This is a genomic window from Maribacter sp. MMG018 (assembly GCF_018100785.1).
In the GTDB taxonomy this organism is placed as follows: Bacteria; Bacteroidota; Bacteroidia; order Flavobacteriales; family Flavobacteriaceae; genus Maribacter.
Window position 1 is genome coordinate 864,047 of sequence record NZ_JAGJEC010000002.1, and the last position, 57,671, is coordinate 921,717.

Here is a 57,671-nt window from a genome sequence, read left to right on the forward strand (position 1 = left end):
ATGAACTGAAGAATTTCATCCCTTTCTGGGGTGGCCTCCATTTCGGCCTCTATTATTTGTGCCGCTTGGGTATTATTATAACTCTTTTGATATAAGATACGATAGATATTTTGTATTTCGCGTATTTTTTCTGATTGAAAGCCCCTTCGTCTAAGACCTACGGAATTAATACCTACATATGACAAAGGTTCCCTTGCCGCCTTTACATACGGGGGCACATCTTTTCTTACCAAAGAACCTCCCGTAACAAAAGCATGCTGGCCAATAGATACAAATTGATGTACGGCCACTAAACCTGCTAAAATTACATTGTCGCCAATGGTAACATGCCCGGCCAATGTAGAATTATTTGAAAATATACAATTATCACCTACTACACAGTCATGTGCTACATGGCAATAGGCCATTATCAAACAGTTTTTTCCTATAACCGTTTTCATCCTATCAGAAGTACCTTTGTGTATGGTAGCACATTCGCGAATGGTGGTTCCATCTCCAATGATTACCGTAGTCTCCTCTCCTTCATATTTCAAATCTTGTGGAGAAGCGGAAATAACCGCTCCGGGAAAGATATTACAGTTTTTGCCAATTCTAGCGCCTTCCATAATAGTAACATTAGAACCGATCCATGTGCCATCTCCAATGGTTACATTGTTATGGATGGTGGTAAAAGGCTCTATCACAACATTTTTTGCGATTTTAGCGCCTGGGTGAACATAGGCAAGAGGTTGATTCATGCTACTATTTTATTTTGATTTAACTATTTGTGCCATTAGTTCCGCTTCTGAAACCAATTTATCATTGGCATAGGCATAGGCTTGCATATGACATATTCCTCTACGTATGGGAGATATTAAATCACATTTAAAAATCAACGTATCGCCTGGAAGTACTTGTCTTTTAAATTTCACATTGTCCATTTTCATGAAAAATGTCAAATAATTTTCTGGATCTGGCACCGTGCTCAACACAAGAATTCCTCCTGTTTGGGCCATTGCCTCTACCTGTAGAACACCCGGCATTACCGGTGCCCCGGGGAAATGACCTACGAAAAAAGGCTCGTTCATGGTCACATTCTTAACCCCTACTACATGGGAGTCGGACAACTCAAGAATCTTATCCACCAATAAAAAGGGAGGTCTGTGGGGCAACATGTTCATGATTTGAGTAACATCCATTAAAGGTTTTTGGGTCAAATCGTATTGAGGAACATTGTTGCGACGTTCCAATTTTATGATCTTAGATATTTTTTTCGCAAATTGTGTATTCACAAAATGCCCAGGTTTACTAGCTATAACCTTACCTCGTATTCTGGTTCCTATTAGGGCCAAATCACCTATTATATCCAACAACTTATGTCTTGCGGCTTCATTTGGGTGATGTAAAGTCAGGTTGTCTAAAATACCATTTGGCTTAACAGAAAGTTTCTTTTTGTTAAACGCTTTTTCTAACTTTTTCATAGTAGCTTCGGAAATTTCCTTATCTACATATACTATGGCATTATTTAGGTCCCCTCCTTTAATCAGTCCATTTTCCAAAAGCATTTCCAGCTCATGTAAAAAACTAAAAGTACGGGCATCCGCTATTTCTTCTTTAAAATCTGATAATTTTTCCAGATTTGCATTTTGGGTACCAAGAACCTTGGTGCCAAAATCTACCATTGTAGTAATCTGATATTCATGTGAAGGTATGATCGTAATCTCACTTCCGCTAGCTTCATCCCTATAAGAAATAACATCTTTTACAACATATTCTTCTCTATAAGCATCTTGTTCTACGATTCCCGCTTCTTCCAATGCTTCCACAAAAAACTTTGAGGATCCATCCATAATAGGAGGTTCTGGAGAATCCAATTCTATAAGAACATTATCAATTTCCAAACCTACAAGTGCCGCCAAGACGTGCTCCGATGTTTGAATTTTGACGCCATTTTTCTCTAAATTGGTACCTCTTTGGGTGTTTACCACATAATTGGCATCGGCCTCGATTACGGGTGTACCCTCCAAATCTACACGCTTAAAAGCGTACCCATGATTTTCTGGAGCTGGCAAAAATTTAACAGTAACATTGCCTCCTGTATGTAATCCAACTCCGGTCAATGAGACCTCTTTATTTATTGTTCGTTGTTTAAATGCTGTTTTCATCGTCAGTCCTTATTTTCCAAGTTGTCGATTCTACTAATAATTTTAGGTAAGTTTTTAAAGTGTACGTAAGATTTATTGTAATCTCCGTAATTAAGCGCCGGAGACCCCTGCAACACCTCGTTATCCTTAACATTTCTGCCAATTCCTGATTGGGCCTGTATTTTTACATTGTCCCCTATAACTATGTGGCCAACGATACCCACTTGACCACCGATCATACAATGCTTTCCAATTTTAGCGGAACCCGCAATACCTGTTTGCGCAGCAATTACCGTATGTTCACCGATTTCTACATTGTGGGCGATCTGAATTTGATTATCCAACTTCACCCCTTTTCTTAATATTGTAGAACCCAAGGTCGCCCTGTCTATCGTAGTTCCCGCTCCAACATCAACGTTGTCCTCAAGAATTACATTACCGGTCTGGGGCACTTTTGTAAATTCACCTTGTTCATTGGGGGCGAAACCAAAGCCATCAGCACCAATGATAACTCCGCTATTAATAACACAATTATTACCGATAACCGTTTCCGAGTAAATTTTTGCGCCCGCAAAAATAACCACATTATCACCGATGGTTACATTATCTCCAATATATACGTTAGGATATATTTTAACATTGTCACCTATAACAACCTTGTTGCCTAGATATGCAAAGGCTCCTAAATACAGATTCTCTCCGTGTACTACCGAATCGGCTTTAAAAACGGGCTCCTCAATACCGACCTTATTATTCTTTACTTCATTATAATATTCCAAAAGTTTTGAAAAAGACTTATAGGCATCCTCTACCTTTATAAGGGTAGTGTTTAGTTCCTGATCGGGAACAAAGTCTTTGTTCACTATAGTGACCGAAGCTTTTGTCTTATATATAAAAGAAGTATATTTCGGATTTGCCAAAAAGGTCAAAGACCCTTTTTCTCCTTCCTCAATCTTTGCAAGTTTATGAACGGCTATCTCTGGATTTCCATGTACTTCACCTTCTAAAATACCTGCAATTTGACCTGCTGTAAATACCATGGGCACAAATGTAAGAAAAATTGTTAAACGGCTTCTTTTGGGTAACAGATATAATATTTGGTAACGGTATTGGAAAGGGCATTTAAATTTAAATGATCTGATAATTTTGCCACATCCACAATTTTACCGTTTTTTCTAAGAATGTTAATATTCTGATGCTTACGGTTGTAAGCCCTGTTTTCCAGTTTTCCCGTAAACACAAAATAAGATATTTCATCCTCGTTTTTTAAACCAAACCTTTGTTGCACCTTTTTCTTTTTGCTTTCCAACTTTTTCTTGGTTATCGGCTCTTTACGAACTTTAATATGTAATAATTTGCGGTCTATTAACATTTGACATAACGTGGACAACACAAAATCATCTGAGTTTTGCCACTCTTTAACAGCGGACAAAATATCTATATCGTCCAATTTCGAAAATTGGTCTAGTACTTGACAGTCAAAATTATCCACACGAACCTCGTTCAACAAAAAATACATCAATGCACTACTGGCATTTAATCGATGGTTTTTATCCAACAAAAACCTGGCCCTCTTTAAAATACTGATCAAAATCTGTTCGGCCACTACCGAGGTCTTATGTAAATAGACTTGCCAATACATAAATCTACGGGCCATCAAGAATTTTTCTACCGAATAAATTCCTTTTTCTTCAAGTACCAAATTTCCGTCCACTACATTTAACATCGTAATTAAACGATCTGCATTGGTATTGCCCTCGGCAACCCCTGTATAAAAACTATCTCGTTTAAGATAGTCTAAACGGTCCATATCCAATTGACTGGATACTAACTGGTTTAAAAATCTTTTAGGGTGTTTTCCCGTAAATATTTCGATCGCCAGTGTTAATTTGCCATCGAACTTTCTATTCAGCTCGTGCATAAATTGAAGAGAAATATGCTCATGGCTTATATCTTTTACGATACTATGTTCCATAGCATGGGAAAAGGGACCATGCCCAATATCGTGCAGTAGAATGGCGCATAATAATCCTATTTCCTCTTCCTCGGAAATATCAACAGCCTTATAACGTAAGGCCAAAATTGCTTTTTGCATCAAGTACATACACCCCAATGCATGGTGAAACCTTGTATGATGAGCCCCTGGATAGACCAAATAGGAAAGCCCCATTTGAGATATTCGTCGTAACCGTTGAAAATAAGGATCAGCGATCAAATCGAAAATCAAATCATTAGGGATTCTAATAAATCCGTAAATTGGATCATTAAATATTTTTAGCTTGTTGTATTTCATTAAAAACACAGTAGTTATTCAGAAAGTCCCCAAAGTTATGCAATTGTAATTACTCATACAGGGCCTTTAAGAATAGTTTTTACCAATGATACCATATTAATACAAGCTTATAGACAATAAATTTCTTAAATGAACAAGATAAAAATACTTTGGGTAGATGATGAAGTGGACCTTTTAAAACCACACATCTTATTTTTAGAGAACAAGAACTATGAGGTTATTACCTCGAAAAGCGGCCAAGAAGCTTTAGAGGAATTGAGGAGAACTCAGGTAGACATAGTCTTTTTAGATGAGAACATGCCAGGTATTTCCGGATTGGAAACCTTAAGCGAAATTAAACTCATAGACTCGTCTTTACCGGTGATTATGATAACTAAAAGTGAGGAAGAGTTTATCATGGAAGAAGCCATCGGTTCTAAAATAGCGGACTATTTAATTAAACCCGTAAACCCGAACCAGATATTGCTTGCCCTTAAAAAAAGTTTGGACCACTCTAGATTGGTGTCGGAAAAAACTACCAGTAACTACCAACAAGAATTTAGAAAGATAGCCATGGACATGTCTATGGTGAACACTTATGAAGAATGGGAAGAACTATATAAAAAGCTTATTTATTGGGAGCTACAACTTGAAGAGATAGAAGACAGCGGAATGTTCGAAATTCTTGAATCCCAAAAAGTGGAGGCCAACAATCAATTTGGTAAATTCATAGACCAGAATTACGCCGATTGGTTTACAGATCCAGGCGCGCCGGTTATGTCACACACCCTTTTCAAAAAGTGGATAGCCCCCGAAATAAAGGATCAAAAAACATTGTTGGTGGTAGTGGACAATCTTCGCTACGACCAGTGGTATGCTTTTGAAGAGACGGTAGGTTCCTTTTATAAAAAGAACAAAGAAAAGTCATATTGCAGTATTTTGCCTACAGCCACCCAATATGCTAGAAATGCCATATTTTCTGGACTCACACCGCTGGATATGGAAAAAAAATATCCGGATTGGTGGAAAAACGATACCGAAGAAGGAGGCAAAAACTTATATGAGGATAAATTTTTAGAAGAACAACTTCGCCGTCTTGGGTGCGACATAAAATGGGACTATCACAAAATCAGCAGCTTAAAACAAGGGAAACATCTTTCACAAAATTTTAAATCGCAAAAAGATAACGACCTCACGGTAATTGTATATAATTTTGTGGACATGTTATCACATTCCAAAACGGAAATGGAGGTAATAAAAGAATTGGCATCCAATGATAAGGCTTATAGGTCCCTTACCCAAAGCTGGTTCAAGAATTCGCCCTTATTAGAAATAATCCAGCAGGCCCAAGCCATGGGACTAAAGCTTATAATAACGACCGATCATGGCACCATTAACGTAAAATCCCCCTCAAAAGTGGTAGGTGACAGAGACACAAGCTTAAATTTAAGATATAAGACCGGTCGAAGCTTAAGTTATGAAGAGAAGGATGTAATGGCCGCCAAAGATCCAAAATCTATTTTTCTTCCAAGTATAAACGTTAGCAGTTCTTTTATTTTTGCGAAGAACGATCTTTTCTTTGCCTACCCCAACAACTACAACCATTATGTTAGTTATTATAGAAACACATATCAACATGGAGGGGTATCCTTAGAAGAAATGATCGTACCTTTTATTGTCTTATCACCAAAATAGTTTTTTTGATGGAATTAATTTATTCTGAAAGCGAGATTCAAGAAGTAGCAAAAAAAATAATAGCCAATATTTCAAACAAAACGGTAGCATTCTATGCCCCTATGGGAGCGGGAAAAACGACATTGATAACAGCTATTATTAAAGAACTCGGTAGTATGGACAAAGTAAGTAGTCCAACCTTTGGGCTCGTTAACGAATACGCCGACCAAAAGGGAGATCTGTTGGCATATCATTTCGATTTCTACCGTTTAAAAGATGAAATTGAAGCATTGGATATGGGGATTGAAGATTATTTTGATACCGATGTCTGGATATTTATGGAGTGGCCAGATAAAATACCATCGTTTTTACCTACAGATGCGACCAACGTGAAAATTGAAATTTTGGATACCAACAAACGCAAAATAACCTTTTAAAACGATGGTACACACAGTACGTTTGTAGGACAAAAGAAAAGCACATCGTTTTCCAATCGTTTTTATTGTTTTTTTTCGACGAAAGACCGAAAAATCGACTAATTGCTTGATTTTTACGTTAAAAGGTGCATTTTTTACGTTTAAAAACATTTTTTTTGTACATTTTTTCTTACGTTTGTAATGAGATAAAATTAGTGTTTAACCAAAAACCCCTAATGAAAATGAAAAACAAAAGAACATTTTTAGCATCAATCGCTTTAGGTCTTTTTCTTTTAGCCACCGTAGCACCAACCGTTACAATTGGTGATGATGTTAATGGAATCAAAAAAGGTAGTGTGAAACCACACGGAAGAAGATAAAACATTACTACCTAACTAATTTTAAGAGCAACTTGAAAAAGTTGCTTTTTTTTATACTTAAAAGCCATTTTCTTCGTTGACATTATTCAGTAATACACAGAGAGAGCTATAGTAATGTCAAAGAAGGTCAGGATTAAGAAAAAAATAATAATCGAGTCAATAATTGTTTTCTTGATTGCTATTACTCCGTTCTTGTTTAAGTTTTACGATTACCTACCCAAAGAAGAAAATTCGGAATATAGCATACTTGGTATTACCATAGGAAGCAATGGTTTTGACAGTGTTTCCACCTATGTGTGGTTTATGATGGGGAAAATAATTCCTCTATATCTATTGATTTTATGGTTTTTGACATCGAAAGACTGGTGGTATCATATTTTGATCATACCAATAGCGATGTACTCCTTTCAAATATTTGAAGAGTGGTTTTCTTCCGATAGCAACCATGTTGTGGTCGACAGCAAAAATATTCTATGGTTATTACCGGTTTGCATGGTAGTAATCCCTTTCGTTTACTTTATAAGGGTAAAATTATACGACAAATATGTTCATGGAATAGACCTAGAAGCTATAGAACAAGAACTTAACCAGTTAAAAACGGATACATCCGAAAACAAGGAAGAGGAAGCTTTAAAAAAAAATGACGGTTTTGAAAACCAAGAACCTCTTTTAAAAGAAAGAACTCTCAAATTATCTACTAATAAGATCGAGCAAATTTTAAAACAATTACAAACCAGACTTCAAAGTTTGCTTCATATCAGATAGGCCCTAAAACATAATTGTCCATATTTCAAATTCAAATATTCCAATTTATCTAAAAATTGTACATTTGAGATAAGGATCTATAAGTCCTTATTTATATAGTGTCGATATATGAACGAACCATCTTCTCCCTTTAGTAAGCTACAATTAATACCTCAAGAAGAAACCCTTGAGATTCTAAAGCAAAAAGGAGAGCTTTATATCGGGCTTCCGAAAGAAAACCAATATCAAGAAAAGCGTATTTGTCTTACTCCGGATGCGGTGAATGCGATAACGGCTAACGGTCATCGGGTACTGATAGAATCCGGTGCCGGTGAAGGCGCCCATTTCTCAGATTCAGATTATGTTGCAGCTGGGGGAGAAATTACCAGAGACACCAAAAAAGTATTTTCGTGTCCCCTGCTCTTAAAAGTGGAACCCCCTACCCTGGCAGAAATCGACATGATGAATCCTCAAACGACCATTATTTCTGCCTTACAAATAAAAACGCAGGATAAGTCGTATTTTGAGAAATTGGCTAAAAAAAGAATAACAGCCATTGCCTTTGAATATATAAGGGATGAAGACGGAAAATATCCGGCCGTAAGATCTCTAAGTGAAATAGCTGGTATATCATCGGTTTTGATAGCATCTGAATTGATGGCGGCCACAAACAAGGGAAACGGACTCATGTTCGGCAATATTAGTGGAGTACCGCCTGTAGAAGTTGTTATAATCGGTGCCGGAACCGTTGGGGAATATGCGGCAAGATCGGCTATTGGGTTAGGTGCCAATATTAAGGTCTTTGACAACTCTATAACCAAACTAAGAAAAATACAGACCAATCTTAAACAAACCATATACACTTCTACCATTCAGCCAAAAAATCTATTAAAGGCCTTAAAGAGATGTGATGTAGCCATTGGTGCGATTAGAGGTGAAGACAGGGCCCCTGTAGTAGTTACCAGTACCATGGTGGAACACATGAAGAAAGGAGCCGTTATTATCGACGTAAGTATAGACACCGGCGGATGTTTTGAGACGAGCGAAGTAACCAACCACCACAAACCTATTATAGAAAAATACGGGGTTATACATTACGGTGTTCCGAATATTCCATCCAGATACCCGAAAACCGCTTCAGTTTCCATTAGTAATATTTTTACACCTTACTTGTTAAAAATTGGCGAGGACGGAGGTTTGGAAAACTCGCTCCGGTTCGACAAGGGGTTAAGAAACGGACTATACATGTACCACGGTATTTTAACCAATAAATTTGTTGGGGAGTGGTATGACCTACAATACAGCGATATCAACTTTTTGATTTTTTAGATTTTTGGGGCCAAACTTCCTATATCAGTTTTAAAGCTATAATTTTGCGGAATTATTTTTGGTGATATTATGGCATTTTTAAAACGTTTGGGTTTTTATTTATTCGGTTTGTCCGTAGGATTAATTTTTCTTTCCATGTTCTTAAAAAAGAAATCGGAGGAAACCGGTGTTTCTTTTTGTTATCTACCTAATTGCAGAACATTAAAGGATATCCGTTCTAAACCAATGTATTATTCCGACGATGTTAGCGAGCAGTTGGCGAAAAAAGAGATAGATTCTTTAGATATTACCTATTTGCTAAATGAAGGGGACGTCGACTTTAGTAAAAGTGACACAAAATCGGTGCCCTGTAAAACTTATATTATAGAGGGGGCCATAAAAGAGAAAGAGGTTCAGATAGTCGTAAAAAACTGTAGCAACAAAGCTACGGTCGAAAGTATTACATCAAAACAATAAAAATAACCTCTTCCCCTTTTTGTTTTTTATCTTATATTTTTCTTCTTTTTCTTTCTTTTTTCAAAAGAGATAACTCTCTACTGGTTTGCCCAGCGACAGAAGTATTCTCTTCCGCCCTACGAATAAGGTATGGCATAACGTCCCGCACAGGTCCGAAAGGTAAATATTTGGCAACGTTATAACCATTATCGGCCAAGTTAAAGGATATGTGGTCGCTCATTCCATACAATTGCCCAAACCAAATACGCTCGTCATCTTTATCAATTCCACTTTCCGCCATCAATTCCATTAGTTTGTAACAGCTTGCCTCGTTATGGGTGCCAGAAAAAATAGAAATATGATCTAGGTTGTCTACAATATAACGTACCGTGGCATCAAAGTTTTCGTCGGTCGCCTTTTTTGATGCGCATATTGGAGAAGGGTAGCCTTTTTCTTCTGCGCGCTCGTTCTCTTTTTCCATATAAGCTCCGCGTACGACCTTTACCCCTATTTTAAAACCATCTCTCATGGCACGTTCTTGCAACTTTTTCAAATAGTCCAACCTGTCCCACCTATAGGTTTGTAAGGTGTTGAATACTACAGGCTTCTTTTTGTTATACTTACGCATCATTTCCTCTGCCAAATCATCCGCAGCATCTTGCATCCAACTTTCTTCCCCGTCTATTAAAAGGGCAACATCCAAATCGTAGGCTTTTTTACATACTTTATCGTATCTCTCAACGACTCTTTGCCATTCTGCCTCTTCCTTTTCATTAAGCTTTTTGCCTTTCCCTATTTTTTGAAACAACGCAAATCTTCCAAACCCGGTAGGTTTAAAAACAGCAAAGGGAATAGCTTCCTTTTCCTTGACAAAATCAAGAATCTTTAATATTATTTCGGTAGCGTTGTCCAAGGGGTCTTCTTCATCCTTTCCTTCCACAGAATAGTCCAATACCGAACACACACGTTTTTGATACATTTTATCCACTACCGGCAAACAGTCCTCTTCGTTTATTCCGCCACAAAAGTGATCAAATACCGTAGCTCTAATCAATCCATCAACAGGAAGATGGGCCTTAAGGGCAAAATTGGTCATCGCGGTGCCTATTTTCACTAAAGGTTCGTTCGCTATCATTTTGAACAAAAAATAAGCTCTTTCTAGTTCAGAATCCGTCTTTAAGGAAAAAGCTGTTTCAGTATTCTCGAAAATACCCTCCATTCTTAAAACATTTTTTTACCCACCAAATATAAACACAGAATTTCTATTCTTATGATTAAAATTACCTTTATTTTGTGCCTTGAAATTTATTTAACCGGGAATATAAAATCGAACACCAATGCAGTCTATAGTTTCTGATTCTTATGCAGTACATTTTAACGAAACATCTTACCAAGAGCTGAACTCTCATTTAAAAACAAAGGGATATTCTACCATTTTTATTCTGGTGGACGAAAACACCCATGAACTGTGCCTTCCCCAATTTATGGCTGAGATATCTGGAGAGTATCATTTTGAAATTATAGAAATAGCATCGGGTGAAGAACATAAGACTATAGACACTTGTGTCGGGGTCTGGGAAGCTTTATCTGAACTCGGCGCCGATAGAAAAAGCTTAATGATCAACCTAGGTGGTGGTGTTTTAACCGATTTAGGTGGTTTTGTGGCTTCTACCTTTAAAAGAGGAATTGATTTTATAAATGTCCCCACTACCCTACTATCTATGGTAGATGCTTCCGTTGGAGGTAAAACGGGGGTAGATCTAGGAAACCTTAAGAACCAGATAGGTGTTATCAACCAGCCACAAATGGTACTGATCGTTACCGATTTTTTAGAGACTTTAGAAGAACGACAGGTAAAAAGCGGATTCGCCGAAATGTTGAAACACGGTCTGATCAAAGACAGTAACTATTGGCACGCATTGAAACGGGCAAAATCCCTTTCCGAATTAAAAGAACACATATACACATCGGTAGAGATAAAGAACAATGTTGTATTACAAGACCCTACCGAACAAAACATTAGAAAAATATTAAACTACGGCCATACATTGGGCCATGCGATCGAATCATATTTTTTAGAAAATCAGGAAAAGAAAACACTTCTTCATGGTGAGGCCATAGCTATTGGTATGATTCTCGAAGGGTATTTATCGAATAAATTAACGGGACTAAACACTGAAGAGCTAAAGAATATTAAAGAGACATTTTTGAATTATTACGATAAGATATCCTTTACTAAAAATGATATTGAAAAAATAATAGCTCTTTTAAAGTACGATAAGAAAAATTCCCATGGGAATATTAACTTTGTTTTACTTAAAGCGATTGGAGAAACACAGACCGATGTGCGAATAGAACCCGATTTGTATTCCGAAGCTTTTGCTTACTACATGGAATAAAAACTTTATATACTAAATTGAAGGGTTTCACAACTCTTTGCCCACGTGTTTGAATAAAATAACTAGTTTGGGTACAAGTAATTAAAAACCAAATAATTAACCTTTATCAGTTATGACCAGACGACTTATAGACTACAAAAAACTAGACCACAAACTAGCCTCTTTATTAATTGAAAACTATCCACATGGCTATGGCGACGAAGACGTTATAACCTTTAGGGATATAAACGGAAACATTGTAGAAGCAGTAGAATTACGAACGGAAGACACTCTTTATTTGGTAAAAATAAGTAAAAGTCTTTCGAGTTTTATTGCGAATTTTGAGGAGAATATTGAGAAAGAGCTTGAATCAAAATCTCCTAAAGATATCATGATCAATGGAGAAATAGGACGTGAAATGGAAAGTGATTTTAAAATCACCGACGACGAGTTTTAAAAATATTCTTTTACCTACAAATATCTTTCATTTAGAATATTTGCATGATGTTTTTGGTGCCCACTGATAACAAAGCCTATGGTGGCAACACTCCAAGGCATATCACTCGCGGTACCAACCCTTTTCAATTGTTCGTTTGTCATGTTCTTAAAAAGGGAAATGGTCGAGTTTCTGACCGTAAGGTATTCGGCAAGAATATCTTCTTTTTTTCTTGTCAGGCTATCACTTTCCAATATATAGGCATCTTGATCAAAACCCGGTAATGCCGTTTTATCGTTTCTAGAAAACCTGAATGCCCGATATTGAAAAATACGTTCTGTATCTATAATATGTAACAAAACTTCTGCAATAGTCCATTTCTGGTCCGCATAGGCAAATCCAAGTTTTTCTGGAGGCAATTCGTTTATAAATTCTATGAACCGTTCTCTACCATCATACAAGGCATCCATTAGATTTACATCTTCTAGGGCATTTAGATACGTTTCATAAAAATAAGTGGCACCTACATTTTGTAATTCTGATTTTCTCATAACCTTGATTTCATTTTTTTGCAACAAAAAAAGCCCAATCGTAAAATGACCGGGCTTTCATATAACTTTTCATTTGATTACAATTCGTTAAAAATTGTATGCATCAATCGTTTTTTGTCATTAAAACTTTCCTCCAAAGATATCATTGTCTCGGTTCTACTTATACCATCGATATCATCTATTTTAAATATGATGTTTTTGGCGTGTGTAGTATCCTTTGCACGTATTTTACAGAAAATATTAAACTTTCCGGTTGTAATGTGTGCGATAGTAACGTTAGGAATCTGGTTTAACCTTTCTAAAACAAATTTTGTCTGATGCGTTTTTTCAAGGAAAATTCCAACGTAAGCAATAAAAGCATACCCCAACTTTACGTAATCCAAAGTAAGTGACGAACCTTTAATGATACCCGCCTCTTCCATCTTTTTAACCCTCACATGGACTGTTCCTGCTGAAATTAAAAGTTTTTTTGCAATATCTGTAAAAGGAGTTCTGGTATTATCAATTAACATATCCAGAATCTGGTGGTCAATTTCGTCTAATTTAACTTTTCCCATGCTTGATTAATTTTGTGCAAAAATAAAAAATATTAAAAAGAATTATAGTAAAACTTGATTTATTGTGTAGATAATGCAAGTCTTCAATACATATCTACGGTATTTTTGGTGAAACCAAGTCAATAATTTTGTTGGATTCCAGCCATTTTAAGTCTTCACTTACTAAGCAATCTACCATTTTATGTCCAAAAAAACTATTCGGTTTAAAACCTTTTTTCTCGATCTTGGGCTCAAATGCAATTTTATTGTCCTTGAGCACTTCTTTGTAAAGCACTCCTATACATTCATTTTTATTCAATGTTTTATCAATCTCCGAGGCATTTAACAGCACAATATCAAAAAATAGCTTTTTATTTTCTGAAATGGCCATATAATCCTCCACACTATATTCTGACAGACTATCTTCCTGTATTGTTTTGATCGCGGTTCGAAGGGCATAATAAATAAACTCCCTAGTTCTTTCCCTTTCATAATCTTCTTGATAATGTCCGGCTTCAAACAGTATTGTAGGTGTTTTTTTCATTTGAAAGGCATCACCTATACAATTAGGATTAAAAGAATCATCAAACCTTGCGACTTGCCCCGGAATAATATTCTGTAACGTTTTATTCATTGCCGCAATAATCTGCATACTTTTTTTACGTGTCGGAGAATTGTTTCTATCATAGTCAAAGGCCGGAGCCAAAAAAGCGACCGTAGCAGGTTTGTCATCGTTGCCAACATTAAAGATGGTTCTTTGATCATGAAGGTTGAAACAAAAATTTGGTCTAAAATCGTTGAACGTTTTTCTAAGCACCAAACTTTCTTTTTGAGTTCGTTTTTGAGCATCCCTATTTAGATCAACCCCATTTGCATTAAACCTGGTGTAAGCTTGTGCTCCATCAGGATTTAATATTGGTATAATCTTTATAGTGAATTCCTTTAAAATAGTTTTGGCCTCTTCAGACCCCATTTGAAAGAAATTCAATAAATCCAAAACAGCTTTTGTAGTGGTAGATTCATTGCCGTGCATTTGCGACCACATGAATATTTTCTTTTTACCACTACCTACGGTTAACCCATATATTGGCAATCCATTTTCAGAAGAACCTATGGTCTCTAAACCAAAAGAAGCGTCCAATTGTTTTAAGAAGTCTATGATATGTGAATTCGTCACATAACGCCCCATTACATCTTGGACCTTTACTTGTGAATATTGTGAGTAATCTAACATTGTTAATTTATAAGAGCCACAAAAATACTATGATATAATGTTACAATTGTAAACAACTCCCATATATACTAAACTAGTTTTTATATACAAATATACAATTTTAAACCACATACACACAAATTACTTATATTCAATGTTTTAAGTTATTTTACCTATAGTTTATATTTAAATTTTGTAATGATATTTCAAGTCTTTTATGTATCATTATCATTTGTTTGTATAACTTTGTATACAATGATTGAGATGGAAAACATAGTTAAAAGGATAGAAAAAATGCTTGATTATTACGAGCTGTCGGCATCGTCTTTTGCCGATAAAATTAATGTCCCCCGTTCAAGTATCTCTCACCTACTAAAGGGAAGAAACAAGCCCAGTTTAGAATTTGTCATGAAGGTGGTCGAAGCTTTTTCGGAAGTAAATCTATATTGGTTATTGTACGGAAAAGGAACATTTCCCTACAAGGAAACCACCCTGCCCGACCAAAAGAAACCACCCGTTGAAACAAAAATTGAAAAGACAGCCCACAACAAACATTCTCAAAAAGTCATTGTATTGTATAGTGACGGCACTTTTGAAGAATACCACCAAAAACCCTCTTGAGAATCTATATTATTTTGATCGATTTTTTTAAGATCACTCCTTTTTTGATTAATTTGCAAACATGTTTAAAAGGATAATTTTTGTCGGTTTTTTATTAAGTCTTTTAGCCTCTTGTTACGAACCAAAAAGAAACTGCGCAGATTATAGAACAGGCGAGTTCATTTTCAATTATAAGATTGGGGATACCGCAAAAACCGCAAGGTTTGTAAGGAACGAAAAATACAGTGTAGACTATTTTGATGACCAAATAGACAGCTCTACCGTTAGATGGATCAACGATTGTGAGTTTGTACTCCAAGACTTAAAAAGTAAAGTAGGCATCCACTACAAAATAATTAGCACTACGGACAGCTCTTATACTTTTGAATATAAAACCGCGATAAAAGACCCCAATCGTCCGCAAATAGTAAAAACAGGAACCGCTTATAAAGCAGAATAACCTATTTGTAACATCTTTTAAAACCACCTCATAGATTTTAACGTTTACACACGCCCTAGCATCAAGACCACCCCTTAGGCCTAAAACATCATCAATTTAAATTTCCCTACGAATCTTTTTGTGAGGTACCCTTTACACTATTCTTAATTTACACCTTGCGATGGAATGAAAATTCTTGAATTTTAATAGAATTTATGCATATGTCACAGTTTGGGTCTTTTTTAAGCGCAATTAATTCTTATCTTCAAAAGAAAACAAACAATTCCCCGAAACCATAATTTATAACAACCATACATTTAAAATGAAAAATCAGAAAAAAAAACAAAAAACGATTAGCCGTAGGTCTTTTGTCAAGAAAGGAGCTATTGCTTCATCTATTATTATTGTTCCAAGACACGTGCTTGGCGGCCAAGGCTTCGTTGCTCCAAGCGACCGTTTAAATTTAGCCGCAATTGGTGCGGGAGGTAAAGGTTTTAGCGATATAACCAACGCATCCGTAAATGGAAGGGAACGGGTCGCCGCTCTGTGCGATGTAGACTTTTCCGGGTCCGCTTCTAAAGCTGTCGAAGCTTTTCCCAAAGCTAAGCTCTATAATGATTTTAGGGTGATGCTGGACAAGAAAAAGAACATTGATGCTGTTACCATTTCGACTCCGGACCACGTTCATGGCCCTGCTGCCAAATACGCTATGGAAAGAGGCATACATGTTTATGTTCAAAAACCAATGACCCATAACATTCGTGAAGCCAGAAAGCTTACAGAAATGGCCAGAACTCACAAAATTGTAAGTCAAATGGGTAATCAGGGTGGCTCCAACCCTCTTTTAGGAATGGTGCAAAAATGGATAGACAATGATGCTATAGGCCCTATTTCTAAAGTACAAATATGGACCAACAGACCTGTATGGCCACAGGGTATTCAAATGCCAAAACCTGATGACAGCCTAAAACCCAAGGACTTTAATTGGGATTTATGGCTAGGGCCGGCCACGGACAGACCTTACACACCTAATTTACATCCATTTAACTGGAGGGGCTGGTGGGACTTTGGAACTGGCGCCCTAGGAGATGTAGGATGCCATTTAGTGGACATCCCTTTTAGAACATTAAACTTAAAGTATCCAACCGCAGCAGAATGTAGCGTCGGATCTGTTTACACAAAGATGTGGACCCCGGATTATTATCCAGAAGGATGCCCCCCCTCTTCTTTTATTACTTTAAAATTTGATGCAACCGACAAATCCAAATCACCAATAGAAATGACCTGGAGCGATGGTGGAATAAGACCGGCACACCCAGATATAATTCCTGCCAATGATGATATCGGCGGAAAAAATAGCGCTAATGGTGTATTGATTATTGGAGAAAAAGGTATTATCTCGACCAATATAAACGACAGCTCCCCCTTGATGCCCAAGTTATATCTTAATGATGGCACTACGGAATTTGGGCCTGAAGTTGAAGAAAATTCAGAACCCGAATACGGACACCAACGTAAATGGGTAGATGCTTGTAAAGCAGGTTTTGGAAGCGAAGAGCATTTAGGCCTAACATCTTCCTTTGATTATGCGGGACCAATGACAGAGACCGTATTAATGGGCAACTTGGCAATTAGAAGCTATATGCTGCAAAAGGAAAACGAACAAGGTCAAATGGACTTCTACGCACGCAAAAAACTCCTTTGGGATGGTGAAAATATGAGAATCACCAATTTAGAGGAAGCAAATCAATTTGTCGGCCGAGAATACCGAAAAGGCTGGGAAATGTAATTTGGATCAATTTGGCCTATTAAAGGCTACTTCCGGGTTGGCGCTCTTTTGCTCTTCAAATAACCGTTGCTGTTGTTTTACGGTCATTGTGCTGCCATCATGGCTCCATCCCGGAGGTCCAAAAATATACATCAGTTTATGAGAAAGCTTATCTACTTTCTTTACATCTGCCCATATATCCTTGAATTCGTGAGTCAAAATAACAATTGGATTATATGACTCCGGAGCATGAATAACTCCAAATTTAACCTCTACATCATCATCCAACTCTTTCCAGGTACCGAACATTTTGTCAAAAATATTTAGGAAACCACCGTGGTTCTTATCTAAGTATTCAACATTCTGCGCATGGTGCACCTGATGCATGGTATGTGTATTGAATATTTTTTCTATCCACCCCATTTTTGGCACATATTGGCTATGTAGCTGAAATTGCCAAAAAGACTCAATAGCCAAACAGAATATAACCACTTCTACAGGAAAACCGATAGCAGGCATCCACATATAAAAGAATGGTTTGTACAATAAGGTAAACCATCCATTTCTAATGGCAGTACCTAAATTAAAATGATCTGAAGAATGATGTACTATATGCGCCGCCCACAATATGCGAATCTCATGGTTGGCCCTATGAAACCAATAGTAGGTAAAATCATCGGCCAATTGACATAATAAAAATATATACCATTCATACCCAAAAGATTTATACCCCATTATATTGGTTCTTACGCCATCTACCAGCGGATTGAACAAATCGTAGGTAAAATTAAACACTACAATTAAAACCGTGACCTTGATCAACGGCCCTAGAATAGCGGATCCAATTCCCATTACCCCACTGGCCAAGAAATCTTTCCATACATATAAATCTTCATCGCCATGTGTATGACTGTATGTGATTTCTAATAAAATAAAAGCTATAAAGCAGGGAATACCGTAAATAAAAGGGTTTGTTAAATCCATCAAAAAAATTAAATTTCGATAAAGATAGTTATAAAAGACTCCAATGTAAGGTTTCTATGATAATTAGTCCTTATAGAATTATAAGCCTTATAAAATTATAAATTTATTCACTTCTTCAAAAATATACTCTACCAATTGGCACAACATCTCCCTGAAGTCAAGAAATTCATCTATAACCATATTTACATACCATTACTTTCGATCGGTTGTTTTTAATCCTAAGAGCTACCGCGAGCAAACTTTAAAATAGCGTTATTTGACCTTCGTCATCTTCCTCTTCACCCCCATCCATTTTTGGAGGTGTATTTGACATTTTTGGTTTATTATCTGTGGAGGAAACATTTTCCTCATCCACTACTTCTATATCCTCGGTTTGCTCAGGAACTTCTTCCTCGTAAGGCAATGGATCTAACAAATTAATATTTTTAACCTTTTCTGTAATCAATTGATTACCTAAAGCTTTAATTCCCTTAATCGCTATAAAATCCTCAATTTCAATATTTAAACTTTCTTTAGCCTGTTTCCCTCTTGGTTTCGGAAATTCAATTTCCACTACTGGCCTCCAATCCGTAGAAACAATTTCTAAATAAGATTTTGGATGTTCAGAAATAAACAGTTCTTCCTTGTTTTCATTTTCTACTAAGAAACGTTTAACGTAATAACGTTCTTTTTCCCCTTCCCAATAAATAGCGGAAATAGGTTTGTTGGGGTTCCATTTTTCCAAAACGATCATGTCTTCGTCAAAATGTGTGGTTAAGTCGGGCGAAATGGTTTTTACGATACCTTTTTGTGTAATTACCAATAAAAGGTCCTCCCCTTTAAACTCTCCAATAAGTTCACCTCTACCATCCACATTTAATCTGCGCACCACATCGTCGAACCATATTTTTCTAGGCTTTAAGGTAGATACCCCCTTTTCTTTTAAATCTATACGTTTTACGGTATATTTTGTAACTATATTCCCCTTGGACCCCCGTCCTTTGATAAGTACATCGGCAAAATCCACATCCCATTTCAATTTCTTGATACTACCCACTTGGCGAAGATTAACGGTCACCACTTCGGCCTCTCCATTAGGGTTGGCCGAAAAATACAACACTTGAGAATTGGGTGCACCCGCCGTTAAATCATAGGGCTTATCTCTAGTAACCGAGGTTACGTTAAAACGTTTTATATAAGTGGGGCCACCTTTACCGCTTTTGTAGATTAGGTTATAGGTGGTTCTTTTGTCTTTTTTCTTGAAAACGGCTACATGGATTATGTTTTTACCTATAAAGGTCTTGGTATCCACTTTTGTTATCTGCATTTTACCGTCTTTGGTAAAGACTATAATATCGTCTATATCACTACAGTCGGTAACATATTCATCTCTTCTCAGCGAAGTACCTACAAAACCCTCTTCCCTATTGACATATAGCTTTGTATTTCTGATAACAACTTTGGTAGCCTCGATATCATCGAATACACGTATTTCCGATTTTCGCTCCCTACCTTTTCCGTACTTTTCCTTTAAGTTTTTGAAATAGTCAATGGCAAAATCGACCAAATGCTCCAAATGATGCTTTACTTCTGCAATCTTTTCTTCTAGGGAATCTAAGTGCTGTTGGGCCTTATCTAGGTCGAATTTGGAAATTCTTTTAATCCGTATCTCGGTAAGCTTAACAATGTCATCGTTCGTAACAGCTCTTCTTAAATGCTTTGTATGAGGTTTTAAACCTTTATCTATCGCCAATATTACACCTTCCCACGTTTCTTCCTCCTCAATATCACGATATATTCTATTCTCTATAAAAATACGCTCTAGAGATGCGGAATGCCATTGTTCCTCGAGCTCGCCCAATTGTATCTCCAATTCTTGTTTCAACAGCTCTACCGTAGCATCGGTAGAACGCTGCAGCATTTCTGTGACTCCGATAAACAAAGGTTTATTATCCTCAATAATACAACCAAGAGGTGATATAGAAGATTCACAAGCCGTAAAGGCATACAATGCATCAATGGTTTTGTCCGGAGAAATTCCGGACGGTAAATGCACCAGTATCTCAACTTCGGCAGCAGTATTATCCTCTATTTTCTTTATTTTAATCTTCCCTTTATCATTCGCCTTTAAGATAGAATCAATTAAAGAAGAGGTATTAGTGCCGTATGGTATCTCGTTGATAACCAGCGTATTTTTATCTAGTTGAGATATTTTAGCTCTTACCCTTACCTTTCCTCCTCTTAAACCATCGTTATAGTTGCTGATATCTATGATACCTGCAGTAGGAAAATCTGGATACAATTTAAATCTTTGCCCTTTTAAATGCTTAATGGAAGCATCGATGAGTTCGCAAAAATTATGAGGAAGAATCTTCGTCGAAAGTCCTACTGCGATTCCTTCGGCCCCTTGGGCCAATAGCAATGGAAATTTAACGGGTAGGTTAACCGGTTCTTTTTTACGTCCGTCATAAGACATCTGCCACTCGGTAATCTTAGGGCTAAAAACTACTTCTAATGCAAATTTAGAAAGCCTGGCCTCAATATATCTTGACGCGGCAGCCCTATCCCCTGTTAATATATTACCCCAGTTACCCTGTGTATCTATAAGTAAATCTTTTTGGCCTATCTGCACCATTGCATCGGCAATACTTGCGTCACCATGGGGGTGGTACTGCATTGTGTGCCCAACTACGTTCGCAACTTTATTGTAACGCCCGTCGTCCAACTCTTTTAAAGCATGCATTATTCTACGCTGCACAGGTTTAAAACCGTCTTCTATGGCCGGCACGGCGCGTTCTAAGATTACATAGGAAGCATAGTCAAGAAACCAATCTTTATACATGCCCGTAACCCTGGTCAAGGCTTCGGACTTATCTTCGTTGGTTGGTTGTTGACCAGCAGATAGATTTTCGTTCTGTTCGTCGTTCAACTCTTCATTTTCTTCCATTCAGAAACAATCTTATTTACTTGATTTATAATTGATTTTCCTCTATGAGGTCAATTTCTACTTTAAGGTTCTCTATGATAAATTCTTGTCGATCCGGCGTATTTTTGCCCATATAAAAACTCAACAGTTCTTCTATGGACATGGCCTTGTCCAGCATCACGGGCTCTAACCTGATATCATCCCCGATAAAATATTTAAATTCGTCCGGAGATATTTCACCCAACCCCTTAAATCTAGTAATTTCCGGCTTGCCCGATAACTTGTTTATAGCCATTTGCCTTTCCTCATCGCTATAACAATAAATAGTTTCCTTTTTGTTACGAACCCTAAACAAAGGAGTCTGGAGAATATACAAGTGATTCTCTTTTATCAATTCTGGAAAAAATTGTAGAAAAAAGGTAATTAACAACAAACGAATATGCATTCCGTCGACATCTGCATCGGTAGCGATTACGATATTGTTATACCTTAGGTCCTCCATGGACTCTTCAATATTAAGTGCCGCCTGCAAAAGATTGAACTCCTCATTCTCGTATACGATTTTCTTCGACATACCGTAAGAGTTCAATGGCTTACCTCTAAGACTAAATACGGCTTGCGTATTTACATCTCTTGATTTTGTAATAGATCCCGACGCGGAATCCCCCTCTGTTATAAATAGGGTGCTGTCTAAGCGATTATCTTTTTTCATATCGCCTAGATGAACCCTGCAATCCCTTAATTTCTTATTATGAAGGCTTGCTTTCTTTGCACGGTCTCTTGCCAGTTTACGAATACCCGACAATTCTTTCCGCTCTTTTTCCGCCATAATAATCTTGCGCTGAAGCTTATCGGCGGTTTCGGGGTTCTTATGTAAGTAGTTGTCCAGGTACTTACCTACAAAATCATTAATGTAGGTTCTTACGGTCGGAAAATTTCCTCCCATATCGGTAGAGCCCAGTTTTGTTTTGGTCTGACTTTCGAATACAGGCTCCATTACCTTTATGGAAATAGCGGATATAATAGATTTTCTAATATCGGAAGCGTCATAGTTTTTACCGTAGAAATCACGAACGGTCTTCACGATCGCTTCTCTAAATGCTGCTTGGTGGGTTCCACCTTGCGTAGTGTGCTGACCATTTACAAAAGAGTGGTATTCTTCGCTATACTGGGTTTTGCTATGTGTAATGGCAACTTCAATATCCTCTCCTTTCAAATGAATAACAGGATAGAGCATATCTTCTACGTTATTGTTGTCCTCCAGCAAATCCTTTAATCCATTTTCTGAATGAAATTTTTCACCGTTGAAAACAATAGTAAGCCCAGGATTCAAGTAAACGTAATTCTTGAGCATGCGTTCCACATACTCATTACGGTATTTATAGTTTTTAAAGATACTTTCGTCCGGTATAAAAGTTACCTTGGTTCCCTTTCTTTTTGAAGTCTCTACAGGTCCCTCTTCCTTTTCAAGATTACCAAAACTAAACTGCGCGGTTTTTATTTGGTTGTCTCTTGAAGATTGCACTTCAAAAAAGCTAGAAAGGGCGTTCACCGCTTTTGTACCTACTCCATTTAAACCTACGGACTTTTTAAACGCACGACTGTCGTACTTACCTCCCGTATTCATTTTAGAGACCACGTCCACAACTTTACCAAGTGGAATTCCTCGACCATAGTCGCGTACTTTAACGACCTTGTCCTTTATACTGATCTCGATGGTCTTGCCGGCCCCCATTACAAACTCATCGATACAGTTATCGATGACTTCCTTCAAAAGAATGTAGATTCCATCATCTGCGGACGACCCGTCACCTAACTTACCAATATACATACCCGGACGCAATCGGATATGTTCTTTCCAATCAAGCGAGCGTATGTTATCTTCTGTATACTGAGATTCTTGGGACATTTAACTAAAATTTATGAAAGTGTTGCTAAAGATAGCACGACTAACATAAAGAAAAAACCCCTATCACGTAAAGTAATTAACAATAGAATATTATCTATTGTTGATATTTTCTATGGTTTACACGTTAAACCTGAAATGCATTATGTCGCCATCTTTTACAATGTATTCTTTACCTTCTACCCGCATTTTACCCGCTTCTTTAACTTTGGCTTCACTACCATATTTCACAAAATCCTCATAACCAATAACTTCTGCACGAATAAATCCTTTCTCAAAATCGGTATGTATTACTCCGGCGGCCTGTGGCGCGGTAGCTCCTACGGGAATGGTCCAAGCCCTTACCTCTTTGACACCGGCGGTAAAATATGTTTCTAAATTCAGCAACTTATAGGCGCCCCTTATCAATTTGGCGGAACCTGGTTCTTCCAAGCCCAAATCCTCTAAGAACATTTGCCTTTCTTCATATGTCTCCAATTCCGTAATATCCGCTTCGGTACCCACTGCCAAGAAGATAACTTCCGCATTTTCATTGGCTACGGCAGCTTTCACCTTTTCAACATATGCATTTCCGGATGTGGCCGATTCTTCATCAACATTACATACGTACATAACCGGCTTATCTGTAATGAACTGTAATGGCCTTACAAATTCTTGTCTATCCTCTTCAGAGATATCAATGGCCCTTACAGATGTTCCTGCTTCCAAACCTGTTTTTATTGCCATTAAGACCGCTTCTTCTTTCTGAGCTTCCTTGTTACCCGTTTTGGCTGCTCTTTTTACCTTATCCAACTTTTTGTCTACGGTCTCCAAATCTTTCAGCTGCAACTCCATATCAATGGTTTCCTTATCACGTATTGGGTCTACGCTACCATCCACATGCACAATATTATCATTGTCGAAACATCTTAACACATGCAAAATAGCGTCGGTTTCCCTAATATTGCCTAAAAACTGATTCCCAAGCCCTTCTCCTTTACTAGCTCCCTTCACAAGACCTGCGATATCTACAATCTCTACAGTTGCCGGTAGCACCCTTTCCGGATTTACCAATTCTTCCAATTTTTCCAATCTATTGTCGGGTACGTTCACTACACCGATATTAGGTTCTATGGTACAAAACGGAAAGTTTGCACTCTGGGCCTTGGCATTGGACAAACAATTAAAAAGGGTTGATTTACCTACATTTGGCAATCCTACGATACCTGCTTTCATTCTTTATATTATGGATTTAAGGCAAAAGTGTTAACCAGCCTATCAAATTTGGCTGCAAAGATAATATCTACAATTATAAGAGTGCCAACATTAAAGAATAATATTGCATATACCATTAAATTATAGATATTTTTCAAGATCGATTAAATAAAAAAGGCCCCAACAATACTGTTGGGGCCCACTAATTTTTAGAATGTTTATCTATTCTTCGCCGTGCATAAATGCCTGTTTGGCCAATAAGGTCTCTTCTGACTCAACGTGGTCCTCGTCTGGCACACAGCAATCAACAGGGCATACGGCCGCACATTGGGGCTCTTCATGAAACCCTTTGCATTCAGTACATTTATCGGGTGCTATGTAATAGACTTCATCACTGATGGGATCCTGAACTTCATCGGCATTTACGGCTTTTCCGTTCGGTAACACTACATCACCTTTTAAAGAGGTTCCGTCCGAATAACGCCATTCATCCGCTCCTTCATAAATAGCCGTATTAGGGCATTCCGGTTCACATGCCCCACAATTTATACATTCATCGGTTATAATAATTGCCATATTCTTTTTTTTAATAGTAAGCTGTCCTTAAACCAAACTCATAATTCAGTGATTTATTTTCAGCTTTCTTTTTAATCAGTATCCGTACTTTTGCACAAAAGTAATCTCTACTAAACTAGTTTACAAATATAATGGCACAACACAATCAAAGTATAGAAGCTTTTGTTAAACTTGGAGAATTTCTAAGAACATTTTGTGATTTTACCAATTCTGACCAAAATATCGTAGAAAATAATGACCCTTGGGTTAATAGGTTTACAGATATTGTAGCACGGGCCTATCACCATAACGGCTGGTTTACCCAAGAAAATATTGCCCATGCGTTCCGAGAATGGTCCAAAGTATTGACTAAAGAGAAGTTAGGAGCATGGGTGTCACAATACGACACACAACAAAACCAACATAAAAAAGTAGCCATTATCATGGCCGGCAATATTCCATTGGTCGGATTCCATGATTTTCTTTCAGTATTGATTACAGGTAATACCGCTTTAGTAAAACTTTCTAGCAACGACAAACTGCTTATACCTTTAATTTCTGAATACCTAACTCATTTAGACCCTAGTTTAGGTGACAAAATTGAGTTTTCCGACAATTTAGGTGGAGATTTTGATGCTGTAATAGCTACCGGAAGTAACAATACCGCTAGATATTTTGAGTACTATTTCGGAAAAAAACCGCATATCATTAGAAAAAACAGAAATTCAGTGGCTATTCTCAAAGGAACAGAGTCAAAGAAAGAATTACAATTGCTCGGCGAAGATATTTTTAGATATTACGGACTAGGCTGCAGAAGTGTGTCTAAGCTGTTAGTGCCGCATGGTTACGACTTTGACAACTTCTACAAAGCCATCTATGATTACAAAGACATTATAAACGAGACCAAGTATGCCAACAACTACGATTATAACAAGGCCGTTTATTTAATGAGTGAGTTTAAGTTTTTAGACAATGGCTTTTTGGTCTTAAAAGAGGATGAAAGTTACGCCTCGCCCATTGCATCCGTATTCTATGAATATTATGATTCTGAATCTTCTTTAAAGAAGAAGCTTAACAAAGACACCGATAAGATCCAATGTGTCGTAGGCAACAACGTTACTGAAAACGCCGTACCATTTGGAAATACACAAAAACCGGAGCTTTGGGATTATGCCGATGGTGTAGACACTGTTGAATTCTTGTTGAGAACATCCTAGAATAATTTGATTTCAACAACGGCCATTTCGCAGAAAATATAGACCTTTGCCCCCTTAATTAAAATAAAATGAAGAAGCATAATTTTAGTGCAGGCCCATGTATCTTGCCAAAAGAAGTTTTATTAAAAGCCTCGGAAGCCGTAATGGATTTGAACGGCTCGGGACTTTCTTTGGTAGAAATATCACATCGTAGTAAAGACTTTGTGGAAATCATGGAAAAAGCTAGATCATTGGTCATAGAACTTTTGGACCTTGAAGGTAAAGGATATCATGCATTATTTCTTCAAGGTGGGGCCAGTTTAGAATTTTTAATGGTCGCCTATAACCTTTTGGAAACAAAAGCAGGGTATTTAAATACCGGTACCTGGAGCGACAAGGCCATTAAAGAAGCTAAATTGTTCGGTGAAATAGTAGAGGTTGGTTCTTCTAAAGATGAAAATTTCAAATACATTCCAAAGGGCTACTCCGTTCCAGACGGGCTAGACTACCTTCACCTAACCTCTAACAACACAATATACGGTACGCAATTCAAAAAATTTCCTACTACAGATGCGCCCTTGGTATGCGATATGAGTTCGGATATTTTTTCAAGAAAGCTTGATTTTTCACAATTTGACCTTATTTACGCCGGAGCTCAAAAAAATATGGGGCCCGCTGGAACAACATTGGTTGTCGTTAAAGAAGAAATACTAGGAAAAGTCTCCCGACAAATACCCTCTATGTTAGACTACAAACTGCACGTTTCTAAAGACAGTATGTTTAACACACCTCCTGTATTTGCCGTATACACTTCTATGTTAACACTAGAATGGCTGAAGAATTTGGGAGGAATTTCCGCCATTGAGGAAATAAATGAAAAGAAAGCTCAATTATTATATTCTGAAATAGACCTAAACCCCGTATTTGAAGGTTATGCCAATAAAGAAGACCGTTCTATTATGAACGCCACCTTTAATTTAACGGATGAGGGACTTAAATCTACCTTTGAGGAAATGTTGAAAGAAGCCGGTATTAACGGATTGAACGGACATAGGTCTATTGGTGGTTACAGGGCCAGCATGTACAATGCGCTACCTTTGGACAGCGTAGGTGTTTTGGTAGATGTAATGAGTGAGATGGAACGCAAAGCATAAAAAAAATGAAAATACTAGCGAATGACGGAATATCGGAAAGTGGTATTTCGCTTCTAGAAAAAAACGGTTTTCAAGTTTTGACCACTACGGTGGCACAACAGCAACTTGCCAATTATATTAACGATAACGATGTTGTAGGCCTATTGGTTCGTAGTGCTACCAAGGTTAAAAAAGATGTTATCGACGCATGTCCGAAGCTTAAATTAATAGGACGTGGTGGTGTTGGTATGGATAATATAGATGTAGCTTATGCCGAAAGTAAAGGTATTCATGTAATCAACACACCCGCGGCATCGTCAGAATCTGTAGCCGAACTGGTTTTTGCACATTTATACGGTGGTGTCCGTTTTTTATACGATGCCAATAGAAATATGCCCTTAGAAGGTGATAGTAGATTCAAACAATTGAAAAAATCATACGGAAAAGGAAAAGAGCTTAGAGGCAAGACCTTGGGTATAATAGGTTTTGGAAGAATTGGACAAGCAACGGCAAAATTGGCTATAGGCGTGGGAATGAATGTAATCTATCATGATCCACAATTAGATGCCGTAGAGCTAGCACTACCCTTTTTTGATGGACAATCAGTTTCTTTTAAACTACAAAACACGGAAAAGGAACTTTTGCTCAAAGAAGCAGATTTTATAACGGTTCATGTGCCTTTTCAAAATGAATATGTGCTCGGCAAAAAGGAATTTGACATGATGAAAGATGGTGTTGGTATTATCAATGCCGCCCGAGGAGGTGTTATTGATGAGGTTGCCCTGGTTGCCGCTTTGGAAAGTAATAAAATCTCTTTTGCCGGTATGGACGTATACGAATCAGAGCCAAATCCTGAGATAAAAATACTTATGCATCCAAAAATTTCGTTGACACCTCACATTGGGGCCGCTACGGAAGAGGCACAGGATAGAATTGGTGTAGAATTGGCAGAACAAATCATTTCACGCCTAAAATAAGCATTGGTTTACCAATTTTAACTGCAGTTTTCGTACTTTAACGGACTAAACATTAAATTAACTATAAAATGGCAGGATTATTAGATTTATTAAATAGCCCAATGGGCAAGCAATTAATTAGCGGTGTAGCCGGGCAAACAAATCAACCCGAAAGCAAAACTGCAGATGTTTTAAGTATGGCCATGCCATTACTTTTAGGAGCAATGAAAAAGAATGTTTCCACTTCAGATGGAGCGGAAGGATTGATGAGTGCGTTATCGAGCAAACACGATGGTAGCATTTTGGATAACCTTGGCGGTTTGTTTCAAGGAGGCGTAGATGATTCGGTTGTACAGGATGGTGCCGGAATTTTAGGACACGTTTTTGGCGATAAACAACCTGTGGTAGAAAACACCTTGAGTCAAAAATCCGGTTTGGATGCAGGCTCTGTATCACAGATCATGAAAATAGCCGCCCCTATAGTAATGGGCTTTCTAGGCAAACAAACATCTCAAAGTAACGTAAGTGATTCTTCGGGTATGAACGCTTTGCTTGGCAGTATGCTAGGCGGACAACCACAAGAAAACCAAAGCTTGATCACTACCCTATTGGATGCCGATGGCGATGGTAGCATCTTAGACGACGTAGCAGGTATGGTAATGGGCAGCAATAAAAAAAGTGGTGGTATTGGAGGCCTATTGGGCGGATTATTCGGAAAATAAGATATCTTAACCATAATTAACAAGAGCCGTTTGAAATTTCAAACGGCTTTTTTTTGTATCTTAATAATATGAAATCTTTAATTAAAGTTATTGGTTTATTAACCATGACGGGGCTACTCGCTTATTGCTCCGCATCTAAAAATACCCTGTCCATTTCCGAAAAAGAAGCACAGGCATTTGAACTGGCAAAGGGCGATACCATAGCTATTTCCAATGAAGAAGTGGAATATGAGATCATAATTATAGAACCAGGCTTCAACACTTGGCTAAATTCCATAGCAAGACCAAAAGGCTATTACTCCCAATCGTTCATGGAAAACAGAAACCGGTTAATGGTCTTAGAATGGAACCAACGGGTAATTCAGCCACAAAGGTACGATCCAAGTCTGTATGAACAACAAATCAATTACGATCCCAATATAGATTATGGTTACGATGTCAATTACAAACTCTACAATTACTTTATTTATTTTCAAAGAAAATACAATCAGCGCTTAGGGCCCTTTATTCCTAGAATCTAAAAAAGTATCTTTGGCTTTTTTATAAGAAAATGGAGAAATTAAAAGAACGTTGGGGCATAACCAGTAATTTTCAGTTAATCATTATTTTTATTGTATTCGCCATAACCGGTTCTTCGTCCGTTTATGTAGCAAAACCATTCTTGAGCTTTATAGGTTTAGAGGCGCAAAATTTTTCTGACTCGTGGTGGGGGCCAATACTATATTGGGCACTTCGGATCATGCTCATTTTTCCGTTCTATCAAATTCTCTTGGTAATTTATGGTTGGTTATTCGGTCAATTCAAGTTTTTCTGGAACATAGAAAAGAAAATGCTAACGAGGCTTGGCCTCGGGTTTCTTTTTAATTAAGGCTTTTTTAACTTTAATAACCTTTGCAAATTGCTAGATTTGTGGTAGCTATGGGTAATTGGAAAAAAATTCTGAGCTTTTTCTTTTTGGCGACTTTGATTTTCATCAAGGTATCTTCATTGCATTTTGTTACTCACCAAGGAGAAAAAGAAAACCGTATAGAAAAATGCATGATTTGTGCCTTGGCAATGGACATGCAAAAAGTGGATTTTTTTCAGGCCGATACGGTAGTCTTTGAGCCAGAAATAATTCTTGTTTGGTTTGAACAGTCCTTTGATATCAATGAACAGACTTTTGACTCTGACAAGAGTGTTTATTCTTATTTTTCCAGACCTCCGCCTTCTATGCTTTCGTAAAAGCAACCCAAGAACCTATTTTAGGGGTTTAATATTCACTTAACATCTTTTATAATTTATGAGGACATGGTTTATCATGTTAGCTATAACATTGGTTCAATTTACGGTTGAAGCCCAAAAGTGTAACGGTGTCATTAGCGGAACAGTATCAGATTATCACGATAAGACCGTTTTAGTAGGTGCTTCCATTACCATTGCCGGTAATAGGGATGTGGTTTATTATACGGACGAGAAAGGCTTTTTTAAAATACCTGATCTTTGTGATGGCACTTATGAATTGGAGATTTACCACCCTGAATGCCAAACGGCTTTTATGACAGTTGAGCTGGAGACCTCTTTAGAACTAGATATATCCCTAGAACATCATATAGAAGAGCTTGAAGAGGTAAAGGTTGTTGGCAATAAGGCAACTAAAACCAACTCGGCTTTAGAAGAGACTTTAGATGTAAAAACCATTGAACATTTCGGAAGCGCTAGTTTGGGAGATGCCTTAAAAGAAATCAATGGAATTTCTTCTTTAAATACGGGAGCCAATATTGTAAAACCCACCATTCACGGTCTCTCGGGAAGTAGGGTCTTAGTTCTTAACAATGGTGTACGCATGCAAGACATGGAATGGGGAGCGGAGCATGCACCAAATGTAGATGTTAATGCAGCAGGTTCTATTTCTGTTATCAAAGGGGCCTCTGCCCTTCAGTATGGAGGTGATGCCATAGGCGGTGTTATTGTAATCGAACAAAATAGATTTGAAAAGAAAGATTCGCTCTTTGGAAAAACCATTCTGACAGGCATCTTGAACGGTCGAGGGGGCAAAGTAAATACCGATTTGGTAAAAACCTATAAAAATGGGTGGTTTGTAAAAGGACAGGCCTCATATAAGAAATTGGGAGATCTAGAAGCGCCAGATTATATACTGTCTAATACCGGAGTTAATGAAATTGGAGCTTCTCTTCATCTTGGTAAAGAGAATTTTACCACCGGATGGCGGGGTAGTTACTCCTATTTCAACACCGAAATTGGTATTCTTTCTGCATCACATATTGGAAGTGTAGATGATTTGATCAGGGCCATAAACGATGACCAGCCCACGGTTATTGAACCTTTTTCATATAATATTTCCAGCCCAAGACAAGAAGTTACCCACCATTTGGGAAAATTCAAATATTATAAAAGATTCGAAGGTCTAGGAAAACTGAATGTACAATACGATTTTCAGAGCAATAGACGGTATGAATATGATATAAGAACGGGAGACGACAAATACAAACCTTCTATTGATCTTAAATTAACCACTCACACCCTATCTACAGACTTTAAGCTTGATTCGAATTCAGGTTATAAATTGACTTTTGGTTTAATGGGAAGGTATCAAGATAATTTCGCGAATCCGGATACTGGTGTTAGAAGACTTATTCCTGATTATGAAAAAACAGATGCCGGGGCCTTTGCCGTAATGCAGTTCGATTTTGGGAACGGTTGGAATTTTGATACCGGAATACGTTACGATTATAGCAAGATCGATGCTAAAAAATATTATAAAACCTCAAGGTGGGAAGAGCGCGGCTATGATGAGGACTTTAACGACATAATTATCCGTGAAACGGGAAGTTCACAATACTTGACCAACCCTGTTTTTGATTATCACAATGTTTCCGGTACTTTGGGGCTCAAATATAGACCTGACAACCAAAATACCATCAGTTTCAACTACGCCTTGGCGAACAGGGCACCAAATGCATCTGAATTGTTCAGTGACGGATTGCACCACTCTGCAGCGAGGATAGAATTAGGGGATCTAAGAATTAATAGCGAAACATCACATAAAGTTTCTCTATCCATATCTAACCAAGGTGAGAAATGGGGATATACCTTGGAACCTTATGCTAATTTCATCAACGATTTTATTTACTTGGAGCCAACGGATGTCGAATATACTGTTAGAGGGGCATTCCCGGTTTGGGAATACCATCAGACCAATGCCCGAATTTTAGGTCTAGACCTATCTCTGTATTCAAACTGGACAAGCCACTGGAAAACAGACCATAAATTTTCGTTGACAAAGGGAAAGGACACAAGTGACGATGAACCGCTTATCAACATACCGGCAGCAAACATTAGAAACAAGGTTTCGTATAACACGCCGTGGAAAAACTTTGAGGTTGGCCTGGAAAGTAAATACGTGTTTAAACAAAACGAAACGCCCGCCGACATATACGTATACTCCCCCGAGCAAGGAGAAGATGTGCTTTTAGAGATTAATTCTGCCCCAGCGGCTTATCATATATTGTCCTTAAACAGTAGTATGGATTTTAATTTTGATAAAAGTACATTGACTGTTAGTCTGATAGGAACCAATATTTTGGATGTTTCTTACAGGGACTACCTAAATAGATTACGATATTTTGCTGATGATCTGGGCAGAAATATCATATTACAATTTAAACTCAATTATTAATTTTAATTTACATTATGAAAACCATTAAACTATTATCAATGCTGGCATTTGCTGGAATTGTTCTTGCATCATGTTCAGATGACGATAACGATCCAGAAGAAGTAAATGAAGAGGAAACCATAACTACCATGACGGTAACTCTTACCCCCGATGATGGAGGGACAGCAATTACACTAAAATCGGAAGATTCAGACGGAGATGGCCCTATTGAACCTGAAATTACCGTTTCTGGAAATTTAGTCGCAAACGCTACCTATAGTGGAAGCGTAACTTTTTCAAATGTAACCGAAGATCCTGTAGAGGATATTACCGAAGAGGTTGAAGGAGAAAATACCGAACATCAGTTGGTATATGTGTATACCGGTGCTATAATTGATGTATACAATTTAGATACCGATGATGACGGAAATGATTTAGGTCTTTCTTTTGATTTGGATACAGGTGATGCAGGATACGGAACATTACAGGTAGTGTTAAGACATGAACCAACAAAACCAAACGATGGTACATTAAGTGGTGCCGGTGGTTCAACAGATTTTACGGCAACCTTCAGTGTTACCGTAGAATAATAATTAGACGTACTTTAAGGCTCAATTTATAAGTATTACCCATCTGTATATACGGGTCTGTGAACGACTTTTTCCCTTGGCATAGAAAAGGGAGCCGAAGTAAGAGCCAACAACTTTAAAGATCCCTTCGATTAAAACACATTAGATCGAAGGGATTTTTTATTGGTCCAACTTGTACCATTCAATATTAGACAGCGCTTTTCTTCTTCCCTTTTTAAAAGGTGGATAATTCGTAGTCAAGTAATCCACAATTATTTTTTGATTGTCACCCAAGTCCCATAAACCTTGAGTTTCTTGCATCCAACGAATGGTACTGTTCCATTGCTCCTCTCCCATTCTATTCTGAATGATCAATTTAGATGAATGGCACGTGGTACAATTATTAATTACTTCTTGTAAACCTTCGGCCTCTATAAGTCCTGTACGTACATGAATGCCATTCTCTACCTTATCAGGGTCCATTTCCGTTATGTCCGTCACTTCTTCTTCAGATTCCTCGGGTCCTACTAAGTACCACACACCTGTTCCTATAAAAAGAAAGAGAAAAGCAACCACAATGGGCCACTTATATTTTGAAGATGTGTTTTTAGCGGGGTTGTTTTTACCTTCCATTATACCACTTTTACCGCAATACGGTGACATGCGTTGTTCAAATATCCTTTTGGGTTCCAACCTGGCAACACCATAGGCTGCTTATTTCCGTTTGTATCGGTAGCCCTGGCCCAGATTTCATAATAACCCTTTTTAGGAAAGTTTACCTCTCCGCTAAAATGTTGCCATGCCAACCTGTTCACCGGTTTTTGAACATTAATGGTTTTCCAGCTAGAACCAAAATCTATGGAATATTCCATTTCGGAAACCTCTAGCTCGCCTGCCCATGCATGCCCCCTGATCTTCAACGATTTTCCTTCATCTATGATCGCTCCCGATTTTGGATATGTAATCAGCGACTTTACGGGCATAGACTCTATAATACACATATCGGCATCATCCACCTTTTCCCCCGGTGCCACTGTCTCACAAGGTACACGATACGAGCTTCCTCCCATTTTTTCTCCATCATGTATTTTGTTTCTAATACTGATACCGTTCAACCATTTACCAGAAACGGATGCAGGCCATCCACCGGCAACTAATCTTAACGGATAACCATGTGTTAACGGTATATCTTCGCCATTCATGGCAAATGCCAAAATAGTTTCGTCTTGCAGGGCCTTGGCTATCGGCATACCTCTTGATATGGGTTCTTTTTGTGGGTTTCGGCTAAGGTGTATATCCGCTCCGTGATAACCTATATATACGGCATCGTCCTTAATTCCTACGTCTTCTAAAACATCCTTTAACCTAACTCCCGTCCACTCTGCACAAGAAACGGCACCTATGCTCCATTGGTTACCTTTCGCCGGCGGGTCAAATTCACTACGCCCATTACCTCCACACTCTAGGGTAAGTTGATATGTATAATGCTTAAATTTTGACTTAAGGTCCGCTAATGAATACGTTTTTTCGTTCAAGACCGACTCTCCGTCTATCTTTAATTGCCATGTAGAAACATCTATGTCTTCGGGTATGATGCCATTATTACGAATAAACATAAATTTATTGGGAGTAACATCGTCATTAAGAAGATGCGCCTTGGCTTCCATATTCCATGGTTTGTCGTTCAGCAAGACCATTTCGGGGTCTTTATGGAACATTTTAAAGGGATCTGGCTCTTGAAATGCTAGGGGGGAATACCCTTCCGGCAGAAGGTTTCTATATACAATATCGCTAAGTAAAACCGTTGAAACGGCCCCTACACCTGCTTTTTTTACAAAGTTTCTTCTTTTCAATCTGTAACTATTTTGCAATAAAGTTACATATTTTAAGAGCGAACTAAAAAATCATTAAACCTGAATTGTTTGTTTTTTAGACTTTTTAAAAACATAGGTATAAAACCACATAATCGTAAATGTGGGTATCACATCCAAACCTGGAATAATCTCCTCTATGAAAGTGACTACACCTGCCGCCTGACCAACTTTACCCTTGTACATACGGGTCATTAGCCAACCCGACAAGGGTGCCCAGATAATATCCGAAAATTCTCCAATGAACGGAATTGCAAAAGAGAGCATTCCTATCGCATCGAACAAAAGTCCCAAAAAGAGTTGTTTATATTTTTTGTCTTTAGTAACTGACATAGTATAAAATTAATGATCTTATTGTTGATAAAGCAACAAAGATGCCAAAAGTTACGGTCTGCATATTACATTAAGACAATTCGGACCCAATAAGTTTCAAGAATTCGTTACGGGTCTCTATTTTTTCAAATTGTCCTCTAAAACCAGAAGTGGTAGTTACCGAATTTTGTTTTTGAACACCCCTCATCATCATACACATATGTGAAGCTTCTATAACTACTGCCACACCTTTAGGTTTTAAAGTGTTGTTTAGACATTCTAGAATATCATGGGTAAGACGTTCTTGAACCTGGAGTCTTCTGGCAAACACATCTACGATTCTTGGAATCTTGCTAAGCCCTACTATTTGACCGTTTGGTATATAGGCCACGTGGGCCTTCCCAAAAAAGGGCAACATATGATGCTCGCATAAAGAATACAATTCGATATTTTTAATAATAACCATGTCATCGTAATCTTCCTTAAACATGGCCCCTTTTAATATTTCCTCCGCATCTTGTTGATATCCCTGGGTTAGAAACATCATTGCCTTTGCGGCGCGTTCGGGTGTTTTTAACAAACCGTCTCTACCGACATCTTCGCCAATTTCATTTATGACCGAAGAAAACTTCTCCTTTAATTCATCCGTTATCTCTAAGTTGTATTCTTCAAAATTTCTATATGGCGACATGTAGTATGTTTAATTAATTTAATAAAATGATAAACAAAAATAGGTAATTGTTTACCCTATTAGGGCTAATATATAGTTAAAATTGTTCTTTTTTGATTAAAGGGTATAAGTATTATTTATAACGGTAATAGTAAAAGATTATATGTGTAAATTATCAAGAGTAAATTGTTATTTTGTTATCTGACCCCCATTCTTTAATTTCACCATTTTATTTACCGTTACATGATAAAAGCCTCGAACATCCATAAATATTATGGAGAACTGGAAGTATTAAAGGGTGTGGACCTGCACATTAAGAAAGGAGAGATTGTCTCTATAGTAGGTGCCTCCGGTGCCGGTAAAACGACACTTTTACAAATTCTCGGCACATTGGACGTTCTGTCCAATGTAACCGACGGACACCTATTGGTGAATGGTACCGAAACCACCCGCTTATCGGACAAAGAGTTGGCCAAATTCAGAAATGAACACATCGGTTTCATTTTTCAATTTCACCAATTGCTTCCAGAGTTTACCGCTATTGAAAATGTTTGCCTGCCTGCCTTTATAAAGAAAACACCCAAAAAAGAAGCCGAAAGCAGGGCCAAAGAATTATTGAATTTTTTAGGCCTATCACATAGAGAGAACCATAAGCCTTCCGAGTTATCCGGTGGTGAGCAGCAAAGGGTCGCTGTGGCAAGGGCATTGATAAACAACCCGTCCATTATTTTTGCGGACGAGCCCAGTGGAAATTTAGATTCCGAAAGCGCCGACAGGCTTCATAATCTCTTTTTTGAGTTACGCGAAAAATTTGGCCAAACCTTTGTAATAGTAACCCATAATGAGGATTTGGCCGAAATGGCCGACAGAAAATTGACCATGGTAGATGGTAAGATAGTCGACAAGGAAATCATCACATCATAAAACCTTCCACTGTATGCTAAAAGAGGTTATTGATTTCGCCAAAAAACCTATTTACAAAGAAGAAAAAAACACTAGTAGCGAGTATAAATTTCGAACATTGGTAAAACTTGTGGCAATCGCCCTTGTCATCAGCATCGGCTTAAGCATTGTCATAGGCATTGTTCAGCTGGTTTTTAATATTGATGTAGGCAAACATGCCATGGATGATTTTTTGGAGGACTACTCCCCTATCTACCTTTTGTTGGGGGCCGCTGTAGCAGCTCCGGTAATTGAAGAATTATTATTTAGGGGCCCCATGATATGGTTTAAGAACAATAAATTTTTTCCTTACGTCTTTTACATCCTCACACTGGGTTTCGGGTTTATGCACATTAGCAATTATGAAATTTCTACAGAGGTCATACTACTATCTCCCCTGTTAGTGGCCCCACAATTATCTGTAGGAGTATTACTGGGGTTTATAAGGGTAAAGTTCGGACTAATATGGTCTATGGCATTACATGCCCTATACAACCTAGTTTTGGTCGGCCCTATTTTTTTACTTAAAATTTTAGATATTCCTTTAGAATGACAAGAACAGAATTAAAGGATTTTTTAGAAGCAAAGGTCGTTGCCTATAACAATCCGAAATTTTTGGAGTCGGACCCAATTCAAATTCCACATCTTTATACCAAAAAGGAAGACATTGAAATCAGTGCTTTTCTTACGGCTACTATAGCTTGGGGCAATAGAAAAAGTATTATCAAAAATGCCCATAGAATGATGGATCTAATGGGAAACAGCCCCTTTGATTTTGTTATGAACCACCAACCGGCCGATTTAGAACCATTGCACCCATTTGTTCATAGAACTTTCAACGGTACCGACTTTATTTATTTTATAAAAAGCTTACAAAACATATACCTAAACCATAATGGCTTAGAAGGCATATTTGAAAAGCATCAAGAAAAAGATTCGCTACAACCGACTATTTCTAAGTTTAAGGAACTCTTTTTTGAGCTGCCCTATGAACAGAGAACAACAAAGCATGTATCGGACCCATTAAAGGGCTCTGCGGCGAAACGTATTAATATGTTTCTTCGATGGATGGTTAGGGATTCTAGCTCCAATGTAGATTTTGGAATATGGAAAAACATTTCACCATCCAAACTCTCTTGTCCATTAGACGTTCATTCGGGCAATGTAGCACGAAAGCTTAAATTGTTAAAGCGTAAGCAAAACGACGCCAAGGCCCTTTATGAGTTAGATAAGAACTTGCGAAAATTGGACCCCATGGACCCCGTTAAATATGATTTTGCCCTTTTTGGCCTGGGAGTATTCGAAAAATTTTAAAACAATTACCTTATCAGATTAACCCTGAACAACACTTCTCTTTTTTCTTTAAACAATTAACATAATATTCACTTTTTTTCTAATAAAAACAAATTCCCGTTCTACAAGGAATCCTTATTTTTAAGGAACTAATTCAAACTACCAATGAAAAAATATTATTTCTTTACCATTCTCTTATTTTCCTTACAATCCACAATTTTTGCACAAAGCCGTAAACTACCTGTAGATACAGTGGTTACAACGCAACATAGTGTGACGATCAAAGGATCTACCATTAATTATACGGCACAAACTGGAACACAACCCGTTTGGGATGAAAACGGAGAGCCCATTGCCTCTTTACATTACACCTACTACACCAAGAACAATGTAAAAGATAGAGCAGCAAGACCTCTTTTAATTTCTTTTAACGGAGGCCCGGGTTCTGGCTCTGTTTGGATGCACTTGGCCTATACGGGACCAAGAATTTTAAAAATTGATGATGAAGGATATCCCATACAGCCCTATGGTGTTAACCAAAATCCGTATTCGGTACTCGACGTTACCGATATTGTCTACGTAAATCCGGCCAATACAGGATATTCACGAACCATACCTGAAACGGGAGAAAAAGTAGATCGTAAAAAATTCTTCGGCATCAATGCCGATATTAAATATTTGGCCGAATGGTTAAATACCTTTGTAACACGTAACAACAGATGGCGTTCCCCTAAATATATAATTGGCGAAAGTTATGGAGGCCCTAGGGTAATGGGACTGTCGCTAGAACTGCAAAATAGACAGTGGATGTACCTGAACGGTGTTATTTTAGTTTCGCCGGCAGATTACAAGATCATTAGAAACGAAGGTCCGGTAGCGGAAGCTATAAACCTACCATACTATACCGCAGCGGCGTGGCACCATAAGGCTTTGCCTGCGGCCCTACAAAGCAAAGACCTATTGGATATTCTTCCGGAATCGGAAGATTACACGATCAACACTTTAATTCCTGCTTTGGCAAAAGGTGGTTTTATTGATGAGAACGAAAGAAAAAGTATCGCCGAAAAAATGGCCTATTATTCCGGTTTAAACACCAAAGACATTATCGACCAGAACCTATCCGTACCTACTTCTTTCTTTTGGAAAAACCTTTTAAAGGACAAAGGAGGTTTTACCGTAGGTAGATTGGATTCGAGATATTTGGGAATGGACAAGCAGTTAATGGGCATGCGACCAGATTACAATTCTGAGCTAACCTCTTGGTTACATAGCTTTACACCTGCTATTAATTACTACCTTCAGGAAGAACTAAAGTTTAAGACCGACGTAAAATATAATATGTTCGGCCCTGTTCACCCTTGGGACAACTCTAACGAGAACACTAGGGAAAATTTAAGACAGGCCATGGCACAGAATCCTTATTTGAACGTTTTGGTACAGTCTGGGTATTATGATGGAGCCACAACATATTTTAATGCAAAATACCTAATGTGGCAAGTGGACCCAAGTGGTAGAATGAAAGACCGCTTTAGTTTTAAAGGATACCGTTCGGGGCACATGATGTATCTAAGAAAAGAAGATCTCGAAAAGGCCAATGATGATATCAGGGATTTTATAAACAAAACCTTGACCAATGGTAAAAGCGCCAAGTATTAAATAGATACTACCTATTTAGCACTTTTGGCGAAATAGATAAAAGAACGAGAGAAGTTTTTGGAATCGGTACAATTTTGGGGCTAAGATATAACCTATCTTGGCTTCCTATTGCATCTTTGAACAACTGCTCTCGTTTTCTTTTTTTTCGCTGTTTAAACAGATCTATGGTAACGCCCACAGTAGCACCTCCCAGTACAGTTGCCAATAAATCTTTATTGTCCCAGCCGTTATATTGATGCTCATCTATACTTTCTTTTGCCAAACCTATTAACAGACTCCCACCAATGGCACCTACAAAGGTCCAAGTCCTATCCCCTTTCGAAATCTGGCTAGCGACCCCTGCCCCTACCAATCCGTACAAATTTCCTCCCAAAAAGTGCAGTACCTTATCCTCCTCCAGTTGCGAATAGCCTTTTGTGACGATTGTGACAATAAAACAAAACAGAATTAATTCCTTCATAATCCAGCAAATATATCGAAAGCAAATAAAAACCGTTTTGTTAATGGTAAAATTTAAGTTAACCCATTTAAAATAGTATCTTGGAATACTTTTATATTATATGGTTGCCAAGACTTTTTTAAAAACACTTTCTTTTATTCATCTATCGCTAGTAATTGGTCTGTTAGCGGTTACGGGCATTATATTATTCCAGGGCAAGGGATTTAGTGCAGATACGAACGGTGATGATATATTTCTGTATATAGTACCGATTATTTCAATAATTGGTTATTTTGGCGGACAGTTTCTTTTTAACAGAAGTATCTCAAAAATAAATAGGGAGCAATCAATGAAAGAGAAACTTACAACATATACGTCGGCCAGCCTAGTGAAATATGCCTGTATAGAGGGTCCGGCTATTATATGTCTTGTTGCCTATTATAGTACCGGTAATGCACTACCACTTACCATTGCTTTTTGCTTAATGGCATTTTTGATAGTGCAAAGGCCCTCTAAGCATAGAATTATAGGGCAATTGCCTTTAACACCTGAAGAAAAAAAAGAATTTCAATAAAACTTTATACAAAAATGAAACATATAAAACCTTTGATCATTGCATTGTTCATTTCTTTATTTAACTTAAACTATGGTGTTGCCCAAGACTGGGCAAACTTAAAAATGTTTGAAGAAGCCAACAAAAAGATAGGAGCCCCCAGCGAAGGAGAAAATAGAGTTGTTTTCATGGGGAACTCCATTACTATAGGATGGTTAAACTCGAGACCTGAATTTTTTGAGGGCAAACCATATATCAATCGTGGTATTAGTGGACAAACAACTCCACAGATGCTTGTTCGTTTCAGGCAAGATGTTATAGACCTTGCCCCAAAGGCCGTGGTAATACTTGCAGGCACCAATGACATTGCAGGTAATACGGGACCGTCTACAATTAAAATGATTATGGACAATATTAAAGGTATGGCAGAAATGGCCCATGCAAATGGTATCAAGGTAATTCTATCCTCTACCCTACCAGCTTATGACTATCCATGGAGACCGGGATTAGAACCAGCAAATAAAATTATAGAACTCAACAGAATGATCAAAGAGTATTCGGAGGCAAAAGGCCATATTTATCTTGACTATTTTTCAAAAATGGCAGATGAAAGAAACGGGCTACCTAAAAAATATGCCAAAGATGAAGTACACCCCACCGTTGAAGGTTACAAAGTAATGGAGCCTCTGGTGGAAGCGGCGATAGAAAAGGCCTTGAAATAGAAAATATTGAAAGAAGACAGAAAATCAGATAATTTAAAGAATCAGTTTTGGGACACTATTATAATAGGTTCGGGCGCCGGCGGCTTAGCTGCGGCCATTTGCCTATCTAGAGCTGGCCAAAAAGTGCTATTACTGGAGCAACATGATGTTCCGGGAGGCTGGTGCCATAGTTTTTATTTAAACGGACATAGGTTTACACCTGGTGTACATTATATAGGTTTGCTGGGCGAAGGTGAGTCCACCAGTAACCTGTACAAAGGTTTAGGAATCGCCAATGACCTTGTTTTCTTTAAAATGAACCCAAACGGATATGAACATGTACATATAGGTGAACACAGATTTGATTATCCTAGCGATCCCAAAGAACTAGAAGAACGGCTGATAAAAAGGTTTCCGAAAGAAAAAAAGGGAATTAAAAAATACCTTAAGTACATTAATCTCGCAAGTAAAGAACTCCACTCCATACCATATATCAAAGGATTTTGGAAAAATTTGACCTTGCCCTATCGTACCCGACATTTTGGCAGATACAGTCTTTTTAGTCTAAAAAGGGTTATCGATTGGCATGTAAAAGATCCCTTATTAAAGAATATTCTGAACATTCAGTGTGGAGACCACGGCCTACAACCTAGTAAAGCATCCTTTATTCTGCACGCAGCTTTAATGTACCATTATTTTCAGGGTGGCTATTACCCAATGGGTGGCGGAGGTGCCTTGGTAAAGGCGATGACAAAAAAATTTAAGAATAATGGAGGAGAACTAAGGACATCAACAGCGGTACAAAAAATAATACTGGAGAACAGCGGTACCAAAAAGGCCATTGGTGTAGAATTATATGATGGACAACAAATTTTTGCGAAAAATATAATTTCAAATGCCGATGTAGGTATCACCTATAATAAATTGGTAGGCAGGGACAACCTTAGCAATAAACTACGTAGGAAGCTAGATAAAACGTTATATTCATGTACATCGTTGATGCTTTTTTTAACGGTTGATATGGATGTTAGAAAAGCTGGAATGGACTCTGGAAATATTTGGCTAATGCCAGATATGGAAGCAGATGACTATTACGACCTGGCCATGGGGAGCGATATTCTAAAAGGAGATGCTTTCGAAGGTATGTTCATAAGTTGTACCACTATAAAAGACCCTACCAGTTATGACGGTAAACACCATGTAATCGAAGCTATAACCTTTATTAATTATGAAGCTTTTCACAAGTTTAGTGGAGAGACCCAAGAAAGATCCACAGAGTATCTAGAATTTAAGGAAAAGCTTACCAAAAAAATGATAAAAGGTCTAGAAAAGGTTCTTCCGAATGTAAGCGAACATATTGTACATAAAGATTTGGGAACCCCTATGACCAATGAATATTATATCAACACCACCAATGGCAACGTTTATGGTACAGAAAAAAGCCTCAAACATATAGGCCCTTTTGCTTACAGGGCAAAAAGTGAGATAAAGAACCTTTATTTATGTGGCGCCAGTATTCTGTCTCATGGAGTTGCGGGTGCAGGACATTCGGGTGTGGCAACGGCGGCATTGATCTTGGGCTGTTCTCCCGATGAACTTAAAAAACCGGATTCAGATCAAAAAATATTAATATTAGAAGCTGAGGACGATATTTGTAATTACCCCGAGAAGGTTCGTAAAAAAATACAGTCCCGGCAAAGAAAAGAAAACAACAAAGAGAATTCTTTGACCGAGCAGCTTTAGAGACGTTGCAAAGTAAATATAAATCTTTCTAACTTTTTACTCCGGCATTATTAGCATGCGTTATCTATGTTTTTTGTTCTACCGTTTTTTTTTGCGTGTAAAGGGTTGGAAAATTCATATCGCTTTTCATTTATAATTTATAAGCCTAACTATGGCAAATGGTAATTCTAACCGATTCTGCTTATTGATATGGTGCTATAGTTATCTTTTGATTATTTTTGGGAAATTTTGATTTCAAAACATGAAAAAAACACTACTCATTTTAGCTGGTTTATTGGTTGGTTGTAATTCTTCCCAAAAAACCGTTTCAAAAGAAAACACTTCAGAAACAACTAATATTGTTAGTCCTGTTGTATATGGCGAGACTATTACCCAAGAAGAACTAAAGGACCATTTGTATATATATGCATCCGACGAATTTGAGGGCAGGGAAACCGGGCAGCCAGGCCAAAAAAAGGCAATTGCATACATTAAGAACGAGTATGAAAAATTGAATATTCCCCCTGCAAAACCAGATGGCGACTATTTTCAAAAGGTGCCAATAGAAATAAGCAACCTTCCTATTGGAAAATTAAGTATAGACAATACCGACTTTTTATTAGGAGAGCATGTACTTACTTTTAGTGCTGCCCAAACAACAAATACTCCAATTGTTTATGCAGGCTACGGTATTGAGGACGAAGGTTATTCAGATTATGAAGGTCTTGATGTCACTGATAAAATGGTACTCGTAAAGTTTGGCGAACCAATGAACGGTGATGGTACCTATAAAATATCGGGTACATCTGAAAAATCTGTTTGGAGCAACGCATCAGAATCATTAAGCAAACGCATTCAACTTGCCGTAGACAAAGGGGCTAAAGGAATTTTCTATTTAGACACTGATAATTTCAGCAGATTTAAAAGAAGGTTCGACTTTATGAAAGGCAACAATAGTGGCCGAATGAGCCTTAAAAACAATAACAATGATTTTTCGAGCCTCTTTATTGATGAGACTTTGGCAAAAGCTATATTACCTAGCATTGACAGTGATAATTCGCCAAAAGTATTAAAAACAACAACCTCGCTCGATTTTAAAAGTTCTAATGAAGAAATAGATTCGGAAAATGTTATTGCTTTTATAAAAGGTTCGGAAAAGCCAGATGAATATCTTGTAATTTCTTCGCATCTTGATCATATAGGAATCTCGTCTAATGGTGAAATTAACAACGGTGCCGATGACGATGGTTCTGGTACCGTGGCACTTTTAGAGATAGCCGAAGCATTTAAGAAAGCAAAAGATGATGGTAATGGCCCCAAAAGATCAGTGGTTTTCTTGCATGTAACCGGTGAGGAAAAAGGCCTTTTGGGTTCTCAGTACTATACTGATTTCGACCCTATTTTTCCTTTGGAACAAACGGTTACCAACCTAAATATTGACATGATCGGTAGAATAGACCCTAAAAGAGAAGGGGATAGAAATTATATCTACCTTATTGGTTCGGACAAGTTGAGCACAGAACTACACGAGCTATCGGAAGAAGTTAATGAGAAATACGCCAATATAGAATTGGATTACACCTATAACGATGAAAACGACCCTAACCGGTTTTACTACAGAAGTGACCATTATAACTTTGCAAAGAACAATATTCCCATCATTTTTTATTTTAATGGTACCCACGATGATTACCATAGACCTGGAGACACCCCTGACAAAATAAACTATGATCTATTGGAAAACCGTACACGGCTTGTTTTTTATACGGCCTGGGAGCTTGCCAACAGAGACAACCCAGTGACTGTGGACAAAGCCACCAAATAAAAGGATTACCTAACATAAAAAGACCGATCTAGTTTAGATCGGTCTTTTTTTTGTCAATTTAACCAACTCAAAAAAAAGTCTCGAATGATATCATTCGAGACTTATGGTTATGCTTTGGGTGGAAGACCGGGTTCGAACCGGCGACCTCTGGAACCACAATCCAGCGCTCTAACCAGCTGAGCTACAACCACCATATTCAAGCGGTGGCAAAGGTAATTTTTTTTATCTGATCTTTCAAAAGATTCTACATAAATTATATCACCTTTCTTATAAGTACTTGATTAATAATTTTTTTTATGTTTAAATTTACAACACAAAAGTTTGGAGCAACTCCAATCTTGTTTAACCATATATTTTTATAGCTTGCCAAATAGATTCCCCAAAATACCCTTATACAGTAATTTTTCATTCCACCTAACAGCTTTGGTTTTATGCGCGTTATTGTCTGTAAATAAAGTACATACACAAACAGATAGCATTACTAACCTAAAGAAGGAAATAGAACTTTTTAGAATAAATAGTGCTAATTATAAAAAAGACACTACCTATATCGCCTTATTGAACAAATTAAGTTGGCAGTCGCGTTATTCCAATACGGACACCATGCTCTTATTGGCAAAAGAAGCATATAGGCTTAGCGAACTCATAAATTATGAGAGCGGAAAAATAAAAGGACTCTTAAACAAATCTGGATACTACCTCTATACGGGTAAACCGGAAGAATGTATAAAGTATTCGTTACAGATTTTAGAAAAAATACCTAATTGCGAAAATGACCTGAACGCCTTAGAGATATATAATCAAATCGGACAGGCCTATTTTATACAGGCCGATTACCCAAATTCCTACAGATCGTTCTCACAATCGATAGAAATAGCGGAGAACACAGAACACACAGAATTTTTAATTCGTGGAAATCTTAATTTGGGGGTTATGTTCAGTCTACTACATAACTACGAACAAGCTAAAAATTATTTGTTCAAGGGGCTAGAATATTTTCAAAACTATGACGATGAAGGCCTAAAAGCCAAACTAACTTCCAATCTCGGTTATACCTTGGCACAAATGGGGGAACTGGATGAAGCCGAATCACAATTGGATTATAGTATTTCTGTTTTTGAAAAACATAAAATTCCCGAATGGCTCTCTTTCGGTTTAACGACCAGGGGTTTTGTTGCCTTAAGCAAAAAGAAGTATGAAGAAGGAAAGAGACTTTATGAGAAATCGTTGAAAATTCATGAAAACCTAAATGATAAAAAAGGTTATACGGACGCTCTTTTTGGTTTAGCTAAGGCAAATCTCGGACTTCATAATTATTCTGTATCCGAAAACTTGGCAAAACAAAGTTTAGATCTGTATTCAAGTATCGGTATTAAACCAGGGAGAGAAGAGTGTTATAAATTATTATCGAAACTATACAAAATCGACAAAAAACCTGAATTGGCATTGGAATACATGGAAAAGGCCAATACTTTATCAGATTCCATCGCCAAAGAAGAAAATAATATCAACATAACCATGTTGAATGCCAGATTACAATTTCAAAAAGAAAAAGAAGCAATAGAAAATAAGAACGTTCATAAAATAGCACAACAAAAAAGGTATATTCAATTTAGTTTGGTCGCATTATTCGCCAGTATACTTTTAATTGTGTTTATATATCTTGCCCATAGAAGAGTAAAGGGTTTAAATGCGATATTGGCCGAGAAAACCAAAATACTTTCGGAAAACAAAAACGAACTTGATCAAATAAATAAAAACCAAGATAAGCTCTTTTCTATTGTCGGCCATGACCTCAGAGGGCCAATTACTTCATTAAAAAGCTTATTGCATCTTTCTTTGGAAGATAAGGAAGGAGAAAATTATTTTAGAAAATTTGCGCCAAAACTACAGAACGATCTAGACCATATACAGTTTACCTTGGACAACCTTTTAAATTGGGGGCAAACCCAAATGAAAGGGGCCAACATTACAATTGGCGAGGTACTGGTCAAAAAAGAAATAATGGATATAATAGGATTGTTCGACAAAAATCTCTCTGAAAAAAGCATTGAGGTAACTAATGACCTGACCGAAGAAATGTGCGTTCGGTCAGATGTCAACCATTTTAGTATCATATTCAGAAATTTAATCAGTAACGCCATTAAATTTACACCAGAAAATGGCCATATAGAGATAAAGGCCAAAAACAATAATAACACCCTAAAAATATCTGTTAAGGATAATGGCATAGGCATGGATGCAGATACTTTAGATAAAATATGGAACAGCCCAGAACACTATTCCACTTATGGCACCAATAATGAAAGAGGGACCGGTCTTGGGCTATTGTTGTGTAAAGAAATGGTAGAAAAAAATAATGGTACTATTACTGTAGAAAGTTCTCTTGGTCGTGGTACCACTTTTCATGTTACACTCCCTAAAAGGGTACTTTAAAAGTCTCCTACCTTATAAATACTTTGCTTTCTTTTTTAAATCCGTATCATTTATTATTTATAAGTTAATTAAGTAATAAATAAAAATTCTTAAAATCATATTTCCGACGAAATGCATATTTGAGTCGTTGAAACACACAAAAAATGGCATTTCACAACAATAATTACCAATAAAGACACCTTCATATTATTTTCACGTCTTAATTTGATATACGGCAAGGTGTCCCTAAAAATGATTTTATCCTATAATGTACATGTGGCGAGGCTCTTGTATGTTTTATTATTTCTTCTTTTATGTAACTTTTCGTTTGCTCAACTTTCTGTTAGAGATTCATTAAAACAGGAAATAGTACAATTAAGAAAGGAAAAAAAGTCTTCTCAAGACACTACTTATATCAACTTACTTCTAGAACTAGCTTTAGAGCAGCGTTTTTACAAATCGGACAGTTTAAGAATATTGTCGAAAGAGGCACTAAAACTCAGTAACGAACTAAATTATAACATCGGAAAAGCAAAATCTTTTGTTGGATTAGGGACATATAATTCTGACCAAGGAAAGTATGACAAAGCCATTGACAATTATAAGGAAGCATTAAATATTGCGATACAATTAGAAGATAAAGATCTACACTTAAAGGCACTTAATTATATTGCAGGAGTACATGAATACAAGGGTGATTTTGACCTTGCCTTAAGAGATTATCTTAAAGCCATCGAAATAGGTGAGTCTACGGACAACAAAAAAATGCTTTCTGTTGTAAACGAGAACATTGCCAATTTATATCTATCTCAAAAAGATTATAAACAAGCAATGCTGTTTTATGATAAAGTTAAAGACATTAACGAAAGTATCGGTGACCCTATAATTATGGCAGAAACCATGAGTAATATGGCCTCTGCCTATGCAGATATGGGGAAATTAGATCATGCCATGTTCAATGTTAACAGTGCCATTAAAATATTTGAAGACCATAAAATTCTAGATTGGTTGGCGTATGCCTATGATATAAAGGGCAAAACATACCTAAAGCAACAAAAAAACAAATGGGCCATATATTGGTATAGACAAAGCGAACTGTTACATAAGGTATTAGAGGACGAAAGGTCTGAAATTTCTATGCTGTACGGTATCGCAAAAGCCAATCTAAATTTAAAAAAGGACAGTATAAGTGAAGCCTATGCAAAGAAAGCTTATCGAATATCAAAAAAAATAGAGGACTTGACCGGTATTCAAGAAGGTTCAAAAATCTTGTATGAAATAAACAAGAACAAAGAAGATTATAAAACCGCCCTAAATTACCATGAAATTTATGAAACGGTAACAAAAGATATTATAGGCAAAGAGAACAAAAAAGGGTTGACCATGCTCAAGACCAAAATTGAGTATGAACAACAAAAAGAACAGTTGATCTTGGCAAACGAAAAGGCACTTGCAAAACAGAAGACCTATGTTTACCTAGCACTTATTGCCCTTATCATATTTCTGGGAATAACACTTTTGGTCAGAAAAAATGCCAGGGTACAGAAAACCCTGAACAAAGAACTCATATCGAAACAAGAAGATCTAGAAAAAAAGGAGGAGAATTTACAGGAAATAAACAACACCAAAAACAAACTTTTTTCTATTATTGGTCACGACTTACGTGGGCCTATCGGAGCTTTTCAAGCTCTCATAAAACTATTTAAGGAGGGTGAAATGCCCAAAGAAGAGTTTTTAAACCTTGTTCCGAAACTTAAATCGGATATTGACCATATAGCGTTTACCCTAAACAACTTACTTTCTTGGGGTCAAACTCAAATGAACGGTTCGGTCACCAAACCGGGAACAACTTCTTTGGAAACCATCGTTCAAGAAAATATTTCATTGTTATCGGAAATTGCCAATAACAAATCAATAAAAATAATTAATAGAACAGAAGCCAATACCTTAATATGGTGCGATAGTAACCAATTGGATATTATAGTTAGAAACCTGATAAGCAATGCCTTGAAATTTACCCCGGAAAACGGTGTAGTAACCATTGGAGCTACAGAAAAAACAAAACATTGGGAAATTTATGTGCGTGACAATGGCATTGGAATGAACAAGGAAACCCTCGGAAAAATATTTAACAAAACGGGTACGCATAGTACCACCTATGGCACCAATGATGAAAAAGGAACTGGCCTAGGCCTTTCTTTATGTAAAGAAATGGTCGAGAACAACAAAGGTCTTATATGGGTAGACAGTGCCCTACATAGAGGATCAAGTTTCTACTTTAAATTACCGAAAGCCCAAAATCCGTATAAGAAAACGGCCTAAACGAGATCATCTAGAGAATTGACTGCTATATACCTTTCTACAGTAAACCCTTCGGCATAATCCGTTCCTACCAACCTACCCAGGTCCTTTGCCCTGTATCTTACACTTTCTATAAAAGTTTTACTAGTGATCGGTGTTTCTGGTTCTTTGCTATCTGGATCATGAAACTGAGAACCATAGGCCAAAATAGATTCTATTTTAACATCTATAAAATCACTGATGTCCACTACAAAATCTGGTTCTATATTTTTCCATTGAATATAATGATAAACCAATTTTGGCCGCCACTTCTCTTGGCTACTTCCGTCCAATTCCGTTTTAATTTTAAGAAGTCCGCTTAAAAAACACGCATCACTCACCAGTTTACTGCCCTTGCCATGATCTATGTGGCGATCATCAATGGCATTACACAGCACAATCTCGGGCCGATACTTTCGTATCATTTTAATCACTTCTAGTTGATGAGCTTCATCATTTGTAAAAAAACCATCCCTAAAACATAGATTCTCCCTTATCTCAAGTCCTAGAATTTCTTTTGAGACAGCGGCTTCTTTGTCTCTAATCTCGGCAGATCCCCGAGTACCCAGTTCTCCCCTGGTCAAATCCACCACTCCAACTTTTTTACCATTCGAAATTTCTTTGGCGATGGTTCCTCCTGCACCTAATTCCGCATCATCTGGATGTGCGCCAAAAACAAGTATGTCTAATTTCATTAATATATAATCATTAAAATATTATGTATGGTCGTTACCATTAAAAAACCTTACTATAAATTAGAGCGGTTTATGAAACTTTTTCCTTCTTTTTTACAGCGTTGATGGCATATTCTATATCATCGATTAAATCTTCGAGTTCCTCAATTCCAACAGAAAAACGAATTAAACCATCTGTAATACCTTGTTTTGCACGTACTTCTGGACTCATAAGAGCGTGAGATGTCTGAGCAGGAGACAAAACCGTACTTTCTACACCGGCTAAACTCATAGAAGGCTTGATCAATCGCAGTTTTTTTTGAAACTCCGAAGCATCCAGATAGGATTTTAGTTCAAAAGACAGCATTCCACCAAATCCTTTCATTTGCCTTTTGGCAAGTTCATGATCTTTATGCGAAGGCAATCCAGGATAATAAACTGCATCTATATCTTGGTGCGAAACCAAAAATTGCGCCATTTTAAGAGCATTTTCATTCTGCGCCTTTACCCTGATCCCCATAGTCTTAATACTTCTCTCTAACAACCAAACCGTATAATCGCTTAGGCTACCTCCGAAATTTTTTGCCAAATGAAAAATACGATTCATATTTTCTTTACTGGAAGCTACCGCCCCGGCACAAATATCAGAATGGCCTCCCATATATTTTGTGGCACTATGAATCACGATATCGATACCAAAATCTATCGGGTTCTGATTTACGGGGCTAGCAAAGGTATTATCGATCATTGAGACCAAACCATGTTTTTTTGCGATCGTGGCCACTCCTTCAATATCTGTTATGGTCAATAAAGGATTAGAAGGTGTTTCTATATAGATAACTTTTGTGTTCTCTTTGATTTTTGATTCAAAATCCTGTGGGGCCCATCCATCTGTAAAAGAATATTCAATACCATATTTGGAAAACTCCTCTACCACTAAATTATAGGTACCACCATACAAAGTTTGTTGTAATACGATGTGGTCACCGGCATTTAAAAAAGCGAACAACGAAGTACTTACGGCCGCCATACCACTACCAAAAATCAGCGCCGATTCGGCATTTTCTAGAGCTGCGATCTTCTTACATAGCCCTTCTTGGTTTGGGGTATTAAAATACCGCGGATACCTTTTAACATCAACATCATCAAACGCATAAGAAGTACTCATATATAAAGGGGAAACCGCACCTTTATGAACTTTGTCCTCTAATTCTCCTACGTGCGTACAAACCGTATTCAATCCTTTTCTTTTTGCACTCATAACCCTATTTATTTTAAGTTTTAAAGGTACAAAATTGATTTAGACTTCTTTTTTTACCCTAAATGTTTTCTTACCGGAAGATCATTGCAAAGCATATGTTATTTTATAAAAAGGGTTATTCACATTCAATGTCCATCACAAAAAATAAAATACACTACATTAAATATTACAGGAACAACATGATACATTTAATTGATTATTCCCATAATTAATTTTGACTCACCTAAAAAAATTATAATTTAAGAACCTCTAAACCAAAATAATCTTACATGCGTTATCTGTATCTATCTCTATTTGTTGTTGGCATACTATTTTCTTCTTGCAAAAATTCTGAAAAAGCAATCGCTAAAAAGACCAGTACGGGTTATCAAGGTCAAGGGGCAAGCCCCGTAGTACCTACGGTAGATAAACCGGTACAAAAACAATGGAAAGGGATATGGTCATTTGATAAAAAAACATTTTTTACCAATGATTTTGACGGAGCGAGATTAAACGGGGTGGCAGACGATGGCAATGACCACTACACTATTTGGATCACTGCCGAAAACACCCCTATTAACGTGAGTCCTTGGTATTCTTTTAAAGTTTGGACAGAACAACCTCGGGAAATCACCATAAAATTGACTTACCAAAATTCTAGAAGTAGGTATTACCCAAAAATCAGCACAGATGGTAAAAATTTTAAACCATTGGATAGCCTTGCTTTTAAAATAATTAACCCAGGAGAGGGTGAATTCGGCATAAAAGCGGCACCGGAATTTGCAGAAATTACCGTGGCTGCCGGTAAAGAGCCTATTTGGATATCGGCCCAAGAACTATATACATCAAAACGTGTACAGGAATGGGTAGATTCTCTTTCGGCAAAACCTTTCATAACCAATTATGAGATTGGCAGATCACATGAGAACAGGCCAATGCAATTAATGGAAATCAAAGAAAACAAGTCGACCAAAAAAGCTTTGATGATTATTTCTAGACAGCACCCGCCAGAAGTAACGGGTTTTTTGGCAATGAAATCATTTATAGAAACCATTTCTGGAGATAGCGAACAGGCTAAAAGGTTCAGAAACAACTATGACATCTTTGTAGTGCCCTTGATGAATCCGGATGGAGTGGACAATGGTCACTGGCGTCATAATATGGGCGGTATAGATCTTAACCGGGATTGGCAAAACTTTAACCAACCCGAAACAAGAAGTGTTAAGGATTTCTTGAACAAAAAGAGTGGTGAAGGCTATGAGTTCGTCTTCGGCGCCGATTTTCACTCTACCTGGGACGATATTTATTACCCTATAGATAGTACCGTTACCGGAGAAAAAGGCCAGATTGTTTTTGATTGGATAGAAAGCATCTCTAACCGTTTACCACAAAAAAGAACAAACGTAAAACCTTCAAAGAAGACCGTTCCAACCATGGTTTCAAGAAATTACTTTTATATGAACCACGACATGCCCGCCATTGTTTTTGAATTAGGAGACAATACTCCAAGAGCATTTTTAAAACAAAAAGGACAAGTAGCTGCCGAGGAAATTATGAGATTACTCTTAGAGAAAGACTAATTTTATTTCGAAAAATTTACTTTGTAGCGCCAATAGCTCAATGCCCCAAGTAAAAATACCCCGGCGACCGTATACCATATAAATACAGGGGTAATCACCTGTGAACCACTGGCATAACTATGCAAGCCTACTAGATAAAAGTTGACTCCGAAATAGGTCATCATAATACTACCAAAGGCAACAACACTTAAAAAGTTGAAGGTCCATTTTCCCCTAAGGCCAGGTACCAAGCGGGTGTGTATAACAAAGGCATATACCATTATCGAAATTAAGGCCCATGTTTCTTTAGGGTCCCATCCCCAATAACGTCCCCAACTTTCGTTGGCCCATTGACCGCCTAAAAAGTTTCCTATCGTTAGCATAATAAGACCTACGTTCAATGAAAGTTCGTTAATGATAGTCAGCTCTTTTATATTCAACTCCATCTTCTTTTTATTCTTCTTGGTGGTCATCAACATAAATAATAACGAGACTACCCCCAAGATCATTCCTACTGTCAGAGGTCCATAACTACCAACAATTACCGCTACATGTATCATTAACCAGTAACTATCCAAAACAGGTTGTAGATTGGCAATAGAAGGATCTACCCAACTTTGGTGGGCTATCCATAATAACATAGATGTTACAAATGTCGATGCCGCTATGGTCATATCACTTTTTCTACCTAACAAAAGTCCCATTCCCATTGTAGCCCAAGACACGTATAGTATACTTTCATAAGCGTCACTCCACGGGGCATGACCAGAAATATACCATCTAAGTACAAGACCGGCAGTATGCCATAAAAAGAACAAAATAACCACCCCTTTAAAGAAATACACCCCTACCCTCCATATTTCGCGGTCTTTAAAAATCTGAAAGATCAGGGTGAGAAAGAACAGAATTCCTACTACGGCATAAAATTTATAGAGCCTATTAAAGATGTCCAGTTTATTATAAATTACTTCGGTATTCACCTTTTTATCGGGTGGCAATACCTCGCTGCCGTGGTTATGCTGATTTTGCTTAAAGGCATCCAATAGTTTGTCCGCCTCCGAATAATCACCGGTTTGTTTTGCCTTACCAAGGGTCATTAGATAATACGGCATGGCATTTTTTACAAAATTGGCATACAGTGAATCTTGGATCTGATATTGCCCTCCCCTAAATTCTACGGCAGATATCCATTTGTTATTTTCATCGTTGAGCAAAGGGAATATTTTCACAATATCTTGCCCCAATGCCTGATTTAACAAGCTTAAACGGATGTTGGCATCCTTAAAATCTTGTTGAAATTTATTGGGATTGTTCGTTGCTGTAGCCTCTCTAAGAAATGGCTCTAATTTATAGTTCCCCTTGCTATCAAAAAAATCGGTGGCCTTTACATATTTTTGTCCAGAAGGCACACCAATAATTTTACGTATACTATCATTTTGGGCTTTCTTGTCCAAGGCGATAAACGGCGTATTGTACCATACCGCAGGATTCATCATCATAGATAGAAATACCTGGTCAGAATTATAGCCCATGTACGTACTCTTTTGACTAAGCTTTCGTAACAACTCTGATGAAAAGGTGTTAATAGGCTTCATTCTACCCCCTTCATCCTGTATAATAAGCTTCCCAAATTTATCGGCATGCTCTTTGGATACCATAGAGGATTCTATAATTGAATCTATCTGAAATTTTGTAGGAACCATGCTATGGTCATGTCCATCATCAGCCGTATACTCCTGGGCGTTCATTGAAAAAGTCATCCCTATCAATAATACGATAGTGGTTATGACCTTGTTCTTTTTTTCTTTCATCTTTTCTAAAGATTCCGCTAAATCCTTAAATCTTGTCTTACCATAAAACATAATACCCATGAGCCCTATATATAATAAGAAATAACCAATATATGTGATCCATGTACCCCAAAAGTCGTGGTTTACAGAAAGTCTTGTGCCTTTCTCATCGGGGTCAAAACTAGCTTGAAAAAACCTATAACCCTTATGGTCCAGCACATGGTTCATATAAATATCGTAGTCAAAAGGACGTTCGTCCATTACCGTAATTTTACTCATAAAAGAAGCATAGGCATTCTCAGTTCCGGGATGTTTTTCCGCAATAAAATCGTTCAGTTTTATAGCAAACGGAAGCTCATGAACCTTAGATCCATAACGAAGGGCAAAATTTAATCCCCCTACCGAAATCTTATCCGTAAAATTGGTTCCCCCCTTTCCTCCCAACACTTTGATCTCTTTGGTTTCACCGTTACTGGTAACCTTCATTACCAAGGCATCCAAATCGATCTCTGATTTTTCAGATTTCGGTATTTCTACCACACCATAACTACCTTGTACCAAAGAATCGGGAATTACGAACTGCATATTCGCCGTATTATAAAGAGATCTTAGCTGTAAAGGCTGTAGGCTGTCTTTTACCAGCAAACCTTGAAATTGGTCTGCCATTCTCATAAAATTACCATCAAAAGGAGATGTGATCTTATAATCAGAACCCTTGGCGTAAATGTTTATGGCCCCTTGAGTTTCTTTGTTCAATGCAAAAAGAACCCCATGTATACTGGCCACTTTTCCGTTCTCTAAAAAATGTTCGTGGCGTTGACCGTCCCCTGCTTCCACTATTTTTAAATATGTATTCCCATTCGGATCAGGAATAAGGCCTTCTTTGGCCCCTTCTATAAAATCGACATAAGAAACAGTAAACGGTTGACCGTTAAAATCACCTTTCCACGGCAGATTAGACTTCATACCCTCGGGCGTTACGATCAAGTCGTCCTCTAAGGTCTTTCTTCGTGGTTCCCCATCAATTTCACCCTCTACATGTACCGTTAAATAAGTTTTATCCGAATAAAAAACATTTTCAGTAGCACCTTCCCTTATGGGCATCATTCCTTCAAAACTGATATAACGTGTTACAAAAGCCCCGATAATGATCAATATCCACGATAAATGCAAGATCAGCACAGCCCATTTTTCTTTTCTCCACAATCGGTATCTAGAAATATTGCCCAGAAAATTGATTACAAAAAATACCATAATAACCTCGAACCATGTGGTATTATAAATATAGATACGTGCAGTTTCGGTACTATACCAACTTTCTATAAATGTACCGAAGGCCAAGGCCACCGCAAATACAATAAACAGAATGGACATTAAACGGGTGGAGAAGAATATTTTCTTGAGCATTTCTGTCATAACCGGAACCAATTGATTTCAGCACGCAAAAATACGGCCTTTTACACTTTCTAAGAAGTAGTTTTAAGCATAAACCTTCTTCAATTATGTTAATTTTGACATAACATATTCGCTTTAATTCTTTGTATTTTCGCAAAATGATTTCCGTAGTTATCTTAGGTACCGGTAATGTAGCACAAAACTTATTTGAAGCTATGTTTCCCAACAAGCAAATAGACATTGTTGGGGTTATTGGTAGAAACAATACATCTCTAGATTTTTTTAAGGACAGAGCCACTGTTTCCACAAACTGGACAGACCTTCCATTGGCAGATATTTATATTATGGCCATAAAAGATGACGCCATACCTTTAGTTTCTGATAAATTGAATGTTAATGGCCTACTGGTACACACCTCGGGGAGTGTTCCATTGACAGCTTTATCCAAACACCATGATATTGGTGTTTTTTATCCGTTACAGACCTTTACTTCCGGAAAAAAAGTCGACTACAAAAAAATACCGTTATGCTTGGAGGCAAAACAAACAGACAGCTTAGAACTGTTACAAAAACTAGCGGGATATATTAGTGATACTGTTCAAATAATAGATTCCGAAAAACGAAAAGCCATTCATGTAGCGGCCGTCTTCGTAAACAATTTTACCAATCATTTATACCATATCGGAAACGAAATATGTAACGAGCATCGAATAGACTTTTCAATACTGATGCCATTAATAAAGGAAACCGCCGAAAAGTTAGAGGTGCTGCCCCCAAAAGAGGCACAAACCGGACCGGCAAGAAGGGGTGACCAGAAAACCCTGCACAATCATTTGAGACTGTTAAAGGTTGGGCAACATAGAGAAATTTACAAACTAATGAGCAATTCAATAAAAGCCACTTATGGAGAAGAGCTATAAAGAATATTTAAAAGGAATTACCACTTTTATTTTTGATGTTGACGGAGTACTTACAGATGGTAACGTACTAGTGACAACAGACGGGGAAATGCTTAGAAAAATGAGCATAAAAGATGGCTACGCCTTAAAAGTGGCCGTCAATAAAGGGTATAATATCTGCATTATAACGGGAGGCACCAATGAAGGCGTTAAAAAACGTTTGCAAGGTCTTGGCATTACCGATTTTTATATGGGAACACATCATAAGTTAGATGCCTTGGACGAGTACCTGGACATCTATAA

Annotated in this window: 54 protein-coding genes and 1 tRNA gene (2 of these 55 running past the window's edge); 33 read left to right on the forward strand and 22 right to left on the reverse strand. The window is 37.5% G+C overall.

From position 1 onward, the window contains the following. The 4 genes in view from lpxA to J8L85_RS12145 are tightly spaced (at most 23 nt apart) and all read right to left on the reverse strand, a layout consistent with a single transcriptional unit that may run on beyond the window. Nucleotides 1–737 carry the 5' portion of an acyl-ACP--UDP-N-acetylglucosamine O-acyltransferase gene (gene lpxA / locus J8L85_RS12130; protein ID WP_211017578.1) on the reverse strand. The gene continues 49 nt to the left of window position 1, outside the view, so 737 of the gene's 786 nt are visible here — the first part of the coding sequence; its start codon is at nt 735–737; the stop codon falls past the left edge of the window. 9 nt (nt 738–746) lie between these two features. Beyond that, nucleotides 747–2,144, reverse strand: coding sequence for a bifunctional UDP-3-O-[3-hydroxymyristoyl] N-acetylglucosamine deacetylase/3-hydroxyacyl-ACP dehydratase (locus J8L85_RS12135; RefSeq protein WP_047245396.1), 1,398 nt, complete (start codon nt 2,142–2,144; stop codon nt 747–749). A gap of 2 nt (nt 2,145–2,146) precedes the next feature. Further along, complete coding sequence (gene lpxD / locus J8L85_RS12140) at nt 2,147–3,163, reverse strand: UDP-3-O-(3-hydroxymyristoyl)glucosamine N-acyltransferase (protein WP_211017580.1); 1,017 nt, start codon at nt 3,161–3,163, stop codon at nt 2,147–2,149. Between the two features lie 23 nt (nt 3,164–3,186). Continuing rightward, on the reverse strand, nt 3,187–4,416 hold the full coding sequence (locus J8L85_RS12145; RefSeq protein ID WP_211017582.1) for an HD domain-containing protein: 1,230 nt from the start codon (nt 4,414–4,416) through the stop codon (nt 3,187–3,189). A gap of 129 nt (nt 4,417–4,545) precedes the next feature. On the opposite strand from J8L85_RS12145, the gene J8L85_RS12150 reads away from it, so the two are divergent. The 6 genes from J8L85_RS12150 (at nt 4,546) to J8L85_RS12175 (ending at nt 9,394) form a co-directional block, all read left to right on the forward strand. Then, nucleotides 4,546–6,090: a bifunctional response regulator/alkaline phosphatase family protein gene (locus J8L85_RS12150; RefSeq protein ID WP_211017585.1), complete on the forward strand. Its 1,545-nt coding sequence runs from the start codon at nt 4,546–4,548 to the stop codon at nt 6,088–6,090. 8 nt (nt 6,091–6,098) lie between these two features. After that, nucleotides 6,099–6,506: a tRNA (adenosine(37)-N6)-threonylcarbamoyltransferase complex ATPase subunit type 1 TsaE gene (tsaE, locus tag J8L85_RS12155; protein WP_211017587.1), complete on the forward strand. Its 408-nt coding sequence runs from the start codon at nt 6,099–6,101 to the stop codon at nt 6,504–6,506. A gap of 215 nt (nt 6,507–6,721) precedes the next feature. Next, nucleotides 6,722–6,865, forward strand: coding sequence for a hypothetical protein (locus J8L85_RS12160; RefSeq protein WP_211017589.1), 144 nt, complete (start codon nt 6,722–6,724; stop codon nt 6,863–6,865). Nucleotides 6,866–7,036: 171 nt separating this feature from the next. Continuing rightward, complete coding sequence (locus J8L85_RS12165) at nt 7,037–7,630, forward strand: hypothetical protein (protein WP_247656648.1); 594 nt, start codon at nt 7,037–7,039, stop codon at nt 7,628–7,630. 108 nt (nt 7,631–7,738) lie between these two features. Next, the gene (locus J8L85_RS12170; protein ID WP_211017593.1) at nt 7,739–8,938 is read left to right on the forward strand and encodes an alanine dehydrogenase; all 1,200 of its coding nucleotides are present in this window, start codon (nt 7,739–7,741) and stop codon (nt 8,936–8,938) included. Between the two features lie 69 nt (nt 8,939–9,007). Next, nucleotides 9,008–9,394: a DUF4258 domain-containing protein gene (locus J8L85_RS12175; protein WP_211017594.1), complete on the forward strand. Its 387-nt coding sequence runs from the start codon at nt 9,008–9,010 to the stop codon at nt 9,392–9,394. Between the two features lie 31 nt (nt 9,395–9,425). Here the strand turns inward: J8L85_RS12175 and J8L85_RS12180 are convergent, their stop codons facing one another. After that, nucleotides 9,426–10,592, reverse strand: coding sequence for a proline dehydrogenase family protein (locus J8L85_RS12180; protein ID WP_211017595.1), 1,167 nt, complete (start codon nt 10,590–10,592; stop codon nt 9,426–9,428). A gap of 118 nt (nt 10,593–10,710) precedes the next feature. Between J8L85_RS12180 and aroB the strand changes: the two genes are divergently transcribed. Together aroB and J8L85_RS12190 are read left to right on the forward strand one after the other, a co-directional pair. Continuing rightward, nucleotides 10,711–11,772 carry a 3-dehydroquinate synthase gene (gene aroB / locus J8L85_RS12185; protein WP_211017596.1) on the forward strand — a complete coding sequence of 354 codons (1,062 nt, stop codon included), beginning with the start codon at nt 10,711–10,713 and terminating at the stop codon, nt 11,770–11,772. Nucleotides 11,773–11,884: 112 nt separating this feature from the next. After that, the gene (locus J8L85_RS12190; protein WP_211017597.1) at nt 11,885–12,208 is read left to right on the forward strand and encodes a hypothetical protein; all 324 of its coding nucleotides are present in this window, start codon (nt 11,885–11,887) and stop codon (nt 12,206–12,208) included. A 14-nt stretch (nt 12,209–12,222) separates the two neighbouring features. Here J8L85_RS12190 and J8L85_RS12195 read toward each other — a convergent pair whose 3' ends face one another. From J8L85_RS12195 to J8L85_RS12205, 3 genes are all read right to left on the reverse strand, one after another. Next, nucleotides 12,223–12,738, reverse strand: coding sequence for a DinB family protein (locus J8L85_RS12195; RefSeq protein WP_211017598.1), 516 nt, complete (start codon nt 12,736–12,738; stop codon nt 12,223–12,225). Nucleotides 12,739–12,815: 77 nt separating this feature from the next. Continuing rightward, complete coding sequence (locus J8L85_RS12200; RefSeq protein ID WP_027066901.1) at nt 12,816–13,295, reverse strand: winged helix-turn-helix transcriptional regulator; 480 nt, start codon at nt 13,293–13,295, stop codon at nt 12,816–12,818. 94 nt (nt 13,296–13,389) lie between these two features. Beyond that, nucleotides 13,390–14,508, reverse strand: a complete 1,119-nt coding sequence (locus J8L85_RS12205; protein WP_211017599.1) for a M14 metallopeptidase family protein — start codon at nt 14,506–14,508, stop codon at nt 13,390–13,392. Nucleotides 14,509–14,751: 243 nt separating this feature from the next. On the opposite strand from J8L85_RS12205, the gene J8L85_RS12210 reads away from it, so the two are divergent. The 3 genes from J8L85_RS12210 (at nt 14,752) to J8L85_RS12220 (ending at nt 17,315) form a co-directional block, all read left to right on the forward strand. Beyond that, a complete protein-coding gene (locus J8L85_RS12210; RefSeq protein WP_348771754.1) occupies nt 14,752–15,108 on the forward strand; it encodes a helix-turn-helix transcriptional regulator in 357 nt (118 codons plus the stop codon). 61 nt (nt 15,109–15,169) lie between these two features. Next, a complete protein-coding gene (locus J8L85_RS12215) occupies nt 15,170–15,547 on the forward strand; it encodes a hypothetical protein (RefSeq protein ID WP_211017602.1) in 378 nt (125 codons plus the stop codon). A 301-nt stretch (nt 15,548–15,848) separates the two neighbouring features. Beyond that, nucleotides 15,849–17,315, forward strand: a complete 1,467-nt coding sequence (locus tag J8L85_RS12220) for a Gfo/Idh/MocA family oxidoreductase (RefSeq protein WP_211017604.1) — start codon at nt 15,849–15,851, stop codon at nt 17,313–17,315. A gap of 6 nt (nt 17,316–17,321) precedes the next feature. On the opposite strand, the gene J8L85_RS12225 is transcribed toward J8L85_RS12220, so the two are convergent. The 5 genes from J8L85_RS12225 to J8L85_RS12245 form a co-directional block, all read right to left on the reverse strand. Next, nucleotides 17,322–18,278 (reverse strand): sterol desaturase family protein, encoded by a 957-nt coding sequence (locus tag J8L85_RS12225; protein WP_211017605.1) that lies wholly within the window; start codon nt 18,276–18,278, stop codon nt 17,322–17,324. Between the two features lie 241 nt (nt 18,279–18,519). Next, a complete protein-coding gene (locus J8L85_RS12230) occupies nt 18,520–21,204 on the reverse strand; it encodes a DNA gyrase/topoisomerase IV subunit A (RefSeq protein WP_211017606.1) in 2,685 nt (894 codons plus the stop codon). 25 nt (nt 21,205–21,229) lie between these two features. After that, nucleotides 21,230–23,092 (reverse strand): DNA topoisomerase IV subunit B, encoded by a 1,863-nt coding sequence (locus J8L85_RS12235; protein WP_211017607.1) that lies wholly within the window; start codon nt 23,090–23,092, stop codon nt 21,230–21,232. A gap of 117 nt (nt 23,093–23,209) precedes the next feature. Next, the gene (gene ychF / locus J8L85_RS12240; protein ID WP_211017608.1) at nt 23,210–24,304 is read right to left on the reverse strand and encodes a redox-regulated ATPase YchF; all 1,095 of its coding nucleotides are present in this window, start codon (nt 24,302–24,304) and stop codon (nt 23,210–23,212) included. Nucleotides 24,305–24,505: 201 nt separating this feature from the next. Continuing rightward, entirely contained in the window at nt 24,506–24,859 is a 354-nt protein-coding gene (locus tag J8L85_RS12245) for a 4Fe-4S dicluster domain-containing protein (RefSeq protein WP_211017609.1), read from the reverse strand. A 131-nt stretch (nt 24,860–24,990) separates the two neighbouring features. Here J8L85_RS12245 and J8L85_RS12250 point away from each other — a divergent pair, with 131 nt between their 5' ends. The 9 genes from J8L85_RS12250 (at nt 24,991) to J8L85_RS12290 (ending at nt 33,093) form a co-directional block, all read left to right on the forward strand. Continuing rightward, complete coding sequence (locus J8L85_RS12250; RefSeq protein WP_211017610.1) at nt 24,991–26,055, forward strand: acyl-CoA reductase; 1,065 nt, start codon at nt 24,991–24,993, stop codon at nt 26,053–26,055. A 68-nt stretch (nt 26,056–26,123) separates the two neighbouring features. Beyond that, on the forward strand, nt 26,124–27,188 hold the full coding sequence (gene serC / locus J8L85_RS12255; protein WP_211017612.1) for a 3-phosphoserine/phosphohydroxythreonine transaminase: 1,065 nt from the start codon (nt 26,124–26,126) through the stop codon (nt 27,186–27,188). Nucleotides 27,189–27,193: 5 nt separating this feature from the next. Next, nucleotides 27,194–28,144, forward strand: coding sequence for a D-2-hydroxyacid dehydrogenase (locus tag J8L85_RS12260; protein WP_211017614.1), 951 nt, complete (start codon nt 27,194–27,196; stop codon nt 28,142–28,144). A 68-nt stretch (nt 28,145–28,212) separates the two neighbouring features. Further along, entirely contained in the window at nt 28,213–28,845 is a 633-nt protein-coding gene (locus J8L85_RS12265) for a DUF937 domain-containing protein (RefSeq protein ID WP_211017616.1), read from the forward strand. Nucleotides 28,846–28,913: 68 nt separating this feature from the next. Then, on the forward strand, nt 28,914–29,366 hold the full coding sequence (locus J8L85_RS12270) for a DUF6146 family protein (RefSeq protein ID WP_211017618.1): 453 nt from the start codon (nt 28,914–28,916) through the stop codon (nt 29,364–29,366). Between the two features lie 29 nt (nt 29,367–29,395). Continuing rightward, complete coding sequence (locus J8L85_RS12275; RefSeq protein ID WP_211017619.1) at nt 29,396–29,713, forward strand: DUF6787 family protein; 318 nt, start codon at nt 29,396–29,398, stop codon at nt 29,711–29,713. Nucleotides 29,714–29,736: 23 nt separating this feature from the next. Next, nucleotides 29,737–30,069 (forward strand): hypothetical protein, encoded by a 333-nt coding sequence (locus J8L85_RS12280; protein ID WP_211017620.1) that lies wholly within the window; start codon nt 29,737–29,739, stop codon nt 30,067–30,069. 76 nt (nt 30,070–30,145) lie between these two features. Next, entirely contained in the window at nt 30,146–32,524 is a 2,379-nt protein-coding gene (locus J8L85_RS12285) for a TonB-dependent receptor (protein ID WP_247656649.1), read from the forward strand. A 14-nt stretch (nt 32,525–32,538) separates the two neighbouring features. Continuing rightward, a complete protein-coding gene (locus J8L85_RS12290) occupies nt 32,539–33,093 on the forward strand; it encodes a type 1 periplasmic binding fold superfamily protein (RefSeq protein WP_211017622.1) in 555 nt (184 codons plus the stop codon). A 159-nt stretch (nt 33,094–33,252) separates the two neighbouring features. Here J8L85_RS12290 and J8L85_RS12295 read toward each other — a convergent pair whose 3' ends face one another. The 4 genes from J8L85_RS12295 to folE form a co-directional block, all read right to left on the reverse strand. Then, nucleotides 33,253–33,705, reverse strand: coding sequence for a monoheme cytochrome C (locus tag J8L85_RS12295; RefSeq protein ID WP_211017623.1), 453 nt, complete (start codon nt 33,703–33,705; stop codon nt 33,253–33,255). Next, entirely contained in the window at nt 33,705–34,925 is a 1,221-nt protein-coding gene (locus J8L85_RS12300) for a sulfite oxidase (protein WP_211017624.1), read from the reverse strand. Before J8L85_RS12300 ends, J8L85_RS12295 begins: the two co-directional genes overlap by 1 nt. A 54-nt stretch (nt 34,926–34,979) precedes the next feature. Then, nucleotides 34,980–35,276 (reverse strand): hypothetical protein, encoded by a 297-nt coding sequence (locus tag J8L85_RS12305; protein WP_211017625.1) that lies wholly within the window; start codon nt 35,274–35,276, stop codon nt 34,980–34,982. Between the two features lie 70 nt (nt 35,277–35,346). After that, nucleotides 35,347–35,946 (reverse strand): GTP cyclohydrolase I FolE, encoded by a 600-nt coding sequence (folE, locus tag J8L85_RS12310; protein WP_211017626.1) that lies wholly within the window; start codon nt 35,944–35,946, stop codon nt 35,347–35,349. A gap of 222 nt (nt 35,947–36,168) precedes the next feature. Between folE and J8L85_RS12315 the strand changes: the two genes are divergently transcribed. The 4 genes from J8L85_RS12315 (at nt 36,169) to J8L85_RS12330 (ending at nt 39,816) form a co-directional block, all read left to right on the forward strand. Continuing rightward, nucleotides 36,169–36,849 carry an ABC transporter ATP-binding protein gene (locus tag J8L85_RS12315; protein WP_211017628.1) on the forward strand — a complete coding sequence of 227 codons (681 nt, stop codon included), beginning with the start codon at nt 36,169–36,171 and terminating at the stop codon, nt 36,847–36,849. 13 nt (nt 36,850–36,862) lie between these two features. After that, complete coding sequence (locus tag J8L85_RS12320; RefSeq protein ID WP_211017630.1) at nt 36,863–37,420, forward strand: CPBP family intramembrane glutamic endopeptidase; 558 nt, start codon at nt 36,863–36,865, stop codon at nt 37,418–37,420. Continuing rightward, nucleotides 37,417–38,181: a TIGR02757 family protein gene (locus J8L85_RS12325; RefSeq protein ID WP_211017633.1), complete on the forward strand. Its 765-nt coding sequence runs from the start codon at nt 37,417–37,419 to the stop codon at nt 38,179–38,181. Before J8L85_RS12320 ends, J8L85_RS12325 begins: the two co-directional genes overlap by 4 nt. A gap of 144 nt (nt 38,182–38,325) precedes the next feature. Next, on the forward strand, nt 38,326–39,816 hold the full coding sequence (locus J8L85_RS12330; RefSeq protein WP_211017635.1) for a carboxypeptidase: 1,491 nt from the start codon (nt 38,326–38,328) through the stop codon (nt 39,814–39,816). A gap of 7 nt (nt 39,817–39,823) precedes the next feature. On the opposite strand, the gene J8L85_RS12335 is transcribed toward J8L85_RS12330, so the two are convergent. Then, entirely contained in the window at nt 39,824–40,276 is a 453-nt protein-coding gene (locus J8L85_RS12335; RefSeq protein ID WP_211017637.1) for a hypothetical protein, read from the reverse strand. A 100-nt stretch (nt 40,277–40,376) separates the two neighbouring features. Between J8L85_RS12335 and J8L85_RS12340 the strand changes: the two genes are divergently transcribed. The 4 genes from J8L85_RS12340 to J8L85_RS12355 all read left to right on the forward strand — a co-directional run bounded on the left by J8L85_RS12340 (nt 40,377) and on the right by J8L85_RS12355 (nt 45,056). After that, complete coding sequence (locus J8L85_RS12340) at nt 40,377–40,829, forward strand: hypothetical protein (protein ID WP_211017639.1); 453 nt, start codon at nt 40,377–40,379, stop codon at nt 40,827–40,829. A gap of 14 nt (nt 40,830–40,843) precedes the next feature. Continuing rightward, nucleotides 40,844–41,530: an SGNH/GDSL hydrolase family protein gene (locus J8L85_RS12345; RefSeq protein WP_211017641.1), complete on the forward strand. Its 687-nt coding sequence runs from the start codon at nt 40,844–40,846 to the stop codon at nt 41,528–41,530. A gap of 6 nt (nt 41,531–41,536) precedes the next feature. Beyond that, nucleotides 41,537–43,252: an NAD(P)/FAD-dependent oxidoreductase gene (locus J8L85_RS12350; RefSeq protein ID WP_211017643.1), complete on the forward strand. Its 1,716-nt coding sequence runs from the start codon at nt 41,537–41,539 to the stop codon at nt 43,250–43,252. Between the two features lie 241 nt (nt 43,253–43,493). Then, complete coding sequence (locus tag J8L85_RS12355; protein ID WP_211017646.1) at nt 43,494–45,056, forward strand: M28 family peptidase; 1,563 nt, start codon at nt 43,494–43,496, stop codon at nt 45,054–45,056. Nucleotides 45,057–45,172: 116 nt separating this feature from the next. On the opposite strand, the gene J8L85_RS12360 is transcribed toward J8L85_RS12355, so the two are convergent. Next, nucleotides 45,173–45,248, reverse strand: a tRNA-His gene (locus J8L85_RS12360). Between the two features lie 249 nt (nt 45,249–45,497). Between J8L85_RS12360 and J8L85_RS12365 the strand changes: the two genes are divergently transcribed. Together J8L85_RS12365 and J8L85_RS12370 are read left to right on the forward strand one after the other, a co-directional pair. Further along, nucleotides 45,498–47,492 (forward strand): tetratricopeptide repeat-containing sensor histidine kinase, encoded by a 1,995-nt coding sequence (locus J8L85_RS12365; RefSeq protein ID WP_211017648.1) that lies wholly within the window; start codon nt 45,498–45,500, stop codon nt 47,490–47,492. A gap of 231 nt (nt 47,493–47,723) precedes the next feature. Next, nucleotides 47,724–49,793, forward strand: a complete 2,070-nt coding sequence (locus J8L85_RS12370; protein WP_211017651.1) for a tetratricopeptide repeat-containing sensor histidine kinase — start codon at nt 47,724–47,726, stop codon at nt 49,791–49,793. On the opposite strand, the gene bshB1 is transcribed toward J8L85_RS12370, so the two are convergent. Beyond that, nucleotides 49,790–50,506: a bacillithiol biosynthesis deacetylase BshB1 gene (gene bshB1 / locus J8L85_RS12375; RefSeq protein ID WP_211017654.1), complete on the reverse strand. Its 717-nt coding sequence runs from the start codon at nt 50,504–50,506 to the stop codon at nt 49,790–49,792. The genes J8L85_RS12370 and bshB1 overlap by 4 nt on opposite strands. A gap of 70 nt (nt 50,507–50,576) precedes the next feature. Further along, nucleotides 50,577–51,746: a PLP-dependent aspartate aminotransferase family protein gene (locus J8L85_RS12380; protein WP_211017656.1), complete on the reverse strand. Its 1,170-nt coding sequence runs from the start codon at nt 51,744–51,746 to the stop codon at nt 50,577–50,579. A gap of 269 nt (nt 51,747–52,015) precedes the next feature. Here J8L85_RS12380 and J8L85_RS12385 point away from each other — a divergent pair, with 269 nt between their 5' ends. Then, entirely contained in the window at nt 52,016–53,305 is a 1,290-nt protein-coding gene (locus J8L85_RS12385) for a M14 family metallopeptidase (RefSeq protein WP_211017659.1), read from the forward strand. A gap of 2 nt (nt 53,306–53,307) precedes the next feature. Here the strand turns inward: J8L85_RS12385 and ccsA are convergent, their stop codons facing one another. Next, a complete protein-coding gene (ccsA, locus tag J8L85_RS12390) occupies nt 53,308–56,490 on the reverse strand; it encodes a cytochrome c biogenesis protein CcsA (protein ID WP_211017661.1) in 3,183 nt (1,060 codons plus the stop codon). 137 nt (nt 56,491–56,627) lie between these two features. Between ccsA and J8L85_RS12395 the strand changes: the two genes are divergently transcribed. Both J8L85_RS12395 and J8L85_RS12400 read left to right on the forward strand, forming a co-directional pair. Beyond that, nucleotides 56,628–57,389 carry a DUF2520 domain-containing protein gene (locus J8L85_RS12395; RefSeq protein WP_211017663.1) on the forward strand — a complete coding sequence of 254 codons (762 nt, stop codon included), beginning with the start codon at nt 56,628–56,630 and terminating at the stop codon, nt 57,387–57,389. After that, a protein-coding gene (locus tag J8L85_RS12400; protein WP_211017665.1) for an HAD-IIIA family hydrolase crosses the window boundary here: on the forward strand, nt 57,373–57,671 show its 5' portion. It continues 229 nt past the right edge of the window; only the first 299 of its 528 coding nucleotides appear in the window; the start codon lies at nt 57,373–57,375; its stop codon lies off the right edge, out of view. Before J8L85_RS12395 ends, J8L85_RS12400 begins: the two co-directional genes overlap by 17 nt.

What these genes read in the sequence shown, in the direction of transcription:
- J8L85_RS12135 (WP_047245396.1), bottom strand. Translation starts at nt 2,144, where the DNA reads ATGAAAACAGCATTTAAACAACGAACAATAAATAAAGAGGTCTCATTG.
- lpxD (WP_211017580.1), bottom strand. Translation starts at nt 3,163, where the DNA reads ATGGTATTTACAGCAGGTCAAATTGCAGGTATTTTAGAAGGTGAAGTA.
- J8L85_RS12145 (WP_211017582.1), bottom strand. Translation starts at nt 4,416, where the DNA reads ATGAAATACAACAAGCTAAAAATATTTAATGATCCAATTTACGGATTT.
- J8L85_RS12150 (WP_211017585.1), top strand. Translation starts at nt 4,546, where the DNA reads ATGAACAAGATAAAAATACTTTGGGTAGATGATGAAGTGGACCTTTTA.
- tsaE (WP_211017587.1), top strand. Translation starts at nt 6,099, where the DNA reads ATGGAATTAATTTATTCTGAAAGCGAGATTCAAGAAGTAGCAAAAAAA.
- J8L85_RS12160 (WP_211017589.1), top strand. Translation starts at nt 6,722, where the DNA reads ATGAAAATGAAAAACAAAAGAACATTTTTAGCATCAATCGCTTTAGGT.
- J8L85_RS12170 (WP_211017593.1), top strand. Translation starts at nt 7,739, where the DNA reads ATGAACGAACCATCTTCTCCCTTTAGTAAGCTACAATTAATACCTCAA.
- J8L85_RS12175 (WP_211017594.1), top strand. Translation starts at nt 9,008, where the DNA reads ATGGCATTTTTAAAACGTTTGGGTTTTTATTTATTCGGTTTGTCCGTA.
- J8L85_RS12180 (WP_211017595.1), bottom strand. Translation starts at nt 10,592, where the DNA reads ATGGAGGGTATTTTCGAGAATACTGAAACAGCTTTTTCCTTAAAGACG.
- aroB (WP_211017596.1), top strand. Translation starts at nt 10,711, where the DNA reads ATGCAGTCTATAGTTTCTGATTCTTATGCAGTACATTTTAACGAAACA.
- J8L85_RS12190 (WP_211017597.1), top strand. Translation starts at nt 11,885, where the DNA reads ATGACCAGACGACTTATAGACTACAAAAAACTAGACCACAAACTAGCC.
- J8L85_RS12195 (WP_211017598.1), bottom strand. Translation starts at nt 12,738, where the DNA reads ATGAGAAAATCAGAATTACAAAATGTAGGTGCCACTTATTTTTATGAA.
- J8L85_RS12200 (WP_027066901.1), bottom strand. Translation starts at nt 13,295, where the DNA reads ATGGGAAAAGTTAAATTAGACGAAATTGACCACCAGATTCTGGATATG.
- J8L85_RS12205 (WP_211017599.1), bottom strand. Translation starts at nt 14,508, where the DNA reads ATGTTAGATTACTCACAATATTCACAAGTAAAGGTCCAAGATGTAATG.
- J8L85_RS12210 (WP_348771754.1), top strand. Translation starts at nt 14,752, where the DNA reads ATGGAAAACATAGTTAAAAGGATAGAAAAAATGCTTGATTATTACGAG.
- J8L85_RS12215 (WP_211017602.1), top strand. Translation starts at nt 15,170, where the DNA reads ATGTTTAAAAGGATAATTTTTGTCGGTTTTTTATTAAGTCTTTTAGCC.
- J8L85_RS12220 (WP_211017604.1), top strand. Translation starts at nt 15,849, where the DNA reads ATGAAAAATCAGAAAAAAAAACAAAAAACGATTAGCCGTAGGTCTTTT.
- J8L85_RS12225 (WP_211017605.1), bottom strand. Translation starts at nt 18,278, where the DNA reads ATGGATTTAACAAACCCTTTTATTTACGGTATTCCCTGCTTTATAGCT.
- J8L85_RS12230 (WP_211017606.1), bottom strand. Translation starts at nt 21,204, where the DNA reads ATGGAAGAAAATGAAGAGTTGAACGACGAACAGAACGAAAATCTATCT.
- J8L85_RS12235 (WP_211017607.1), bottom strand. Translation starts at nt 23,092, where the DNA reads ATGTCCCAAGAATCTCAGTATACAGAAGATAACATACGCTCGCTTGAT.
- ychF (WP_211017608.1), bottom strand. Translation starts at nt 24,304, where the DNA reads ATGAAAGCAGGTATCGTAGGATTGCCAAATGTAGGTAAATCAACCCTT.
- J8L85_RS12245 (WP_211017609.1), bottom strand. Translation starts at nt 24,859, where the DNA reads ATGGCAATTATTATAACCGATGAATGTATAAATTGTGGGGCATGTGAA.
- J8L85_RS12250 (WP_211017610.1), top strand. Translation starts at nt 24,991, where the DNA reads ATGGCACAACACAATCAAAGTATAGAAGCTTTTGTTAAACTTGGAGAA.
- serC (WP_211017612.1), top strand. Translation starts at nt 26,124, where the DNA reads ATGAAGAAGCATAATTTTAGTGCAGGCCCATGTATCTTGCCAAAAGAA.
- J8L85_RS12260 (WP_211017614.1), top strand. Translation starts at nt 27,194, where the DNA reads ATGAAAATACTAGCGAATGACGGAATATCGGAAAGTGGTATTTCGCTT.
- J8L85_RS12265 (WP_211017616.1), top strand. Translation starts at nt 28,213, where the DNA reads ATGGCAGGATTATTAGATTTATTAAATAGCCCAATGGGCAAGCAATTA.
- J8L85_RS12270 (WP_211017618.1), top strand. Translation starts at nt 28,914, where the DNA reads ATGAAATCTTTAATTAAAGTTATTGGTTTATTAACCATGACGGGGCTA.
- J8L85_RS12275 (WP_211017619.1), top strand. Translation starts at nt 29,396, where the DNA reads ATGGAGAAATTAAAAGAACGTTGGGGCATAACCAGTAATTTTCAGTTA.
- J8L85_RS12285 (WP_247656649.1), top strand. Translation starts at nt 30,146, where the DNA reads ATGTTAGCTATAACATTGGTTCAATTTACGGTTGAAGCCCAAAAGTGT.
- J8L85_RS12290 (WP_211017622.1), top strand. Translation starts at nt 32,539, where the DNA reads ATGAAAACCATTAAACTATTATCAATGCTGGCATTTGCTGGAATTGTT.
- J8L85_RS12295 (WP_211017623.1), bottom strand. Translation starts at nt 33,705, where the DNA reads ATGGAAGGTAAAAACAACCCCGCTAAAAACACATCTTCAAAATATAAG.
- J8L85_RS12305 (WP_211017625.1), bottom strand. Translation starts at nt 35,276, where the DNA reads ATGTCAGTTACTAAAGACAAAAAATATAAACAACTCTTTTTGGGACTT.
- folE (WP_211017626.1), bottom strand. Translation starts at nt 35,946, where the DNA reads ATGTCGCCATATAGAAATTTTGAAGAATACAACTTAGAGATAACGGAT.
- J8L85_RS12315 (WP_211017628.1), top strand. Translation starts at nt 36,169, where the DNA reads ATGATAAAAGCCTCGAACATCCATAAATATTATGGAGAACTGGAAGTA.
- J8L85_RS12320 (WP_211017630.1), top strand. Translation starts at nt 36,863, where the DNA reads ATGCTAAAAGAGGTTATTGATTTCGCCAAAAAACCTATTTACAAAGAA.
- J8L85_RS12325 (WP_211017633.1), top strand. Translation starts at nt 37,417, where the DNA reads ATGACAAGAACAGAATTAAAGGATTTTTTAGAAGCAAAGGTCGTTGCC.
- J8L85_RS12330 (WP_211017635.1), top strand. Translation starts at nt 38,326, where the DNA reads ATGAAAAAATATTATTTCTTTACCATTCTCTTATTTTCCTTACAATCC.
- J8L85_RS12335 (WP_211017637.1), bottom strand. Translation starts at nt 40,276, where the DNA reads ATGAAGGAATTAATTCTGTTTTGTTTTATTGTCACAATCGTCACAAAA.
- J8L85_RS12340 (WP_211017639.1), top strand. Translation starts at nt 40,377, where the DNA reads ATGGTTGCCAAGACTTTTTTAAAAACACTTTCTTTTATTCATCTATCG.
- J8L85_RS12345 (WP_211017641.1), top strand. Translation starts at nt 40,844, where the DNA reads ATGAAACATATAAAACCTTTGATCATTGCATTGTTCATTTCTTTATTT.
- J8L85_RS12355 (WP_211017646.1), top strand. Translation starts at nt 43,494, where the DNA reads ATGAAAAAAACACTACTCATTTTAGCTGGTTTATTGGTTGGTTGTAAT.
- J8L85_RS12370 (WP_211017651.1), top strand. Translation starts at nt 47,724, where the DNA reads ATGATTTTATCCTATAATGTACATGTGGCGAGGCTCTTGTATGTTTTA.
- bshB1 (WP_211017654.1), bottom strand. Translation starts at nt 50,506, where the DNA reads ATGAAATTAGACATACTTGTTTTTGGCGCACATCCAGATGATGCGGAA.
- J8L85_RS12380 (WP_211017656.1), bottom strand. Translation starts at nt 51,746, where the DNA reads ATGAGTGCAAAAAGAAAAGGATTGAATACGGTTTGTACGCACGTAGGA.
- J8L85_RS12385 (WP_211017659.1), top strand. Translation starts at nt 52,016, where the DNA reads ATGCGTTATCTGTATCTATCTCTATTTGTTGTTGGCATACTATTTTCT.
- ccsA (WP_211017661.1), bottom strand. Translation starts at nt 56,490, where the DNA reads ATGACAGAAATGCTCAAGAAAATATTCTTCTCCACCCGTTTAATGTCC.
- J8L85_RS12395 (WP_211017663.1), top strand. Translation starts at nt 56,628, where the DNA reads ATGATTTCCGTAGTTATCTTAGGTACCGGTAATGTAGCACAAAACTTA.